Origin of the sequence: Nocardia sp. CC213A (assembly GCF_030766805.1) — a bacterium.
In the GTDB taxonomy this organism is placed as follows: Bacteria; Actinomycetota; Actinomycetes; order Mycobacteriales; family Mycobacteriaceae; genus Nocardia; species Nocardia otitidiscaviarum.
In genome coordinates, this window is record NZ_JASFXA010000032.1 from 1 (window position 1) to 55346 (window position 55346).

65 protein-coding genes and 1 tRNA gene (1 of these 66 running past the window's edge) are annotated in these 55346 nt (G+C 68.5%); 42 read left to right on the forward strand and 24 right to left on the reverse strand.

The features are described from left to right. The 23 genes from QJS31_RS35425 to QJS31_RS35535 all read left to right on the forward strand — a co-directional run. Window positions 1-1500, forward strand: a 1500-nt coding sequence (locus QJS31_RS35425) for a phage protease (RefSeq protein ID WP_306358842.1), incomplete at its 5' end; no start/stop codon positions are given. A gap of 1 nt (window position 1501) precedes the next feature. Next, window positions 1502-1954, forward strand: coding sequence for a hypothetical protein (locus tag QJS31_RS35430; RefSeq protein ID WP_306358843.1), 453 nt, complete (start codon window positions 1502-1504; stop codon window positions 1952-1954). A gap of 44 nt (window positions 1955-1998) precedes the next feature. Continuing rightward, on the forward strand, window positions 1999-2916 hold the full coding sequence (locus QJS31_RS35435) for a hypothetical protein (protein WP_306358844.1): 918 nt from the start codon (window positions 1999-2001) through the stop codon (window positions 2914-2916). Further along, the gene (locus tag QJS31_RS35440; RefSeq protein WP_306358845.1) at window positions 2913-3311 is read left to right on the forward strand and encodes a lipase chaperone; all 399 of its coding nucleotides are present in this window, start codon (window positions 2913-2915) and stop codon (window positions 3309-3311) included. The genes QJS31_RS35435 and QJS31_RS35440 overlap by 4 nt, the downstream gene beginning before the upstream one ends. 7 nt (window positions 3312-3318) lie before the next feature. Beyond that, the gene (locus QJS31_RS35445; RefSeq protein WP_306358846.1) at window positions 3319-3702 is read left to right on the forward strand and encodes a hypothetical protein; all 384 of its coding nucleotides are present in this window, start codon (window positions 3319-3321) and stop codon (window positions 3700-3702) included. Further along, complete coding sequence (locus QJS31_RS35450) at window positions 3699-4013, forward strand: hypothetical protein (RefSeq protein ID WP_306358847.1); 315 nt, start codon at window positions 3699-3701, stop codon at window positions 4011-4013. The genes QJS31_RS35445 and QJS31_RS35450 overlap by 4 nt, the downstream gene beginning before the upstream one ends. A 4-nt stretch (window positions 4014-4017) precedes the next feature. Further along, complete coding sequence (locus QJS31_RS35455; RefSeq protein ID WP_306358848.1) at window positions 4018-4266, forward strand: hypothetical protein; 249 nt, start codon at window positions 4018-4020, stop codon at window positions 4264-4266. Then, the gene (locus QJS31_RS35460) at window positions 4263-4667 is read left to right on the forward strand and encodes a hypothetical protein (RefSeq protein ID WP_306358849.1); all 405 of its coding nucleotides are present in this window, start codon (window positions 4263-4265) and stop codon (window positions 4665-4667) included. The genes QJS31_RS35455 and QJS31_RS35460 overlap by 4 nt, the downstream gene beginning before the upstream one ends. Window positions 4668-4705: 38 nt before the next feature. Continuing rightward, on the forward strand, window positions 4706-5233 hold the full coding sequence (locus QJS31_RS35465; protein ID WP_306358850.1) for a hypothetical protein: 528 nt from the start codon (window positions 4706-4708) through the stop codon (window positions 5231-5233). Window positions 5234-5326: 93 nt separating this feature from the next. Then, entirely contained in the window at window positions 5327-5668 is a 342-nt protein-coding gene (locus tag QJS31_RS35470; protein ID WP_306358851.1) for a hypothetical protein, read from the forward strand. Between the two features lie 5 nt (window positions 5669-5673). Further along, entirely contained in the window at window positions 5674-6069 is a 396-nt protein-coding gene (locus tag QJS31_RS35475; protein ID WP_306358852.1) for a hypothetical protein, read from the forward strand. Continuing rightward, a complete protein-coding gene (locus tag QJS31_RS35480; protein ID WP_306358853.1) occupies window positions 6062-9433 on the forward strand; it encodes a hypothetical protein in 3372 nt (1123 codons plus the stop codon). Before QJS31_RS35475 ends, QJS31_RS35480 begins: the two co-directional genes overlap by 8 nt. Then, window positions 9430-10329 carry a phage tail protein gene (locus QJS31_RS35485; RefSeq protein WP_306358854.1) on the forward strand — a complete coding sequence of 300 codons (900 nt, stop codon included), beginning with the start codon at window positions 9430-9432 and terminating at the stop codon, window positions 10327-10329. The genes QJS31_RS35480 and QJS31_RS35485 overlap by 4 nt, the downstream gene beginning before the upstream one ends. After that, window positions 10329-11978 carry a phage tail protein gene (locus QJS31_RS35490; protein WP_306358855.1) on the forward strand — a complete coding sequence of 550 codons (1650 nt, stop codon included), beginning with the start codon at window positions 10329-10331 and terminating at the stop codon, window positions 11976-11978. The genes QJS31_RS35485 and QJS31_RS35490 overlap by 1 nt, the downstream gene beginning before the upstream one ends. 45 nt (window positions 11979-12023) lie before the next feature. Then, window positions 12024-13055, forward strand: coding sequence for a hypothetical protein (locus tag QJS31_RS35495; RefSeq protein WP_306358856.1), 1032 nt, complete (start codon window positions 12024-12026; stop codon window positions 13053-13055). Window positions 13056-13068: 13 nt separating this feature from the next. Continuing rightward, window positions 13069-14139 carry a hypothetical protein gene (locus tag QJS31_RS35500; protein WP_306358857.1) on the forward strand — a complete coding sequence of 357 codons (1071 nt, stop codon included), beginning with the start codon at window positions 13069-13071 and terminating at the stop codon, window positions 14137-14139. After that, window positions 14136-15182: a hypothetical protein gene (locus QJS31_RS35505; RefSeq protein ID WP_306358858.1), complete on the forward strand. Its 1047-nt coding sequence runs from the start codon at window positions 14136-14138 to the stop codon at window positions 15180-15182. Before QJS31_RS35500 ends, QJS31_RS35505 begins: the two co-directional genes overlap by 4 nt. Further along, entirely contained in the window at window positions 15179-15781 is a 603-nt protein-coding gene (locus QJS31_RS35510; protein ID WP_306358859.1) for a hypothetical protein, read from the forward strand. Before QJS31_RS35505 ends, QJS31_RS35510 begins: the two co-directional genes overlap by 4 nt. Before the next feature lie 32 nt (window positions 15782-15813). Then, complete coding sequence (locus tag QJS31_RS35515; RefSeq protein WP_306358860.1) at window positions 15814-16695, forward strand: N-acetylmuramoyl-L-alanine amidase; 882 nt, start codon at window positions 15814-15816, stop codon at window positions 16693-16695. Beyond that, window positions 16692-17036: a hypothetical protein gene (locus QJS31_RS35520; protein WP_306358861.1), complete on the forward strand. Its 345-nt coding sequence runs from the start codon at window positions 16692-16694 to the stop codon at window positions 17034-17036. The genes QJS31_RS35515 and QJS31_RS35520 overlap by 4 nt, the downstream gene beginning before the upstream one ends. After that, entirely contained in the window at window positions 17033-17338 is a 306-nt protein-coding gene (locus QJS31_RS35525) for a hypothetical protein (protein ID WP_306358862.1), read from the forward strand. The genes QJS31_RS35520 and QJS31_RS35525 overlap by 4 nt, the downstream gene beginning before the upstream one ends. Before the next feature lie 2 nt (window positions 17339-17340). Beyond that, complete coding sequence (locus QJS31_RS35530) at window positions 17341-18687, forward strand: hypothetical protein (protein ID WP_306358863.1); 1347 nt, start codon at window positions 17341-17343, stop codon at window positions 18685-18687. Next, the gene (locus tag QJS31_RS35535; RefSeq protein WP_306358864.1) at window positions 18687-19127 is read left to right on the forward strand and encodes a hypothetical protein; all 441 of its coding nucleotides are present in this window, start codon (window positions 18687-18689) and stop codon (window positions 19125-19127) included. The genes QJS31_RS35530 and QJS31_RS35535 overlap by 1 nt, the downstream gene beginning before the upstream one ends. Window positions 19128-19203: 76 nt before the next feature. Here QJS31_RS35535 and QJS31_RS35540 read toward each other — a convergent pair whose 3' ends face one another. The 7 genes from QJS31_RS35540 to QJS31_RS35570 form a co-directional block, all read right to left on the reverse strand. Beyond that, complete coding sequence (locus QJS31_RS35540) at window positions 19204-19626, reverse strand: hypothetical protein (protein ID WP_306358865.1); 423 nt, start codon at window positions 19624-19626, stop codon at window positions 19204-19206. Window positions 19627-19715: 89 nt separating this feature from the next. Next, complete coding sequence (locus QJS31_RS35545; protein ID WP_306358866.1) at window positions 19716-20171, reverse strand: hypothetical protein; 456 nt, start codon at window positions 20169-20171, stop codon at window positions 19716-19718. Between the two features lie 9 nt (window positions 20172-20180). Beyond that, window positions 20181-20459, reverse strand: a complete 279-nt coding sequence (locus QJS31_RS35550; RefSeq protein ID WP_306358867.1) for a hypothetical protein — start codon at window positions 20457-20459, stop codon at window positions 20181-20183. A gap of 105 nt (window positions 20460-20564) precedes the next feature. After that, the gene (locus QJS31_RS35555) at window positions 20565-20909 is read right to left on the reverse strand and encodes a hypothetical protein (protein ID WP_306358868.1); all 345 of its coding nucleotides are present in this window, start codon (window positions 20907-20909) and stop codon (window positions 20565-20567) included. Then, the gene (locus QJS31_RS35560) at window positions 20906-21286 is read right to left on the reverse strand and encodes a hypothetical protein (RefSeq protein ID WP_306358869.1); all 381 of its coding nucleotides are present in this window, start codon (window positions 21284-21286) and stop codon (window positions 20906-20908) included. Before QJS31_RS35560 ends, QJS31_RS35555 begins: the two co-directional genes overlap by 4 nt. Continuing rightward, window positions 21283-21501, reverse strand: a complete 219-nt coding sequence (locus QJS31_RS35565) for a hypothetical protein (protein WP_306358870.1) — start codon at window positions 21499-21501, stop codon at window positions 21283-21285. The genes QJS31_RS35560 and QJS31_RS35565 overlap by 4 nt, the downstream gene beginning before the upstream one ends. Beyond that, window positions 21498-21674, reverse strand: a complete 177-nt coding sequence (locus tag QJS31_RS35570; protein WP_306358871.1) for a hypothetical protein — start codon at window positions 21672-21674, stop codon at window positions 21498-21500. Before QJS31_RS35570 ends, QJS31_RS35565 begins: the two co-directional genes overlap by 4 nt. A 301-nt stretch (window positions 21675-21975) precedes the next feature. Between QJS31_RS35570 and QJS31_RS35575 the strand changes: the two genes are divergently transcribed. Genes QJS31_RS35575 through QJS31_RS35585 form a run of 3 tightly spaced genes read left to right on the forward strand, consistent with a single transcriptional unit; the run spans window position 21976 to window position 24340 of the window. After that, on the forward strand, window positions 21976-23202 hold the full coding sequence (locus tag QJS31_RS35575) for a hypothetical protein (protein ID WP_306358872.1): 1227 nt from the start codon (window positions 21976-21978) through the stop codon (window positions 23200-23202). Beyond that, window positions 23199-23885 carry a dihydrofolate reductase family protein gene (locus QJS31_RS35580; RefSeq protein ID WP_306358873.1) on the forward strand — a complete coding sequence of 229 codons (687 nt, stop codon included), beginning with the start codon at window positions 23199-23201 and terminating at the stop codon, window positions 23883-23885. Before QJS31_RS35575 ends, QJS31_RS35580 begins: the two co-directional genes overlap by 4 nt. Continuing rightward, window positions 23882-24340, forward strand: a complete 459-nt coding sequence (locus QJS31_RS35585) for a deaminase (protein WP_306358874.1) — start codon at window positions 23882-23884, stop codon at window positions 24338-24340. The genes QJS31_RS35580 and QJS31_RS35585 overlap by 4 nt, the downstream gene beginning before the upstream one ends. Here QJS31_RS35585 and QJS31_RS35590 read toward each other — a convergent pair. From QJS31_RS35590 to QJS31_RS35620, 7 genes are all read right to left on the reverse strand, one after another. Continuing rightward, entirely contained in the window at window positions 24335-24634 is a 300-nt protein-coding gene (locus tag QJS31_RS35590; protein WP_306358875.1) for a hypothetical protein, read from the reverse strand. The genes QJS31_RS35585 and QJS31_RS35590 overlap by 6 nt on opposite strands. A gap of 643 nt (window positions 24635-25277) precedes the next feature. After that, the gene (locus QJS31_RS35595; RefSeq protein ID WP_306358876.1) at window positions 25278-25442 is read right to left on the reverse strand and encodes a hypothetical protein; all 165 of its coding nucleotides are present in this window, start codon (window positions 25440-25442) and stop codon (window positions 25278-25280) included. Further along, window positions 25439-25960 (reverse strand): hypothetical protein, encoded by a 522-nt coding sequence (locus QJS31_RS35600; protein WP_306358877.1) that lies wholly within the window; start codon window positions 25958-25960, stop codon window positions 25439-25441. The genes QJS31_RS35595 and QJS31_RS35600 overlap by 4 nt, the downstream gene beginning before the upstream one ends. Continuing rightward, on the reverse strand, window positions 25960-27156 hold the full coding sequence (locus QJS31_RS35605) for a site-specific integrase (RefSeq protein ID WP_306358878.1): 1197 nt from the start codon (window positions 27154-27156) through the stop codon (window positions 25960-25962). The genes QJS31_RS35600 and QJS31_RS35605 overlap by 1 nt, the downstream gene beginning before the upstream one ends. Before the next feature lie 128 nt (window positions 27157-27284). Beyond that, window positions 27285-27369, reverse strand: a tRNA-Ser gene (locus QJS31_RS35610). Window positions 27370-27596: 227 nt separating this feature from the next. Then, on the reverse strand, window positions 27597-28010 hold the full coding sequence (locus QJS31_RS35615) for a MarR family winged helix-turn-helix transcriptional regulator (protein ID WP_306358885.1): 414 nt from the start codon (window positions 28008-28010) through the stop codon (window positions 27597-27599). 136 nt (window positions 28011-28146) lie between these two features. Beyond that, entirely contained in the window at window positions 28147-29322 is a 1176-nt protein-coding gene (locus tag QJS31_RS35620; RefSeq protein ID WP_306358879.1) for a lactate 2-monooxygenase, read from the reverse strand. 313 nt (window positions 29323-29635) lie between these two features. On the opposite strand from QJS31_RS35620, the gene QJS31_RS35625 reads away from it, so the two are divergent. Further along, window positions 29636-30637 (forward strand): NAD(P)H-quinone oxidoreductase, encoded by a 1002-nt coding sequence (locus QJS31_RS35625; protein WP_282785257.1) that lies wholly within the window; start codon window positions 29636-29638, stop codon window positions 30635-30637. A 148-nt stretch (window positions 30638-30785) separates the two neighbouring features. On the opposite strand, the gene QJS31_RS35630 is transcribed toward QJS31_RS35625, so the two are convergent. After that, window positions 30786-31991 (reverse strand): cysteine desulfurase-like protein, encoded by a 1206-nt coding sequence (locus QJS31_RS35630; RefSeq protein WP_282785256.1) that lies wholly within the window; start codon window positions 31989-31991, stop codon window positions 30786-30788. A 110-nt stretch (window positions 31992-32101) separates the two neighbouring features. Here QJS31_RS35630 and QJS31_RS35635 point away from each other — a divergent pair, with 110 nt between their 5' ends. The 7 genes from QJS31_RS35635 to QJS31_RS35665 all read left to right on the forward strand — a co-directional run bounded on the left by QJS31_RS35635 (window position 32102) and on the right by QJS31_RS35665 (window position 38502). Beyond that, a complete protein-coding gene (locus QJS31_RS35635) occupies window positions 32102-32698 on the forward strand; it encodes a bacterial proteasome activator family protein (RefSeq protein ID WP_306358880.1) in 597 nt (198 codons plus the stop codon). Between the two features lie 273 nt (window positions 32699-32971). After that, entirely contained in the window at window positions 32972-33805 is an 834-nt protein-coding gene (locus tag QJS31_RS35640; protein ID WP_372341734.1) for an ABC transporter permease, read from the forward strand. Between the two features lie 4 nt (window positions 33806-33809). Then, a complete protein-coding gene (locus QJS31_RS35645; RefSeq protein ID WP_029930376.1) occupies window positions 33810-34631 on the forward strand; it encodes an ABC transporter ATP-binding protein in 822 nt (273 codons plus the stop codon). Further along, window positions 34628-35554, forward strand: a complete 927-nt coding sequence (locus tag QJS31_RS35650; protein ID WP_143983263.1) for a glycosyltransferase — start codon at window positions 34628-34630, stop codon at window positions 35552-35554. Before QJS31_RS35645 ends, QJS31_RS35650 begins: the two co-directional genes overlap by 4 nt. A gap of 215 nt (window positions 35555-35769) precedes the next feature. Beyond that, window positions 35770-36909, forward strand: a complete 1140-nt coding sequence (gene rsgA, locus QJS31_RS35655; RefSeq protein ID WP_372341731.1) for a ribosome small subunit-dependent GTPase A — start codon at window positions 35770-35772, stop codon at window positions 36907-36909. Between the two features lie 197 nt (window positions 36910-37106). Next, entirely contained in the window at window positions 37107-37955 is an 849-nt protein-coding gene (locus QJS31_RS35660; RefSeq protein ID WP_282781616.1) for an NAD(P)-dependent oxidoreductase, read from the forward strand. A 91-nt stretch (window positions 37956-38046) separates the two neighbouring features. Further along, complete coding sequence (locus tag QJS31_RS35665) at window positions 38047-38502, forward strand: hypothetical protein (protein ID WP_282781614.1); 456 nt, start codon at window positions 38047-38049, stop codon at window positions 38500-38502. Between the two features lie 43 nt (window positions 38503-38545). Here QJS31_RS35665 and QJS31_RS35670 read toward each other — a convergent pair whose 3' ends face one another. Both QJS31_RS35670 and QJS31_RS35675 read right to left on the reverse strand, forming a co-directional pair. Beyond that, window positions 38546-39046 carry a hypothetical protein gene (locus tag QJS31_RS35670; RefSeq protein ID WP_282781612.1) on the reverse strand — a complete coding sequence of 167 codons (501 nt, stop codon included), beginning with the start codon at window positions 39044-39046 and terminating at the stop codon, window positions 38546-38548. After that, entirely contained in the window at window positions 39043-39417 is a 375-nt protein-coding gene (locus QJS31_RS35675) for a hypothetical protein (protein ID WP_282781610.1), read from the reverse strand. Before QJS31_RS35675 ends, QJS31_RS35670 begins: the two co-directional genes overlap by 4 nt. Before the next feature lie 21 nt (window positions 39418-39438). Between QJS31_RS35675 and QJS31_RS35680 the strand changes: the two genes are divergently transcribed. Next, the gene (locus QJS31_RS35680; protein ID WP_282781608.1) at window positions 39439-40029 is read left to right on the forward strand and encodes a TetR/AcrR family transcriptional regulator; all 591 of its coding nucleotides are present in this window, start codon (window positions 39439-39441) and stop codon (window positions 40027-40029) included. Window positions 40030-40197: 168 nt separating this feature from the next. On the opposite strand, the gene QJS31_RS35685 is transcribed toward QJS31_RS35680, so the two are convergent. Both QJS31_RS35685 and QJS31_RS35690 read right to left on the reverse strand, forming a co-directional pair. Then, the gene (locus QJS31_RS35685; protein ID WP_282781606.1) at window positions 40198-42102 is read right to left on the reverse strand and encodes a glycosyltransferase; all 1905 of its coding nucleotides are present in this window, start codon (window positions 42100-42102) and stop codon (window positions 40198-40200) included. A 138-nt stretch (window positions 42103-42240) separates the two neighbouring features. Continuing rightward, complete coding sequence (locus tag QJS31_RS35690; protein ID WP_244961442.1) at window positions 42241-42735, reverse strand: GtrA family protein; 495 nt, start codon at window positions 42733-42735, stop codon at window positions 42241-42243. A gap of 245 nt (window positions 42736-42980) precedes the next feature. Between QJS31_RS35690 and QJS31_RS35695 the strand changes: the two genes are divergently transcribed. Together QJS31_RS35695 and QJS31_RS35700 are read left to right on the forward strand one after the other, a co-directional pair. Continuing rightward, window positions 42981-43955 carry a glycosyltransferase gene (locus QJS31_RS35695; protein WP_282781603.1) on the forward strand — a complete coding sequence of 325 codons (975 nt, stop codon included), beginning with the start codon at window positions 42981-42983 and terminating at the stop codon, window positions 43953-43955. A gap of 116 nt (window positions 43956-44071) precedes the next feature. Beyond that, a complete protein-coding gene (locus QJS31_RS35700) occupies window positions 44072-45796 on the forward strand; it encodes a DUF2142 domain-containing protein (protein WP_282781601.1) in 1725 nt (574 codons plus the stop codon). A gap of 112 nt (window positions 45797-45908) precedes the next feature. Here QJS31_RS35700 and rfbB read toward each other — a convergent pair whose 3' ends face one another. Continuing rightward, entirely contained in the window at window positions 45909-46913 is a 1005-nt protein-coding gene (gene rfbB, locus QJS31_RS35705; protein ID WP_282781600.1) for a dTDP-glucose 4,6-dehydratase, read from the reverse strand. A gap of 429 nt (window positions 46914-47342) precedes the next feature. On the opposite strand from rfbB, the gene QJS31_RS35710 reads away from it, so the two are divergent. Then, window positions 47343-48032, forward strand: coding sequence for a hypothetical protein (locus tag QJS31_RS35710; RefSeq protein WP_306358881.1), 690 nt, complete (start codon window positions 47343-47345; stop codon window positions 48030-48032). Between the two features lie 176 nt (window positions 48033-48208). Here the strand turns inward: QJS31_RS35710 and QJS31_RS35715 are convergent, their stop codons facing one another. Beyond that, a complete protein-coding gene (locus tag QJS31_RS35715) occupies window positions 48209-49195 on the reverse strand; it encodes an alpha/beta hydrolase (protein WP_306358882.1) in 987 nt (328 codons plus the stop codon). 246 nt (window positions 49196-49441) lie between these two features. Here QJS31_RS35715 and rfbA point away from each other — a divergent pair, with 246 nt between their 5' ends. Together rfbA and QJS31_RS35725 are read left to right on the forward strand one after the other, a co-directional pair. Then, complete coding sequence (rfbA, locus tag QJS31_RS35720) at window positions 49442-50341, forward strand: glucose-1-phosphate thymidylyltransferase RfbA (protein ID WP_029930392.1); 900 nt, start codon at window positions 49442-49444, stop codon at window positions 50339-50341. A gap of 2 nt (window positions 50342-50343) precedes the next feature. Next, window positions 50344-50910 (forward strand): dTDP-4-dehydrorhamnose 3,5-epimerase family protein, encoded by a 567-nt coding sequence (locus QJS31_RS35725; protein WP_282786053.1) that lies wholly within the window; start codon window positions 50344-50346, stop codon window positions 50908-50910. A 31-nt stretch (window positions 50911-50941) separates the two neighbouring features. On the opposite strand, the gene QJS31_RS35730 is transcribed toward QJS31_RS35725, so the two are convergent. Next, window positions 50942-51928 (reverse strand): alpha/beta fold hydrolase, encoded by a 987-nt coding sequence (locus QJS31_RS35730; protein WP_306358883.1) that lies wholly within the window; start codon window positions 51926-51928, stop codon window positions 50942-50944. A 427-nt stretch (window positions 51929-52355) separates the two neighbouring features. Next, the gene (locus QJS31_RS35735; protein WP_282785591.1) at window positions 52356-53822 is read right to left on the reverse strand and encodes an MFS transporter; all 1467 of its coding nucleotides are present in this window, start codon (window positions 53820-53822) and stop codon (window positions 52356-52358) included. Window positions 53823-53908: 86 nt separating this feature from the next. Between QJS31_RS35735 and QJS31_RS35740 the strand changes: the two genes are divergently transcribed. Further along, the gene (locus QJS31_RS35740) at window positions 53909-54307 is read left to right on the forward strand and encodes a MarR family transcriptional regulator (protein ID WP_039808513.1); all 399 of its coding nucleotides are present in this window, start codon (window positions 53909-53911) and stop codon (window positions 54305-54307) included. Window positions 54308-54323: 16 nt separating this feature from the next. After that, window positions 54324-54722 (forward strand): DUF1801 domain-containing protein, encoded by a 399-nt coding sequence (locus QJS31_RS35745; protein WP_282785592.1) that lies wholly within the window; start codon window positions 54324-54326, stop codon window positions 54720-54722. A gap of 37 nt (window positions 54723-54759) precedes the next feature. On the opposite strand, the gene QJS31_RS35750 is transcribed toward QJS31_RS35745, so the two are convergent. After that, window positions 54760-55346, reverse strand: partial view of a serine hydrolase domain-containing protein gene (locus QJS31_RS35750; RefSeq protein WP_306358884.1) — the 3' portion only. The gene runs 658 nt beyond the window's last position; 587 of the gene's 1245 nt are visible here — the last part of the coding sequence; the start codon falls outside the window, past its right edge; its stop codon occupies window positions 54760-54762.

Genomic DNA, 55346 nt, shown 5'->3' on the forward strand with positions numbered 1-55346 from the left:
GGCGCTGTTTTGACCGCGCCGCTGCCGGTGCCCGCCGCGCCGCCGCTGTCGCATGTGGCGCAGGTCGAGCTGATGCACATCGGCACCTGGGATGCGAGCACGGGACGGCACACCTTCACCGCCGATGATCTGGCGTTCGCGGTCGCGGCGATGGACTGCCCGGCCGTGCACCGGCCGCGGATCAAGCTCGGCCACACCGACCCTCGGTTCGACGGCGAACCCGCGGTCGGCTGGGTCGACAACCTCGCCGTCGTCGACGGCCGCGCCCTGGTCGGCGACCTCGTTGGGATGCCCGGATGGCTGGCGACCCCGGATGCCAACGGGCACACCGTGATCGCGTCGGCGTATCCACAGCGCTCGATCGAAGGCGAATGGGATTACCGGTGCGCGCTCGGCCACGTGCATCCGTTCGTGCTGACCGGGCTCGCGCTGCTCGGTATCAGCGAGCCCGCCATCGGCACCCTCGCCTCATTGCAGGACGTCGCCGCGCTCTACGGCGTCGCCGCGTCCGCGCCGCACACCGGCGGCACCCCCGTCACAGTCCAGATGAGAGGACAGCTCATGCCCAGCCCGTCGCCGCGACAGGTCGCCGCCGGTGTCACCACCGAGGACGTGCGCCGCAAGTTCTACGACTCCGCGCCCTGGTCGCAGTGGATCGAGGAGTTCCACCTCGACCCGTTGCAGCTGATCGTGCTCGACGACGACACCGGCACCCGCCAGCGCGTCCCGGTCGTGGTCGACCCCGCCGGGGACGGCACCGACGGCGTCACCTTCGGTGCTGCGGTGCCGGTGGTCGTGCGCTACGACGACGCGGCCCCCGCCGACGCCGCCCCGGCCGCCCCGGCCGCCGCCACCGATCCGGCCGCGACCGTCGCGGCCTCCACCGTTCTGCGGTACGCGAGCCGTGCCGAGTCCCGCCCCGGCCGTCCGGCCGCGGCGGCCACCCCCGCCGCGCCCGCGAGCGGGGACACCACCACCACCCAAGGAGGTTCGGGCGTGGAAATCACCAACGAACAGCTCGCGGCGCTGCGCACGGCTCTCGGCCTGGCCGACGACGCCGACCTCGACGCCATCATCGCCGCCATTCAGGAACTCGTCACCACCGCCGCCGAGGACGCCACCACGGCGGCCGCCGAGCAGGCCGCGGCCGCCGAACAGGTCGCCGCCGGGCGACTGCCCGCCGGTGCCGTCGCGATCGACTCCGGCCGCCTGGCCGCCCTCGAGGCCGACTCGCAGCGGTTCGCCGCGTTCCTGGCCCGCCAGCGCGCCGACGACATCGAGGTCACGCTCTCCACCGCGGTCCGCGAGGGCCGGATCACCCCGGCGAACCGCGAGGCGTGGCGCAAGACCCTCGACACCGATCTCGAGCACGGCAAGGCGCTGCTGTCGTCGATGGCCGCCAATACCGCCGTGCCGGTGTCCGAGCTCGGGCACGCCACCGAGGTCGCCGAGGTCGCCGATGTCCGCAGCGACGCCGTTTACAAGAACTGGAGCATCTGATATGGGCGCAATCGCGCAGGTCACCCAGGGTGGCCCGAAGACCTTCACCCCCGCCGACAACGAGGTGATCCTCGGCGGCCAGCTCGTCGAGGCGCGCGCGGGCGGCCGCATCGGCGTCGCGGCCGCGGCCAGCGTGCGCGTGGTCGGCGTCGCGCTGACCGACGCCGTTGCGCCCGAGGACTTCCCGGCCGCGAACGGCACCGACGTTCTCGGCCGCCCGATCGTGTCGGCGGTGCCGATCCCGACCTCGGTCGCGGTCGCCTATGCGGGCGACGAGTGCAAGGTCACCTACTCCGCCGACGCCGCGTTCGGCGACAAGCTCGTCGCCACCGCCAACGGCACCGTCGCCCCGGCGGGCGCGACCCCGGACGCCCGCACGATCGTCGGCGTCTGCACCGAACCCGCCGGTGTCGTGGTCGCCACCAACGCGCGCGGCCTCATGCGGATCGCCTGACCGCCACCCACCAGACAGGAGAAACCCTCATGCCCACTTCGATTGTGAGCGTCAGCGACGGGTCGCGGCTGACCGTGTCCGACCTGGTCAAGAACCCGCTGTTCATCCCGACCAAGATGAAGGAGCTGATCGAAAACCAGTTCATTTCCGAGGCGCTGCTGCGCAACGGCGGCCGCAACGACGCCGGTGTCGTCGCCTACCGCGAAGGTGACCCGACGTTCCTCGACGACGACGTCGCCGACGTCGCCGAGTTCGGCGAGATCCCGGTGTCGTCCGGGCAGCTCGGTTTGCCCCGGACGGCGTTCGCCGTCAAGAAGGCGCTCGGCGTGCGCGTCTCCAAGGAGATGATCGACGAGAACAAGATCGACGCGGTCAACAAGCAGATGACCGGGTTGCGCAACACCTTCATCCGCGCCAACGACCGCGGCGCGAAGGCGCTGCTCCAGTCGGCCGCCGTGCCGACCATGGCCGTGTCGGCCGCCTGGGACGACCCCGCCGGTAAGCCGCGCACCGACCTCGCCAAGGCCATCGAGGAAATCACCACCGCCGCCCCGGCCGATGCCACCAGCGACGAGTACTACGGATTCGAGCCCGACACCCTCGTCGTGCACCCCGGCCTGCTCGCCACGCTGATGGACAACGAGCAGATCCTCAAGGTCTATCAGGGCAACGTGGCTAATGAGTCCATCGCCTACACCGGCGCGATCCCGGGAACGATCATGGGCCTGAACGTGATCAAGTCGCGGACCTTCCCCGCCGACCGCGCGTTCATCTGCGAGCGCGGCACGATCGGTTTCTACTCCGATACCCGCCCGCTCCAGTTCACTGCGCTTTACGCCGAGGGCGGCGGCCCCAACGGCGGCCCGCGCGAGTCCTGGCGCTCGGATGCGTCCTACAAGCGCGCTCTCGGCCTCGACCAGCCGAAGGCGGGCCTGTGGTTGACCGGGCTGGTGACGCCGTGACCGACTACGTCCTGACCGCGTCGCGGTTCGATCAGGTCCTCACCCGCTACGACAACGGTGCGCCGAAGGACGTGATCAAGCACCGCCGCGGCGCGCTCGTGACCGGCCTGTCCGACAGCGAGGTCGACCGCCTGCTGCGCGCGGGCGCGATCCGGCCCGCGCCGGTCGACTCGATCGTCGACGGCCCGGTCGCTGTCATTGAACCCGACACCGGCGGCGTCGGCGAGCAGCAGGGCGAGGCCACCCCGGCGGCGGCCGCACCCGTGGGCGAGGTGGAGCGGCCGAAGCAGGCCGCGCCGAAAGACGCTTGGATTGCTTTCGCCGTCGTGCGGGGGATGGCCGAGGCCGACGCCGAGGCGATGAGCAAGACCGAGCTCATCGCCGCGCTGAGCTGAGACCGTCATGACGAAGGTGACCCCGGTCGAAATCGCCCGGGGCTGGCGCGAACTCACCCCCGACCAGGAGGCCGACGCGCAGCTGCTCATCGACGCCGCGTACGGGTGGATCACCCACCCGGACCGCCGCCCGAACCTCGACTACGACGACCCGATGGGGATGCGGGCCGTGGTCGAGGTCGTGCGGGCCGCGCTCGCGCCCCCGCCCGAATTCACCGGGCATGTCAGCTACACCGACACCATGGGCCCGTGGTCGCAGTCCGGGACGCTGGTCACCCCGGCGGGCACGCTGATATTCACCCCCGCGCACGCGCAGATGCTCGGCATCACCGTCGGACCCGCGCCGCGCTGGCACTTCGGCGACCACCCGCAGCAAGCCGGAACGTCATGAGCCACACCGTGATCCGGCACCGCGGCGGCGGCTACGACGACGACGGCAACCCGATCCCGACGACCGACACCGAGCTCGTCGCCCTGGCCGTCGCGCCCGGCGCGTCCCCGGCCTACCTCGACCGCGGCCGCAACGGGCACACGGTCTCGCAGTCGGTCTACTTCCGGCCCGCCGTCGACCTCACCAATACCGACGAGCTCACCGTCGACGGCCGCCGCTACCAGATCGAAGTGCAGCAGTGGACACCGCGCCGCCCGACCAGTCCCGGCCGCACCGGCACACTCGCGCTGTGCAGCGCGGGAGAGGGGTAATTCGTTGGCTACCAACAGAGTTCGCTTGCACACCGCCAACCTCGGCAAGCTGCTGAAAACGGAATTCGGGCCGATGGTCAACGACGCCGCCCGCAAGGTCGCGGCGGCCGCCGGTGACGACGCGTTCGTCGAGGAGTACACCACCGACCGTCAAGCGGCCGCGGTCATGGTGCCCGCCGAGCAGCAGGCCATCGACGGCAAGCTCACCCGCGCGGCCGCCGCCGTCGGCCTCGAGGTGCGGGCCAAGCCGTGACACTCCACCGGGTACCGGCGGATCCGGCGAAGGCGATCAAGACCCATCTCGCCGCCGTGCTGCCGCCGCTCGTCGCCGCACCCGCACCGACCGTCGGCATGGTGTTGCCCGCCAACTGGACGACCTCGTCGGCTCCGGCCGTGGTCGTGTTCGACGACTCCGGCCCGACCGTGTGGCCGGTCCTGACCCGGCCCCTGATTCGGATCACGGTGTGGGCCAACGGCCGCGACCGATCGCTCGCCGTCGCGGGCGCGGCACTGGGTGTCGTGATGGCGCACCGCATCCCCGGCGTCGCCACCATCACCGACCCGTCGACGTTGCTCGAGGCGCGCGACTCCAAGACCGGCGGCATCCTCGCGAGCTTCACCGTTCGCACCCAAGCCCGCACTCTCCCAGCCTGATTCGGGCTGGATCCTTCACGATTTCAGGAGGTGGCCCGATGGCCCTCGATCCGAACAACGTCAAGATCTGGCAGGACGCCCACGTATGGCTGTCCTCCGAAGCGACCCGCCCCGCCATCCCCGCCGATATCGACACCGCATTCGCGACCGGGTGGGAAGAGGCCGGAATCCTCAACGGCGACGACGGCCTCACCGAAGACCGATCCAACGACGAAACCAAGCACTACGGCTGGAATATCGGCCTGATCAAGATCGGCTCCAAGAACTACGAGCTGATGCGCAAATTCTCCCCGCTCGAGGACAACCCCGTCATCCGACAGTTGGTGTGGCCCGGCTCGACCGCCGCCAAGCTGCCCATGCCCAAGCCGGTCTACCGGTGGATCGCGTTCGAGACCGACTCCGATCTCGGCGACCGCGAACGGCTCATCGCCACGATGCGCGCCCGCCTGTGGGTGCCCGCCAACGCCCGCAACGAGTCCGACCCGACTAAGTGGGAGGTCAACGTGAACCTCTTCGCCGATGGCTCCGGCGACGTGTTCGACGTCCAGGCCGGTATCCCGACCTGATAGACGCTGGCGTGCGCGGGTTTTCCGTGCGGGTTTCCACCGCGCCGCCAGCACCCTCCGTGAAATCCGCACCGACAGAAAGGAAATCCGCACATGAGCAACCATCGCCGCCGCCGTCCGCGTCCGGCCGGTGCGCCGGTCCCGCAGGACTACCGGGCACCGCGCAAGAGCGCCGCGCAGCGTGAGGCCGAAGGTATCGAGACCATCGTCATCGACTTCCGCGGAAGCGAGTTCGAAGTCCCTGCCAGCTCGGATGACTGGCCGACGACCGCGGTCCAGGCCGCGACCCACCGCCGCCATGTCGACGCTATCGAGCAGATCCTCGGACCGAAGCAGTGGGCGATCTTCCTCTCGCGGTTCCCGCGCAAGCGGGATTTCGACGAGTTCGCCGAACTGCTCGCCGAGGAGATGGGCCTCGGTACGGCGGGAAACTAGCCGAGTTGCTGCGCATCATCCGCGACCATGAGGACGCCCTCGAGGCGGATCTGTCGCAGCATCATCGCATCCGCTACACCGATCGCTGGCGTCGCGACGAGCGGGGCGTCCCGCTGCTGACGCTGCGCGAGATCTGGGTCCGTATCCAACAGCTGCCGCCGACGGCCCGGCTGGTCATGCTCGGCAACGGCGGCCGCCCCCGCTGGACCGACGCCGACTATCTGCTGTCCGACATCGCGGGCATCCTCGCCGGACGCCCCCACCCCGCGCGACCGAAACCCCAGACCGCCCCCGCCGGGCGGGAAACACCGCGGCGTGCGGCGCTGCGGCAGCGCCGGATCCGAGCCAAGCGCGAACGAGAAGCCGCTCAGAGAGCGCAGCAGGGAGGCCAGCATGAGTGAACCCGTCGCCGCCTACGCCGCGCTGCAACTCATCCCCTCGCTGCAAGGTCTCGGCAGCAGCCTGGACCGCCAACTGACCGGGCCGCTGACCGCCGCGGGGCGCAGCGCGGGCCAGGCCGCCGGGCGCGCGGTCGCCTCCGGCCTCGAGCAAGCACGCGGCGCGGTCGAACGCGCATCGGGCGCGCTCGCCGCCGCCCGTGACAAAGAGGCCGACGCCGCGGGCAAAGTGAGAGTGGCCGAGGCCAAGCTCGAGGAGTTGCGGCGCAAGGGCAACGCCAGCGCCAGCCAGCTCGCCCGCGCCGAGGAAGCACTCGCCACCGCCCAACGCGGCGCGCAACGCGCAGCGCAGAACACCCGCAGCGCAGTCCAATCACTGTCGAATGCGCGCGCTGACCTCGCCAACGCCACCGACGACGCCACCGACTCCGAAGGACATTTCTCTCGTGCGGTGTCCAACCTGGGCAATCGTCTCGGCCCGGCCGCCAAACAGATGGCAGGATTCGCCGCCGCGACCGCGACCGCCGGTGGAGCCATGGCGACCGTTGGCGAAGCGATCTCGCGGGAATCCTCCGTCGACCTACTCGCCGCCCAGCTCGGAGCAAGCGAGAACGAAGCCGCCGAATACGGCCGCATCGCTGGCGAGCTGTACCAGCAGGGACTCGGCGAGAGTTTCGACGACGTCACCCAAGCAGTCGGCGCGGTGCAGTCCGCGTTCGACACCCTCGGATTCGAGGGCGAGGTCGGCATCGACAAGGTCACCGAACGAGCGCTGAACCTGAGCCGGATCCTCGGCACCGACGTGTCCGAGGTCGTGCAGGCCACCTCGCAGCTGGTCAACCAGGGCCTCGCCAAGGACAGCACGGAAGCGTTCGACCTGCTCGCCGCCGCCACGCAGCGGACGTCGTTTGCCATGCGCGGCGAGATCCCGGAACTGATCAACGAATACGGGACATTCTTCAAGTCCATCGGATTCGACGGACAGGAATCGTTCGGCTTGCTGGTCAACGCCAGCGACAAGGGCAAAGTCGCCATGGACAAAATCGGCGACTCCATGAAAGAACTCGGCATCCGCGCCACCGACATCGGCGACAAGGGTGCAGTCGAGGCACTCGACGCGATCGGGCTCGGCGCGGCCAACATCCAGAACCGTCTGCTCGCTGGCGGCGACAGCGCCCGCACCGCGTTCTCCGAGATGGTCGCTGGAATTCAGGCGGTCGAGGACGACGCCGAACGCGCCAGCGCCGCAGCCGCGCTGATCGGTGGCCCCCTCGAAGATCTGAACAAGGTCGAGCTGGACGAATTCTTGGCCGCGATGTCGAATGCGGGCGCGGCCATGACCGGGTTCGAAGGCACCGCCGACGAGACAGGACAGACACTCAACGACAACACCGACACCGCGCTGAAACGGCTCACGCGGTCTCTCCAGGGCGGATTGCTCGACGGCCTGACCACCGCCGCCGGGTGGGTGGAGGAAAACAAGACGCTCGCGATCGTGTTCGCTGGTGTGCTGGGTACCGTCGCGACCGCTATCGGCGTGGTCAAGGTCGCTACCACCGCGTGGTCTGCCGCGCAGACGATCGCGGCGGGCGCGACGAAGGCGTGGACCGCGGTGCAGTGGTTGTGGAACGCGGCGATGACCGCGAACCCGATCGGGTTGATCGTGGTTGGTATCGCGGCGTTGGTCGCGGGGCTCGTGCTGGCGTGGAACAAGTCGGAGACGTTCCGCAATATCGTGACCGGTGTGCTCGACGCGGTGAAGTCCGCGTTCACGACCGCGGTCGAGTGGATCGGCGACAAGATCACCGATCTCCGGGATTGGCTCGGTGGTTTGGGTGACAAGGCCGGTGAGGTGAAAGACACCATCGTCGGCAAGTTCGGTGATCTGGTCGACTGGGTGACGGGTCTGCCGGGGCGGCTGGCCGACGCCGGTAAGGGCCTGTTCGACTTCATCATCAGCGGCTACCGGTCCGCGATCAACTGGCTGATCGGCAAATGGAATTCGTTCTCTCTCGGTTTCGACTTCACGATCCCGGTGATCAACAAGGACATTTCGTTCTCGATCGACACCCCGGACCTGCCGTTGCTGGCCGCAGGCGGTGTCGCCGGTGTCGACCGCGCCGGTCGCATCTTCGGCCCCGGCACCGGCACGTCGGATTCGATCCTGGCCCTCGGGGCCGATGGGCTACCGACCGCGTTCGTGTCCGCTGGCGAGGGGGTCGTGCGGAAGACCGCGATGGACGCCGGTGGTGACGCGTTGGTGGCCGCGCTGAATGCTGGGTGGGTGCCGCCGGTGGCGTTGCTGCGCGCGATGCTGCCGGGGTTGGCCGCGGGCGGCATTGTGCGGGTCAACGAGGGCGACATCTCCGGTGTGCAGCGCGGGATGTGGGACGCGGTAAGGTCCGCGTTCCCGGATGCGGTTCTCACCTCGGCGACTCGCTTCGCGGACGTCGGGTCCGGTTTCGACCATCACATGGGTCGCAAGGCCATCGACATCGCTGGACCCAACATGGTCGCGATGGCGGAATGGATCGCCGCGAACTATCCCGGCTCGCTGGAACTCATTCACGCGAACGGGTTTTCGCGCAATATCAAGAACGGTCAGAACGTCGGCAACGGTCTGTCGTTCTATGGTCCGGGCACCATGGGCGAGCACGCCGACCATGTCCATTGGGCGATGGCGTCGGCACCGACCGCGCCGCCCTCGCCCGAGGCGGATTCCGGCACGGACTCGTTCCCCTCGCTCAGTCCCGGCGGGGGCGGCGGCACCTCCGGCGGCGGCAGCACCGGCGGTGGCGGTGGTGGCGGTACGTCCGGCAGCACCACCGGCGGGTCGGGTACCCGTCCGGCTGGTGACGCGGTGCCGGTGTGGGTCGACAACTGGCCGAACAACTTCGGCACCGGCGCGAGCGCGTCGCCGTCGACGACCGTGGGCGGCGATGGCGTCGACGCGGTCTACAACGCGCCAACCGACACCACCGCCCCGGCCGCGACCACCGAGCCCCAGGAGCAGGGCGCGCACCCCTTGCAAGGCGCACCTGGAACTGGGGAGCTGTTCAACGGGCCCGCGCCGTGGTGGATGGCGTCGAGTCCGGAGCAGGCGGGCGCGAACCTCGCGGGGCAAGCGGGCAAGTTGTGGGAGCGCACCACCGGTGACGTGCAGGGGTTCTTTCAGGACAACTGGAAGGAGATGCTCGGCACCCTCGCCGGTGTGGCCGGTATGGGCGGGGTCGGCGGCCGTCTCGGCGGCGACACGATCAACATCACCAACAACGGCATGTCGCCCGAGGGCGCTGCCCGCGCCGCCGAGCGCGTCCTGCGACGCCGGACGCTCGCGCAGCAGCGCACGGGAGGTTTCACCCGGTGAATCCACTGTTGGAGATCGACACCACCAAGATCGTGTACTGGGGGTGTGGCACGCGTCGGCCGTGGCATCTGGCCGGAATCGGCGCGGGCCGCGAGGGCGTGGCGCTCGGCGAGGGCATGAGCGGGCACATGTTCCCGCCGGTGTCGCTGCTGACCTCGGCGGGCGCACGCCAGGACGGCGCGACGTTCCTGCGCTCGGTACGCCACCAACGCGAACTCGACTTCATCGTGCATATCGGCGGCGACACCCTGCCCATGCAATTCGACTCGCCGCGCGACTTTTTCGCGGTGCACGACGCGTGGTGGCGGGACTGGTCGACCGACATCCCCGGCGTGCTGGGTGTATTCACGCGTTATCAGGGCTGGCGGTTCTATCGCGTCCAGCTCGACGGCGACCCCGAGCCGCTCACCGGTATCGACCCGGCCGCGAACCTGCATGAGGCATACCGGGTTTCGGCCGTGGCGATGGATCCGCTTGCCCAGCATTTCGACGAGGTCAGCGCGTGGGTCAACGGCCTCGGCCTCAACGAGGGCGTGTTGCGGCTGCGCAATGCAGCCGATCAGCCCGCCTGGCCGCGCTACACGATGAACGGGCCCGGCCGCTGGTGGATTCAGGATCCGGTCGACACCGACGGGCTGCGGGTCGTGCAGACCCCGCTCATCGGTGACGGCGAGACCCTGCGGATCGACACCCACCCGCGGCGGCGCACCGCTCGCGTCTACTCCGACACCGCGCCCGGTGGCCGCAACGTGTGGGGGCAGTTGGCTGGTCGGCGCTGGCTCGCGTCGCTGCCGCCGTGGTCGTCGACCGATATCGTCGTGCGCTGCTCCGACGGCGCGACCACCGCGGCCGCCATCACCGCGGCCGTGACCCCGCGATCGTCGAGGCCGTTCTGATGTCCGCGCCAGTGTGGGATCCGGTCGCCGAGACCCGCCGCATGGACGCGCTCGAGCGCGCCGAGGCGGCCGAGGTCGCCAATCCTGGTGTGTTGGTGCGGTTCTGGGACAAGTTCATGCGCGAGGAGGGCGAGGAACACTCGTATCTGTCGCTGGAGTTCAGCGACAAGGTCAATACCGCGGGCGGGCTGCGCATGGTGTGCCCGCGCGATATGACGCACTTCGACCACCTGTTCAACAACGAGGACGGCGAAGACGCGACGATCCCGATCACGGTGAACGTCGGCGAGCACTACCGGTGGGACGGCTATGTCACCAAGGCATCCATCGTGCGCGACGAGAACGGCGTCGAGACCGTCGATATCGAGGCCATCCACTGCTGGAACCATGTCGCCACGATCTGCTGTTGGGCCTCGCCGTTCGCGCCGATCCTGGCGCAGTTCCCGCGCCACCACATCCTGTTCGGGCCCACCCGCACTATCGCGTGCGAGTACCTCATGACCAACCTGATTCGCCGCCAGGCCGCGAACTGGGGGCCTGCCGGTGGCTGGGCCAACGCACCCGACGGCATGGGCGCGGGCAACGTGCTGTTCCCGATCGCGGTCGTACCGGTCGACGGCTGGCGCGACACCACCAAATGGTCGGCAGGCTCGGCGCGTTTCCACCAGGCCGACCAGCTACTCGTGCCGATGCTCACCGCCGCCGACGTCCAACTCGAGGCCAGATTCTTCATCCCGGGCGAGGACGAGCAGCCCGCGCCGGACTACTACTGGCTGAGCCTGCCGACGGTCGTGCTGGAGCTGAAAGACAAATCCGGTGTCACCGGCCCGACCGGCACGCTGATCGACGGCCTGATCTCGTTCGTCGAGGATTTCCTCGACGATGGCACGACGCCGGTGCGGTACCCGAATCTCAATTCGACGACCGAGTACGAGGCGGTCTACGGGCAGCCCGGCCCGCTCGGCACCGTGCGCAACTTCCCCTGGGTGTGGTACCGCGAAGGCGAATACTCCGGCATCGGTCCCGCCGAGGTCGCGCTGCACAAGCCCACCGCTACCGATGTGATCGTCGGCGGCAAGAGCCCCGGGTGGGTCAACGCGGGCATCGAGATCGCGATCAAAAACGCGCTCGCCTGGCTCGGCCTGCTGATCGGCGTGCCGGGCCTGGACAGCCTCTATCAAGGCCAGCTCGACGACGTGTTCCTCGCGTGGATGGTCTACTCGAACGCCGAGCGGATCCGGCGCGCGGGCCCGTACGCGTTCCGCGAGATGCGAGTCACCGGCTCGGACAAGGCCTTCACGCTCGCGGGCGTGGTCGCCGGTGTCGACGGCCTGCACAAGACCCGCGGCTACACCTCGAAAAAGGTCAGCATCGACCCGTATGGCGCGCCGTACCGGTTCGGCAAGGACTACGAGCTCGGCGACCAGATCGGATTCGAGCTCGGCGACAAGCTGTTCACCGACTTCGTCACCGAAGTGACCTTCGTCGACACCCGCGACGTCGCCGCGCGCCTCGAGCTGGTGATCGGCGACGGCAGCGACGAAGAAGACACCCTCGTCAAAGCCTGGGGGCGCATGGGCTCCATCACCGGGGCCTTGACCGATCTGTTCTCCGATGTCGGCGCGGACCTCGACCTCATCATCTTCTAACCCCGGGGGTGAATACTGTTGCCCGACATTACGATTCCCGCGAACTTGACCGTGGAGCGCAGCGAGGACCTCGACGGTACGCCGATGCTCGAGGCTGCGGTCACCGTCTCGCCGACGGTCGCGCCGCTGCCGCTGCCGTCCGGACCGTCTGGCCCGACCGGGCCGAAGGGTAAGCCGCGCAGCACGTTTCAGAAGATGGGCGAGATCGCCGACGCGGCCGCGCGGCCCGGCGGCCTCGGCCCCGATGACCGCGGCAAATGGTGGCATCGCCTCGACACCAACGGCATGGACGTCTGGACCGGCAACGAGTGGAAACACTCCCCGGCAGCCGTCGGGCCACAGGGCCCGATCGCGGATACGCCGTCGCTGACCGTGGTCGACACCCACCACGACGAGACCTACACCGCAGCCGGTCTCGAGATCACCGGCGTCGGCGCGCAGCAGATCACCGCGACCGTTCCCGCCGGATTCGCGGGTCCGACCGGCCCCGTGGGCACCTCGGGCGCGATCGTCGACTCGCCGGACTACGACGCGTCGGTCGGCGTCAGCAACCGCGCCATGTTCGCCTTCACCCCGGCGGGCCGGAAGTTCCGGGCGCAGCCCGTGCCGGACGGGTACGGGCCGTGGTCGTGGCACCAGTCCGATTTCAACGCCTCCAGTGGCGATGTGGCGGCCGATCTGTTGATCGCGGGCACCTTCACCGTGCCCGCGCTGCCGTTCGCGTGGCGGCCGATCTGCTACGGGCTGCTCGCGATCCGCCACCCCAACAGCGTCCAGGTCTACAGCCAGATCTCAGTACGCCTCGGCACCGCCAACGGCCTCGTCGTCGCCGGATTCCGGTCACGGTGGGGCGCAACCGGATACCTGAATTCGTCGTATGGGCCGCTCTACGGCGATGACGACTCCCCGAAAACGCTGTCGCCCTCGTCGATGACCGCGACCGTACCCGCCGGGCAGGCCGCCACGTTGGTCGTGTGCGTCGAGCGACGCGGCAACGACGCGAATTCCTCGATCGAGATCGGATTTCAGCAGACCCGCGCCTCGCTGACCGTGGTCGCGCGGCCGGTCTATTCCTGAAGGGAGAAAACGCATGTCGAGTATCGGCGACTACGTCGACGCCGCGCTCATCCGCGGTATCGACGAGGGCATCGGCGCGCCCGGTGTGGTGCAGTCCTTTCACGCCACCCCCGCCGACGGATCGCTCGAGCTGCCCACCGGCGACCCCGGCCCGGCCGGGCCCGCCGGTCCGGCCGCGGCCGCGTTCCGTTGGGAGGGCGACATCGCCGACCGCGCCGCGCTGAACGCGCTCGCCCCGCGGCTGCGCCTGGCGCACGCCGGGAAGGCATGGCGCGTGAAGTCCGACAACTCCCTGGTCTATTGGGACGGAACGGGTTTCGAGAACTTCGTCGACGCGTTCGGTGGCGCGGGCCCCGACGGCGAAACTCACACGCTGACTATCGGCACCGTCACCACGGGGCCGGTCGGCTCCCTGCTCGAGGTCACCCTCTCGGGCACCCCGCCGAATCTCGTGCTCGACCTGACCATCCCGCGCGGCGTGGCTGGCCGCAAGGGCGACCCCGGACCACCCGGCCCGATCCGCTCGGCACCGGACTACCTCGACGGCACCCACACCCAAGACATGGTCCCGCTGTGGGACACCGCCGCCGGGAAATGGGTACCGCGGCCGCTGCCCGCCTGGCGTGGACCGTGGGCGCTGGAGGAACACCAGGCGTGGGACGGCGGCGCGGGATTCGCCGCCTCGCAATCGAACATCTCGGCTACGACCCTGCCGATCGCCACCTTGAATGTTCCCGCCCAGGATGTCGACTGGCGGCCGTTCGTGACCGGCGGTGTCATGGTCCGCACCGTCGCCGAGACCGCCGCCAACCGCGTCGACGCCGAGGTGCGCCTCGGATCCACCAGCGGCCAGTACGTCGGATACGGCACCGGCCTGCCGTGGGGCGTCGATTTCCTCAATCACATCGTGCCGTTCTACGCGACCGCGTCCATGACCCCGGCCTCGTCGGTCGGCGTGGTCGCGGCCGGTGCCGCGGCGACCCTGCACGTCGTGCTGTCGCGCACGGTCGGCAGCGGCAACTACACCTATTCGCAAGCCCGCTCGCACCTGGTGTGCTGGGCCGTCCCGGTGAGCGCGCCATGACCGAAGTGTTCGACGCCGATATCGAGGTCACCATCCGCCCGGTCTCCGACACGGTCGGGCTGCCGTTCACCGTCAACCCGGCACAGCTCGCCGACCGCGAAATGCTCATCGAGATCCGCGAGGGCGCACCCGGCCCCGCCGGAGGAGAGGGCGCGCCCGCCTGGCCCTGGGAGTGGCAAGGCGATATCGCCGACGTCGCCGCCCTCGAGGCACTCGGACTCGGCACCAGTGACGCCCGCAAGGCATGGCGCGTGGTGGCAGAGAACACCATCTACTACTGGACCGGCCTGGACTTCATCCCCTTCGCCGACAGCTTCGGAGCCGACGGCCACCAGGGCGCACCGACCGCGCTCACTGGCAGCGCGGTCGCGGGCCCGACCGGTGCCAGCGCGGCGGCCGCGCTCACCGGCACACCACCGACCCAGCACCTCGAAATCACGTTCCCGCGCGGCGAGACCGGCGAGGTCGGCGACCCCGGCGACCCGGGCCGAATCCAGGACGCCGCCGACGTCCTCATCGACACCGACCACCGCCTCGCCCAGGACTACGTACTCGCCTGGGGCACCGGCCTCGGAAAGTTCCGGCCCGTCCCCAACCCGAGACTCGGCGGCCCCTGGGCCATCGCGGGCAGCCAGTTCTCGGGCGGTAGCGGCCTGAACACACCGACCAAAGTCGTTGCCACCATGACGATTCCGTCGCAACCGCATCAGTGGCGGCCGATCGTCGAGGGCGGTGTCGTCGCCCTGGCGCACGTCCAGTCGGTCGGCGACACCCGCGTCGACATCGAGGTCCGCCTCGGCGACCCCGAAACCGGCGACCTCATCGCCTTCGGCGCGGGCGTCGCCTCGGCCAACAACCACCGTGTCCTGATCGGACCGCGGTACAGCTTCGCCGCTTCGCCCGCCTCGACATTCGGTGTCGTGCCAGCGAATACCACCACCACCCTCTACGTGGTCGCCCGCCGCGTCGTCGGCACCGGCAACTACTCAGTGACGACGTCCAATGCCCAGCTCATCGTTTACGCACAGGCGGTACGCACATGACCGACACCCCCGAACCCGAGATCGTCGACGAACGTCGGTTTGCGGCTGCGGACTACATCGACCCCGGCGAGGGCGGCACGCCCTACACCGAGAAGTTCGCGCGATTCGTTCACCAGGTCAAGCACGGCCACCTCCCCGATATCGGAGAGGTGCCCGAGATTCCGCCGCAGGTGCGCGCCTTCGCCGAGGAACTCGCGGTCATCCATTTGCCCGAATGGCGCAATCCGGCAGGGCGTCTGCTGTCCGCGCCGACCGTCACCAGCATGAAACAGGCCGTGCGGGTCGCCGGGTACCTCTACGAGCGCGGCTACCGCTGGCACCCCGAACTCGAACAGGTGCGATGGGTACCGACGCCGTCCGGCCCGCCGGGCGCGTTCGACACCGGCCTGCACATCACCCCCGACGAGCACGGCGACTGGCCGGTCCTCGACCCCGAGCAGTTCTACGACATCGCCGACATCAAAGTCGAGCGGCTCAACGACGGCCAATGGGGCGCAAGCCATCCCCGCGGCCTGGCCTTCAAGGCCGCCACCAAATCCGAAGCATACGCGGGCCTGGTCGGGCGGCTGCGCGCCAAAATCGAGGAGGCGACATCGTGAGCTGGACCGGTGACCCCGTCTGGCTGGCCGACGTGCTGCGTGCCGAGGGCCTGCGCGTCATCGAACACGACGGCTGGCGTCAGCGCGGGCGCGGCGACTTCCTCGACGTGCGCGGCGTGCTCTGCCACCACACCGCCGGCGGCGGGGCGAACGACTGGCGCATCGTCCAAAACGGCCGGCCAGATCTTCCCGGCCCGCTCGCGCAGCTCGTGCTCGAGCGCGACGGCACCTATCGCGTGATCGCCGTCGGTGTCTGCTGGCACGCGGGCCGCGGCTCGTGGCCCGGCTGGCCGACCAACAACGCCAACTATCACGTCATCGGCATTGAGGCCGTCTCGCGCGGCGACGGAACCGACTGGACCCCAGCGCAACTCGACGCCTACCGGCGCGGCTGCGCGGCCATCCTGCGCCGCCTCGGTCGCAGCGCCGCCGACTGCGTCGCGCATCGCGAATACAGCAGCGAGGGGAAGATCGACCCCGCCGGTATCGACATGCGCGTATTCCGGGCCGACGTGCAGGCCCTCATCGACCACCCCCGCACCGGGCCGACACCAGGAGGCACCATGCCCGATATCGAGCGCCAGCTCGCCGACATCCATCACCAGATCGGCCGCCCGCACCCCGTGCGGCAGGTCTTCCAGAAGGTGTTCTACAACGTCAAGGACGGAAACCTCTGGACCCGTGCGGGTTTGGCCGACATCTGGAACGAAACCGTGTGGGACGGCTACGTCAACCCGATCGACCTGCTCGACGGCCGCGACGACCCCGACCAAGCACCGGACTCGCCGAACCGGGCCCGCCGCTCCAGCCTCATCGGCTACGTGCTCGCCACCTACCGTGAGGCCACCCTCGCCCGCCGCAACACCGAGGCCATCCTCGAGCTGCTGGCCGACCAGAAGGGGGCCCAGCGGTGAAACGACTGCTCACCCTCGAGCCCGCGGTCGTGCGCTCGATCCTCGTCGGCATCAGCGCGGTCGTCGCCGTGGCCGTCAATCGCCAGATCGACACTACGTGGGTCGACACCATCACCCAGCTGTACGTGCTGGGCGCGCCGATCCTCGCCGGGATCCTCATCCGGCCCGCCGTCACCCCGAACGCCCGCGCCACCGAGGCCGCGCGGGCCACGGTGTCGTTCAACGTGTCCACCGCGTCGCCCGCGAGCGCCGCTCGAGCGGTCGACCGACTGACGAAGCGCCACCGGTCTGCCGCCGAGTATGGGCGCACCAGCGCGCGGCGAGACGAGGGGGAGCTGTGACCCCGGAACACATCGCCGCGATCGGCGGTGCCATCGTCGCCGTGCTCACCGCGGTGTTCGGGTTTCTCAATGCCCGCCAAGCCCGCAAGACCGACGAGATCGCGCAGCGATACGCCGAGCTACAGCAGCGCGTCGAACGCCTCGAGCAGGAACTCGCCCGCACCGAAGGACTGCTGCGCGCCGCGGTGCGCTACATCCGCGAGCTGCTCGCCCACATCACGCGGATCTCGGTCGCGCACCGCCTCGGCGAGACCGTGCCGGACGTGCCGCCGATCCCCGAGATGCTGAAAGAGGAGATCTGACCATGGCCGAGCTCGCGCCCCTGAAGTACGGGAAGGTCGTCGGCCGGTTCCTCGCCAATGTCGCCGACGGCCCCGACGTCGGCGATCTGCCCGAGTTCCCGCCGCTGACCGGCACGGTGACCTTCACCGCCGAAGTGCCCAAGGTGCTCGTCGCGACCGGACAGCCTGACCCGGCGACGTATGTGCAGCTGCCCAAGCACTACGAGTGCCAGCTCGACGAGTTCGGCTATCTCACCTGGCGCGGTGCCCGCGGCATCCGGCTCGTCTCACCGAGCGCGGACACCAACCCCGCCGACTGGACGTGGCGGGTCGAGTTCACCCTCACCTACGACGGCGAGGCGGTGCCGATCGCGCCGTTCAGTTTCACCGTGCCCGAGTACGTTCCGGGCCCGGACCCGCAGGCTCCCGATACCGGGTCGGTCGGCCTGGTCGACCTCACGCTCGTCTCGCCGGTGCCGAGCTCGCCCGGTAACGCGATCGTGCGCGGCGAGCGCGGCGAAGGGCTCCAGATCGACGGCATCGCCGACACCTACGCCGCATTGCCCGCGCCGCCGCCCCAAGGTGACGGCGCACAGTACGTCGTCGCCGCCGACGGGCTGCTCTACCTCTACGACGCCGACACGACCAGCTGGACACCCGACGGGCAGGGCATCGTCATCCGCGGCCCGGCCGGTACGACCGACTGGGCGGGCATCACCGGCAAGCCCGCGACGTTCCCGCCCGCCGCGCACACGCACGTCGCCGTCGATATCAGCGACTCGTCGACCATCGGCCGGTCCGTGCTCACCGCGGTCGACGCGCCCGCGGTCCGGACCGCCATCGGCGCGGTCGGCACCTCGCGCCAGATCAGCGCGGGCACCGGCCTGACCGGCGGCGGCAACCTGACCACCGACCGAACACTGTCGGTGGTCTACGGCAACAGCGCCGACACCGCGTGCGAGGGCGACGACCCACGCCTGTCAGACCCGCGCACGCCGACCGCCGCCGACCAGGTCTACGACTTCGCGTTCGTCGCCCAGACCGGCACCCGCGCCACCGGACCCGGCAACGTCGTCCCCCAGGGCGTGAAACTGCGCCGCAACATCCGCATCAGCGAGGTCACCTACCGCGGCAACACGGCCGACGGGTCCGGCTCGCTCGCGGTCGAGTTGCGCCGCAACGGTGCCCAACTCGGCGGCAGCAATCTGTCGATCGCGGTCGCCGACCAAACCGCGGGCGGCGCGAACGCGACCGCCACCGGCCCGTGGGACCTCGACGCCGGGGACGTCCTCACCGTGCACGTGACCGGCGTCGGCGGCACACCCGGGCAATACCTCATCGCCGATATCGAGGCGGTGACCCGCCCGTGATGACCTTCACCGGCGGCGGCCGAATCCCGTTCCTTCCCTCCCGGATGACCAAGAACGGCGACTGGGGCACCCTCGGCACCAGCTTCTACCCAGTCGAGAGCTGGACCGCCGACACGGTGGGCTATCCAGGGTCGAGCCTGAGCGGACACGGCCTGGTGGTCCAAGGATCGAACGCCGCCGCCGCGATCCGATTCGACGCGCTGGTATACAACGGCAACACCTCCTACGTCGACTGCACACTGCGCCTGCTCGTCAACGCCACACCAGTAGCGACAGGAACACCCCAGTCCATCGACCCGTTCGGCGGCACCACCACCGCCACCGTGACCATCACGACCGCAGTCAACGCTGGCGATGCCATCACCGTGGAAGCAAAAGCCAACGTCTCCGGCTGGCTCACCATCAAAACCGGTACAGGCACCTTCGTCCGCATCACCTGAACCACACACCAGACCGCGAGAATCGCCCCCGACCGGACTATCCGGTCGGGGGCGATTTCGTCGTGTCGGGGCTAAATCACTTCGGACACTGAATGCCGTCCCAGACCTCGAACTCGCTGGTCCCCGGATCGAGACCGACTTGCAGCTTTCCGAGCTGGCCGATGGCGAACCGGCCGCGAGCAAGACGGTTGTCGACCGAGTCCGAGCCGTTCGTTGAACAGTGGATCTCGACGAAATAGCCTCCGTCCGCGAGATTCTCGTTGCTAGAGACGACGTCGTCGAACACCTTGCGCAGATCGCCGCTGTCGTCGAAATCGACAACGGCCGTGATCACGTCGCGTTCGCGGCTGGACGTATATTCCGGCACATCCTCACCACCGCCCGCGACCATGCCGATCACGGTCGCGAGCACAAGCACCGCGACGACCGCGGCAAAACCGATCAGGATCCGCTGATTGGTTTGGCGACGGCGCGCCATCTGTTCATCGGGAGAAGACACAGAGAAACCCCTTGCTGAGTTGATGTCGTTTCACGATCGCGGGGCGAGCGAGCGCCGTTAATAGAAGACCGGCCGGATGGCACGAAATGTCATGCAGACGGACCGGATTGCCGACGCTCGATCATCGCCGTGAACTCGTCGGCCATCGGCCCGCTGATCTCATAGGACACCGCGGCCGGTGCCGAAGGTCCGACGCCCGGCGGTGTCGGTCCGGGTACCCATTCGGTGACGTGGTCGCGGAGCTCCGGATACGACAATGCGGCGGTGTCGCCTTGCAGTTCGGGTGTCAGCATCTCGCCGTGTGCGTCGCGGACGACGCCCATGCGGTGCATGTCGCGCGTGAGCCGCGGCTTGCCGACGCGCGGCCACCAGATCGGCGGATACTCGTCGCGCTCGAGGAGCGCAGCGAACACGTCGGCGTCCGAGACGACGTTACGGCCATGCTCGGCGGCGATGCGCGCCGCAGCCCGGAGCAGCGGCACCAGCGATGGTGATGCCCCGTCGATCGTTACCCGGCATTCGAAGTGTTCGCTGCGCTCGGTCATGACGTGAGCCTAGGCCCCGACCTCGAGGCCGACGCAGGTAATCGCGACCGGAGCACCGGCAACGGTGGCGACGTGCGGCCCGAATACCTGCAAGCCGCCGTAGATCGGATCATCCCGGCAGATGCAGACCGCCTTGCTCGGATCTATCGGATCGAGGGTGAAGTCGACCCAACCCCCGGCACCTTCGCAATCCTGAGGCGAGACGGCACCGGCCGGACCAGCCGTGAGCATGAGGGCCGCGAACGTCGCGGCGACAATCAGGAAGACGCGAATTAACTTGTGTAACACGGTATTTCCTCGTATCTAGTTGTTGTTCATTTCTTCCGCTCGCCCCGGATCAGGGCAGGAGGTATCGGGCCGAGAGCACGCTGCCTCGACTGTGGGTGTGAGTGATCAGCTGTCGAGTCCGAGAAGTTCGCGGTACGGGCGGCGCGGCAGATTGTGGCCGTCGAGGGAATAGACATCCGTTCGTGAGCGAGTGATCGCCTCGATACCGGTCACGTGCGCCAGAGTGGGCACGATGAGCGCGGTGGCCTCGGAATGGGTGTGGGCCATCAGGAACTCGCTGTAGGCGCTGTCGCCGGGTAGGACGAGCAGCACCGACACATGCGGCCACCTTGGACGACGGCGGGGGAAACGCCAACCGCGTTGTTCGACGTAGGCGGCGATGGCCAGCGTGTCGGCGCGGGGGTCGTCGCTGTAGTCGCAGTGGATCAGCCCGAGCGCGACGCGGCTCACCGGGGCCGCCCCGAGTCCGAACGCTCCGCGACCTCGATCAGGCCAGGCCGCGGCACATAGCCCTCATAACCCTCGTAGGCGTATGTGCGGACGTCACCAGGGCCGCCGACGATGATGTCGGCGACGCCGGTCAGGGCACGCGCGTAGTCGCCGAGGTCGTCACCGTGCAGCGCGAAAACCGCGGATGCGGAATGGATGTGGACCTGCTCCAGCGCGGTGAATATCCAGCTGGGATCGTCGCGCCGCCACCGGACGACGGCCTTGACGAAGCACCCGTGCACCTCGGCCAAAGCGGCCAGGTCGGGCTCCACATCTGCTGTTGCCGCGCGGTCGAGGCATACCAAGCCGATGCCGATGCCGGAAAGTTGTCGGGTCACCGGGTCCGCCCCGAATCCGGCACGAGCTTGCCCTGCTCGCGCAACATCTGGTGCGCGACAGTCTTTGTGACGCACACACCGACCTCGCACTCGATGTGCACCTGCATCGCCTTGTGTGGATCACTCTGCGCCCATTGAGGGTTCGTACACGAGAGCATCACGCGCACGGTGACCGCGTCGGCGTCCTCGGGGACGTTGGCCAAACCCATCGTCACCACCGCCCACCTACCGTAAAGGCCGCGCGCGGGCTCTCGCGCTCGAGGCGCGCCCGGATCTCGGCGACAGTGGGGCCGCGGTGGTGACGCGCGGGTACGGCGCGATCGGCCGCGGTCGCGACGCCGACCAAGAGGAGTAGCGCAATCACCATGATTGCGAGGATGATTTCCATGTCGGGTGCCTCCAGCTCCCTGGAACGGATGGAGTGCACCCGGCGCCAGAGGTCTGTCGGTGAGGGGCATCAGCGCCGCCTGGCACCGGGGCACCTTCGAGCGTCTCGCCTGAGCGCTAGTGATGGGAGTCACGCAGCTGCTACGTTCGGTGCACGTTCGGTGTATGCGATGCAGGCGGACAGGGGCGAGCCGATGAACACCGTGTCTCGGTGGACTGGCAAGGAAACAAGGCGACTGCGCGACGCGTTGCGACTTACGCAGCCACAATTCGCGGAGAGAGCGCACATCTCCGTCGAGGTGGTGAAGAAGTGGGAGCGCCGGAAGGACACGCAGACGCTAACGCCCTACTACGCGGCGGAGATGGATCGTCTACTGAGTGAAACGCAGCGTGACGATCCGGCTGCCGCCGAACGCTTTTGGGCGCTCGACCAGAGCGTAGCGACTACCGTCGAAATCGGTACCTGTACGGCAGCTACCACGCCGGACATACTGGACACGGGCGATGATCTTGTGTTGATATCGGCCCGGACACTGACGGGAGAGGTCGTATTCGTGTCGCTACCTCGACGGACACTCATGCTCGGCATGGGGGCCGGTGCGCTGGCCGCCGCTGTCGGCGCTCAGCCGATCGCAGCCCTGGCAAACGCCCCCATCGACCACGTAGATCACTTTCGGCGACTCCGGCTGAACCTGATCGACTCCGACAACATGTACGGAGCACGTAGCGTGCTCCCGTTCATCTCCGACAACATCGGCATCATGAACCAGCTCCGGCAGGCTGGAATCGGCCCTGGCGTCGAGTTGCTGCGGATGCAGACCCTCTACGCCGAACTCGCCGCCTGGCTTAACCAAGATCTGCGGACCTGGAATGACGCCCAGTACTGGACCGATCGCACGCTCGAGTGGTCGCACATGCTTGGCGACCCCTACTACGTCGCGGCCGCGCTCATCCGCAAAGCGCAGATCGCCAACGACCGCGGCGACGGTGCCGACGCCGTCGAACTGGCGGGCGCGGCCGAGCGAGCCGCGCCAGCGGGAACGCGATTCGGTGCAGTCGCCGAGACCTTCGCCGGGTGGGGAGCGGCGCTCGTCGGCGACCGCGAACGGTCTGACCGGTCATTCGATCGCGCCCGCGCGCTGGCCGCCGACGCCAACGCTGACCCGTCCTGGGGCTTGTTCCTCGACAGCGCCTATATCGACGTGCACCAGGCCCACGCGCTCGCGTTGCTCGGCGACCACGCCCGCGCCATCGCCATGTTCGACGCGGCCATCGCGACAATGCAGACCGGCTACACCCGCGACAAGGGCGTCTACCTGGCTCGGCAGTCGATGGCGTACGCGTCAAGCGGCGAGATCGAGGGCGCGGCGAGTACCGGACACCTCGCCTTGCAGATTGGCGTGAGCACCGGATCTCACCGGATCCTCGACACGATCCGCCAAGTCGACAAGATGATCGACCCGACGAGCAAGCAGCCCGCCGTGGTCGAACTCCGTGATTCGATGCAGCGCTGGAAGGTCGCGGTGTGACCCGGCCGTACGTGCAGCTCTCGGTCGCCGCCAGCCTCGACGGCTACATCGACGACACCAGCCCCGACCGGCTCATGCTGTCCAACACAGCGGATTTCGACCGCGTCGATCAGCTCCGCGCGGACTCCGACGCGATCCTCGTCGGCGCGGAAACCCTACGGCGCGACAACCCGCGATTGATCGTGAAGGACGAGCAACGCCGCGCTGCCCGCGTCGCCGAGGGCAAGCCGTCGACGCCGGTGAAAGTGACCGTGACGGCGAGCGGCGACCTCGACCCGGACCTGAAGGTCTGGCATCACGGCGTCGACCGCACACCGATCGTGTACAGCGCAGCGACAGGAGCAGAGAAGGCGCGCCAGCGGCTCGGCGATCTCGCCGACGTTGTTGCGCTGGGCGACGACATCGAATTCGCCGATCTGCTCGACGATCTCGGCGGCCGCGGCATCGCCCGGCTCATGGTGGAGGGCGGCGGCCACATCCACACCGCATTCCTCGCGGCCGGACTCGTCGACGAGCTGCTGCTCGCCGTCGCGCCGATTCTGGTGGGGGACGCTGGCGCACCGAAATTCGTCCACCCCGCCCGATTCCCTGGAGGGCCGACGCGCCGAATGCGTCTGGTCGACACCACCCAGCTCGGGGACGTCGCCGTTCTACGGTATCGACCGAAGGAGATCAGCCAGTGACCGAACTCGATCACGCCCGCTGGATGAACCAGGCAATCGACCTCGCCAAACTCTGCCCCCAGGCCGAGGGCGCGTACGCTGTCGGTGCCGTCATCGTCGGCGAGGACGGTCAGGTCATCTCGACCGGCTACTCGCGCGAGACCGACCCCAAGGTCCATGCGGAGGAATCGGCCCTCGACAAGCTCGCCGACGACGACCCGCGACTGCGCACTGCCACGATCTACAGCACGCTCGAACCATGCTCGGAGCGCGCCACCAAGACCCGCCAGCCTTGCACCGACCGCATCCTGCGCGCAGGAATCCCGACGGTCGTCATCGCCTGGCGCGAACCGAGCCTGTTCGTCGCAGACTGTGTCGGCGTCGAGAAGCTGCAACAAGAAGGCGTCACCGTGATCGAACTGCCGGAACTCGCGGACGCCGCGATGGCGATGAACCGGCACCTCGATCTCTCATAGCCGGTCGTCGTCGACCCGCAGCGGCTCATAGTCATCGTCCTCGTCGTCGACTGCGGCCGCCTCGCGGTAGAGGACACGCAGCCGCGCGATGAGCGAGTCGAGCGACTCGCCCGGCACATGCCCGATACCGTCCAGTACGGCGACGACCGAGGCGATGATCTCGGCCGCCGGCGGGTGTCGCAGCGTCGCGCGCACTGCGGCAACGACATCCCGCTCGCCCGCAGCCCGCGCCGCGACGACGACCCGCAGCAGCTCGCGCTGCTGCGGGCTGGGGAACTGGTCGATATCACTCATTCGGTGCCCCGGATCCCGGCGTGCCGGGAGTCGAATGCCGTGTGGTTACACCCGGGAGCGGGCGGCGGCCAGCAGATCACCGCACCGCACTCGCGACAATCGTATGTCCGGTGCCCGCCGCTGACCGTGGTGCAAGCTTGCCAGCCGACCAGCGTTCGACCACCGCCGAGCGGATGCCCGGCCGGACAGACCTCGGGTGCGAGCTCGGCGTATCGGCCATCGAGCATCGGCCGGAGCGGGCGACGACGATTCGACAGCATGTGCGAATACTATGCGGTCTGTATCGGACGATTCAGCAGACAGAATGTGCGGACTCTGCGGCGAGAGGCCGGTCGGCCCCGGCGGCCAGATGTGCCCGGAGTGCCGCGCGCGGGTCGAGAAGCAGAATCGAGAGAACCCATATCCGTTGGTGCCGAAGTCGCCCTAGCCGCGCGCCCATCCGCGCAGTTGCGCGACCGCCGACCGGCTCGGCCTCGCTGCCACCCAGGCGCGCCAAGCGCGAATCTCAGTGGCATACGCCTCGGCGTATCGGTCGACATCGGATTTGCGGCGCGGACGGCGACGTGTGGTGGTCATGAATGACCTGACGCACCGCACCGACACATGGTTCCTCAGGGCGGCGCGTCGCAGTCGTTATTCGCGTCTACCGAGCTACTCGTCTTCCATCGACGAAGAGCTGCACCGTGCCCCCGCGGCGCGCCAGCCATTCGGCGAGCGGGCCCAACTGCCACATGTGGACGTCGAGGGCGTCCACGACCAGCTGCCGATCCCTGGTCGCACAGTCGACACGGATGCACACCTCGCTCATCGCACACTCTCCAGATGTCGACCACCGGCGGCCAGCTCGTCCAGCCACTCGAGCGCACCACGCCAATCCAGGCCCGCCCGTCGGCTGAGTGTGTCGATAGCCGCTGCCGTCCCGGACGTCGCCGCGAGTGCCTGCAACGCCCGGCCGCGCCGCTGCCACGCCTCGTCGGCCTGCTCCGGATAAGCGGCGGATGCGTGGGCCTCGTGCAGGGACCATCCGCTGAGGAACGGGATCTCGTGCGGGGCGGCGTCGAGCCACAGCAACAGGGCGACCATCTCGCCGACCGAGCTGGAGCCGCGGGTGTATCGCAGATCCGCAGACGCGATGCCGGGAAGTCTCGCTGCCAGTCGAGCGACGTGGGCGCGCATGTCGGCGGTCGTCGGGCCGTCACACCATTCGACATGCCAGCCGCCCCACGCGTCGCGCCGCGTGCCGTGGTAGCCGAGACGAACATCGACGCCGGTGCGTTCGGTGAGGGCGCGGGCCAGCTGCGACGCCTGCCGTGACCGCGTCGCCATCAGGCTGCCTGCCCGTCAACGACGGTCAGTTGCGCCGTCCCTTCGTCCGACGGCTGCTTCGTCGGAGGTGGGTCGCTGGCGACTCCCCCGCTGAGCATGGCCGAGACGGCCGCAGCAGCGACCTTGCCCGAGCGGCGATCGAGATGGCCGTACCGGTCGACGGTGGTGGTGATGCTCTCGTGCCCCAGGTGCTCCTGGATGATCACCAGGTTCACGCCCGCGCTGATCATCCACGACGCGCAGGTGTGACGCAGGTCGTGGATGCGTGGCGTCTTTCCGTTGATCGCGTCGCACGCTCGCGCGACTGCGGGCTTCCATACGTTGTGGTAGAAGGACCCGTTTCCTACGTGTTTGCCGCGAGTGTTGAGGAACAGGAACTCATTGGGTTTGCGCCCCGCGAGTTCGAGTTCGTCCATCACTTCCGGCGGAAGGTTGATCGTGCGAATACTCTTCTTCGTCTTGGGAATGCCGATCTGCCAGCGCGACTCGCCCTTCTGGCGGGTGTCCTTCCATGCCCTGCTGATTCGGCAGGTGCTCGTGCGCTGGTTGATATCTTTCACGCGCAGCGCCGTCGCCTCGCTGAACCGCGCACCCGAGCACACGAGAAACATCGTGAGAGGTCGCCATCGTGTTGGGATTTCGGCGAGCAGCGCCTTGAACTCCTCGGGCTCGAGGAACGTCATCACCTCGGCGCTGTGGCGCGGAAGATTGGTGTACTCACAGGGATTCGCAACGATGATGTTCTTTCGCACGGCGGCGGCCATGGCGGCGTAGAGGAACCCGTGCTTGTTGGCGATGGTCTTTCCCGCGGCACCGGCGGCGACCTGCCCTTGCACCCATTTGCCGATGACGGCGTCGTCCACAGCGGGCAGTGGCAACTCGGTGATGTCCTCTCCGAAGTCATTTCGGACGATCGCCTGGTATCGGTTGATGCCTCCGGGCTCGACACCGGTGAGACCGTCGATGTAGGTGGCGAGCCACTGGCCCAGTGTCGGCGTGCCGAGGGCGACAGCGTCGTGGATGGCGTCGATGATGTCGAGCGCCTTGTCTGGGCCGACTTTGTCGACCAGGTCTTGGAACTTCAGTGCCTCACCGATGTCGTCGAACGAGCGGGAGGATTGAGTGCCGTTGTGCCGGAACAGGATGGAGTGGTAGGCAGTGCCGTCCTTGCGGACGCGAGTGCGGATGCTGGACAAGGGACAACCTCATCGGATCGGTCGGACAGGAGCGCCGACATCCCCTCAGATGTCCGTTCTGTTGACCGCTGGTGTTGACGTGCAGGCAGATCCCGGTCAAAAACCGGCCTTTACCTGCATCGCAGTAGCGGAAGCGGAGGGATTTGAACCCCCGGTCGCTCTCACGACGCTCGCTTTCAAGGCGAGTGCATTAGGCCGCTCTGCCACGCTTCCAGGGCACCGATATTAGCAGTGCTGGGTTCGATTGCCCTCCGCTGCGCTGCGGGCTGGCTTCGCGGCGCTGGAGGTCTCGGTTCTTCCCTCCCTCCGCTCCCCCGCTTCGCTCCTCCGCTCCACTCAGTCCAGAACCGAGACGCGCCGCAAAGCCCTGAGCGTTGATCACGTGGAGGCGGGTGAGGGTCGGCTGACGTGGAGTGGGCGGCCGCCGACCGATTGGGCGGTTACGGGGGTGGTCGGTTGTCGAGGGCGCGGTTGATAAGGGCGAAGGCGGCGGCCACGGCTTCCAGTTGCTGGGGGGTGAGGAGGTCGATGAAGTCGCGGTGGACGGCGTCGACGTGGCCGGGGGCGGCGGCGCGCAGGCGGCGCATGCCCTCCTCGGTGAGGTGGGCGCGGACGCCGCGGCCGTCCTCCTCGGCGGAGGTGCGGCGCACCATGTGCTGGGCTTCCATGCGGCGGATCTGGTGGGTGAGGCGGCTGCGGGAGGACAGCACGCCGTCGGCCAGGTCGCTCATCCGCATGGCGCGGCCGGGAGCCTCGGACAGTTTCACCAGGATGCGGTAATCGGCCAGGGATAGTCTGCTGTCGGCCAGCAGCTGCCGGTTGAGTTCGGCCATGAGGCGCTGCGAGCCTTCCATATAGGCCCGCCACGCACGCTGCTGCGCCGGGGTGAGCCACCTCGGTTCGGTCGCTGTGCGACCCCCGGGACCGTCGACCACCGGCTCATTGTATTCCGGCGCTCCGGCCGGTCTGGGTGCTGCCGAGCGCATGGTCTCAGCGGAAGGAGGAGATCATGGTGCGGGACAGGTCGCCGACCGACGTGCAGCCCGAAAGCCCCATGGCCGCATCGAAATCCGCGAGCAGGCAGCGCAGCGCGTGGCGGACGCCGTCGGCTCCCGCGATGCCGAGGCCGTACGCCCACGGCCGCCCGTGCAGGACTGCCTTCGCGCCCAGCGCCAGCGCGACCATGACATCGGACCCGGTGCGGATTCCGGAGTCGAAGAGCACGTCGGCCCGGTCGCCGACGGTGGCGACAATGGTCGGCAGCGCATCGAGGGCGGCGACCGCGCCGTCCACCTGGCGGCCGCCGTGATTGCTGACGATCACGCCGTCCGCTCCGGCGTCCACGCATTGGCGGGCATCGTCGGGGTGCAGGACGCCCTTCACCGCGATCGGCAGCTCGGTCCATTCGCGCAGGTGGCCGATATCGGCGGGCCGCAGGGCGTGATTGCCGAACAGTCCGGCCCAGGTGAGGATGGCATTGCGCATGGCGTCCTCGCCTTCCTCGGGCGCGGCGGCGAGCCGGGACCGGAAGACCGGATCGGACAGATAGTTGGCGATGCCCTTGCCGTGCAGGAACGGCAGATGCCCGTGCTCGAGGTCGCGCGGCCGCCACCCGAGCGCGGGGGTGTCGACGGTGACCACGATGGCCTTGGCTCCGGCCTTCTCGGCGCGCTCGACGAAGGAGCGGGCGAGTTCGGGATCGTTCGGCCAGTACAGCTGGTACCACCAGTCGCCCGCCCGCTCGCCCACCTCTTCGATGGTGGAAGAGGCGGCGGTGGACAGCACCATGCCGATGCCCAGCTCCCGGGTCACGTCGGCGACCACGGTCTCACCGCGCTCGTGCAGCAGCCCGAGCACGCCGATCGGCGCGGTCAGCACGGGCGCGGCGAAGCGGGTGCCGAGCACCTCCACCGACAGGTCACGAACACCGGGACCGGTGGCCCCGCGCAGCATGCGCGGCAGCAGCCGGTATTTGTCGAAGGCGGCGAGATTGGCGGCGGCGGTGCGTTCCGCCGAGGCACTGCCCGCCACATAGGCGAACGCCGCGGGGTCGAGCACCTCCCGGGCGCGTGCTTCCAGTCCGGCCGCGGTCATCGGTAGTGCGGGGACGGTACCGCCGAGGCCCTGAAAGTAGATCTCGAACTGGAAGTCGACGAAACTGCTCATTCACGAGACGCTAGTGGTTTGGACCACACCGTGCGTCGACGTCGGAAAACCTTGCGGAAATTCGGTTCTCCGACCGCAGGATCAGCGGCGGCGCACCCGTACCAGGGCGCGCGACGAGGTACCGGCCAGCGGTGCGGACACGGCCATCATGAGCAGCATCCCGAACATGGCCAGCGTGACGATGAATCCCACCATGGGAACTCCTTTCTCGAGCTGCGGGTCCCAGCCTGCCGGTGGAAGCTGACAGGATGCTGTGCGCTGCCCGAGCGCTGGATGGGAATCCGGCATCGGCAGGCGTCGTAGGCTCGCTGGTATGTACGCGGTGACTCTGGACGGATTCGGCGGGCCCGAGGTCATGCGGTGGGCGGAGGTTGCGGACCCGCCCGCGCCGGGGCCGGGCGAGGTCGCGATCGAGGTGGTGGCCGCCGGGGTCAACCGCGCCGATCTGCTCCAGCGGCAGGGGTTCTACCCGCCACCGCCGGGAGCCAGCGACATCATCGGCCTGGAATGCTCCGGCGTGGTCGCGGAAGTCGGTGCGGGAGTGCGGGATCCGCGCCCCGGCGACCGGGTGTGCGCGCTGCTGTCCGGCGGCGGGTACGCCGAGCGCGTGGTGGTGCCCGCGACGCAGGTGTTGCCGGTGCCGGCGGAGCTGGATCTGGCCGCCGCGGCGGCGCTGCCGGAGGTCGCGGCCACGGTGTGGTCGAATCTGGTCATGCGGGCCGGGCTGCACGCCGGGCAGTTGCTGCTGATTCACGGTGGCGGCAGCGGAATCGGGACGCACGCCATTCAGGTGGCGGTGAGCCGCGGGGCGCGGGTGGCGGTGACCGCCGGTTCGCGGTTGAAACTGGACGCCTGCGCGGAATTGGGCGCGAGCATTCTCATCAATTACCGGGAACAGGATTTCGTGGAGGTGCTGCGGGCGGAGGGTTCCGGCGCGGACATCATTCTCGACGTGATGGGCGCGGCCTATCTGTCCCGCAATGTCGACGCCCTGGCCGAGGACGGGCAGCTGGTGGTCATCGGCATGCAGGGCGGCGTGAAAGCGGAGCTGAATCTGGGCGCGCTGCTGGGCAAGCGCGGCACCATCCACGCCACCAATCTGCGCCGCCGCCCCGCCACCGGGCGCGGCTCCAAGGCCGAGATCATCGCCGAATTGCGGCAGCACCTGTGGCCCCTGGTCGCCGACGGGACGGTGACGCCGGTCGTGCACGCCGAGCTGCCGGTGACCGAGGTCGGCGAAGCCCACCGGCTGCTGGACTCCGATAAAACGGTGGGCAAGGTCATCCTCGCGATCGGCGCGAACCCACAGCGCTGAGCGGACCCGCGTCTTGTCGGCGCGAAGATACGCCGGTGCGGCTCGCCGGAGATGGCATGGCACAACCGACGCGTCGCCGATGGCACTTATGCGCGGATGGCACGTATAGGCCGATGACGTCATCCGGCCGGGCTGGCCGCCCCGGGGGCTAGGTGTCGAGCGCCGCGAGCGCCCGGCCCAGCTGGTCGATCTCGAATCTGGTGGTGTACGGGGCCAGGCCGATGGTGACCGCGCCGCCTTCGTCGTTGACGCCGAGGGCGTCGAGCAGGCGGCTGCCGCCGTGTGACCCGCTCAGGGTGCCGATGCGCGCGTCGGCCAGTGTGGCCGAGACCTTCTCGGCCTGCATGCCCGCGATGGTGAACGACACCGTGGGGATGCGGGTGGAGGCGCGGCCGATGACGGTGAGGTTGGGAATGGTGTCCAGGGTTTCCATGAGGTGCTCGAAGAGCTGGTCGTGGTAATCCTGTAGGGAGGTGATCGACATCTCGAGGCGTTCGCGGCGGGTGCCGGTGGCGCGCTCGTCCAGGCCGGCCAGGTAGTCGATGGAGGTGGTCAGCCCGGCGAGCAGGGCGTACTGGTGGCCGCCGACCTCCAGCCGTTCCGCACCCTTGGCGTAGGGGTTGAGCGACATGGAGGGGATGCGGTCCAGAAAGGCCGGGTCGCGGAACACCAGCGCGCCGATCTGCGGGCCGCCCCACGCCGGGGCGCTCAGCGCGACGACGTCGGCATTCAGTTCGTCGATGTCGATGAGCGCGTACGGCGCCGCGCCGAAGCAGTCGGCGACCAGCAGGCCGCCCACCTCGTGCACCCGGTCGGCCGCCACCCGCACCGCCGGGGCCGAGCCCACGATCGGCGACGCCGCGGTCAGGGCGACAAGGCGGGCGGTGGGTCCGATCAGCTCCTCGAACTGCCACGCGGGCATTTCGCAGGTCTCGATCTCCACTTCCGCCCAGCGCACGTGCGCGCCATACCGATTCGCGATCCGCAGCCACGGCGCGACATTGGCCTCGTCGTCCAGACGCGACAGCACGATCCCGGTGCCCAGACCCAGCCGGGAACTCAGCGACTCGGCCAGCCAGGCCAGCAGCACCGCCCGGTCGGGGCCGAGCACCACACCCGCCGGATCGCCGCCGACCAGGTCCGCGACCGCCTCGCGGGCGGCCTCCAGGATGGCGGCGCTGCGCTTGGCGGCGCCGTGCCGGTTGGTGTGCGAGAAGGCGGAGGTCCGGAAACCTGTTGATACGGCCCGCGATACCGAATCCGGGACCAGCATGCCGGCTTGCGGGTCGAGATGGATCCAGCCGTCGCCCAGGGACGGTATGAGGCCCCGCACCCTTGCGACGTCGTAAGTCATGCAGGCCACTCTAAAGGCAGTTGCCAGACCGGCGTAACCGTGTTGCTGTGTTCGACTCCCGTCGGCGGGTGCCTTAGCGCGTTCGACCGGGAGACGGCAGGATAGGGAATATGACGCAATCGGACGGGACACCGGATTCCATTGTCGTGATTGGTCCCGAGGGCCGACCGTTGATCATTCCGGCGAGCGCGCAATCGGGTTCGACCGGCGACGAAGCGCTCACCGGCGATGTGATGGGCGACGACAAAACCGGCGAATCCGACGAAAAAGAAGAGTCGCTCGCGGATATGGTCGAGCAGCCCGCCAAGGTCATGCGCATCGGGACCATGATCAAACAGCTACTCGAGGAGGTCCGGCACGCCCCGCTGGACGACGCCAGCCGCACCCGCCTGGCCGAGATCCACCGCACCTCCATCCGGGAACTGGAGCAGGGCCTCGCGCCGGAGCTGCGCGACGAGCTGGAACGCCTGGCCCTCCCCTTCAGCGACGAGACCGTCCCCTCGGACGCCGAGCTCCGCATCGCCCAGGCCCAACTGGTCGGCTGGCTCGAGGGCCTCTTCCACGGCATCCAAACCGCCCTCTTCGCCCAACAGATGGCCGCCCGAGCCCAACTGGAGCAAATGCGCCAACTCCCCCCGGGCACCCACACCCCCGACCCCCGCCACCCCGGCGGCGGCGTAACCGGCGGCAGCGGGCAGTACCTCTGACCTGAACTCACCGGCGGGTGGGAGCGCCCGCGCTCCCACCCGCCCGACACCAGCACCCACTGCGTCGAATGTGACAACTGATCTCGCACGATGCGGGTAACTCCCCGGGTACGCCCAGCATCGGCTCGGCACCCAACGCGGGCACGGATGCACAACAGCCAACGGCTGACAGCCGCCCGCTGAAGATTCGGGGAGGCGGTACAGTCAGGTGCTGTGCCTGCTGCTGCTCCCACCGACTCGGCGACGCTCGAGGCGCCCACCGCCGACTCCCCGGTGCCGCTAGTGTCGGACTCCCAGTCGTTCCGCCGTGCGTTCAAGGACTTCCGCCAGGGCTTCTCCCAGCGCGAGTTGTGGCTGTCGCTCGGCTGGCAGGACATCAAGCAGCGCTACCGCAGATCGGTGCTCGGGCCGTTCTGGATCACCATCGCCACCGGGTTGCAGGCGGCGGCCATGGGCATCCTCTATTCGACCCTGTTGGATCAGCCGCTGCGCGAGTATCTGCCGTATGTGACGGTCGGCCTGATCGTGTGGGGTGTGATCTCGGCGAGCATCCTCGAGGGCTCGGATGTGTTCATCGCCAACGAGGGGCTGATCAAGCAGTTGCCCTCGGCGTTGAGCGTGCACGTCTACCGCCTGGTGTGGCGGCAGTTCCTCTTCTTCATCCACAATGCCGGGATCTACGTCCTGATGCTGGTGCTGTTCGGCGTGTGGCGGAATCTGGACTGGACCGTCCTGCTGGCGATTCCGGGAATCCTGCTGCTGTTCCTGAACGCCATGTGGGTGACCATCTTCTTCGGCATCTTCAGCACCCGCTACCGCGATATCGCGCCGATCCTGGGCAGCACCACGCTCATGCTGTTCGTGCTCACCCCGGTCATGTGGACCACCAAGGCGCTGCACGATCAGGGCGGCGCGGTGAGCGAGCGCGCGAAACTGGTCGAGCTGGTGCCGACGTATCACTACCTGGAGATCGTGCGCGCCCCGCTGCTGGGCGATCCGATCTATCTGCGCAGCTGGATCGTGGTGTCGGCGATCACCCTCCTCGGCTGGGCGGTGGCGATACTGGCTATGAAGCAATTCCGTTCCCGCGTCCCGTACTGGGTGTGATGGCATGACCGAACATGTGAGTATCGAGACCCAGAACGCGTGGGTGGAGTTCCCGATCTTCGACGCCAAGTCGCGGTCGCTGAAGAAGGCGTTCCTCGGCAAGGCGGGCGGCGCGATCGGGCGCAACCAGTCCGATGTGGTGGTCGTGGAGGCGCTGCGCGACATCTCGCTGTCCTTGAAGGAGGGCGACAAGGTCGGTCTGGTCGGCCACAACGGTGCGGGCAAATCGACGTTGCTGCGGCTGCTTTCGGGCATCTACGAGCCGAGTCGCGGCACCGCGCGCATTCGCGGCCGCGTCGCGCCGGTCTTCGATCTGGGCGTGGGCATGGATCCGGAGATCTCCGGGTACGACAACATCATCATCCGCGGCCTGTTCCTCGGGCAGACCCGCAAGCAGATGCTCGCCAAGATCGACGAGATCGCCGAATTCACCGAGCTGGGTGACTATTTGGAGATGCCGCTGCGCACCTATTCCACCGGCATGCGGGTGCGCTTGGCTATGGGCGTGGTCACCTCCATCGACCCGGAAATCCTGCTGCTGGACGAGGGCATCGGCGCGGTCGACGCGGAATTCATGAAGAAGGCGCGGGTGCGCCTCCAAGAACTCGTTTCACGTTCGGGCATCCTGGTATTCGCCAGTCATTCGAACGAATTTCTTGCCCAGTTGTGCGATTCGGCATTGTGGATCGACCACGGGCATGTTCGGATGCACGGCGGAATCGAAGAAGTGGTGCGCGCCTACGAGGGCGACGAAGCCGGGGATCACGTGGCGCATGTGCTGCGTGAACTGCAACGCGAACGTGAGATGGAGCGAAATCCCGCATGACCGATCAGCATTCGCCGATCTACGACGGTGCCAGGATCATCGCGGTGGTGGTCACCCACAAGCGCCGCGAACTGCTCGCCGAGTCACTGAAGGTACTCAGCGCGCAGACTCGCCCCATCGATCACCTGATCGTGGTGGACAACGGCAACGAACCCGAGGTCGGCGAGCTGGTCCGGGAGCAGCCCATCGAGACCACCTATCTGGGCTCGGAACACAATCTGGGCGGCGCGGGCGGTTTCGCGCTGGGCATTCTGCACGCGCTCACCATGGGCGCGGACTGGGTGTGGCTGGCCGACGACGACGGTCGACCCGAGGGCCCGGAGGTGCTGGAGACGCTGTTCGACTGCGCGAAGCGGCACGGTCTGGTCGAGGTGTCGCCGGTGGTGGCCGATATCGACGAACCGGATCGGCTGGCCTTCCCGCTGCGGCGCGGCCTGGTGTGGCGGCGGCTGCGCTCCGAACTCGGCGAGGAGGATTTCCTGCCGGGCATCGCCTCGCTGTTCAATGGCGCGCTGGTCTCCGCGGAGGCCGTGGATGTGATCGGCGTGCCGGATCTGCGGCTGTTCGTGCGCGGTGACGAAGTGGAGGTGCATCGGCGGCTGGTGCGCTCCGGGCTGCCGTTCGGCACCTGCTTGCAGACCGCCTACCTGCATCCCAACGGGTCGGCGGAGTTCAAGCCGATTCTCGGTGGGCGCATGCACACCCAGTACCCGGACGATCCCGTGAAGCGGTACTTCACCTACCGCAATCGCGGGTATCTGATGTCACAGCCGGGGATGCGCAAGCTGCTGCCGCAGGAGGTGGCGCGGTTCGGGTGGTTCTTCCTGATCCAGCAGAAGGACCCGGCCGGACTCATGGAGTGGCTGCGGTTGCAGCGGCTGGGCCGCCGCGAACAGTTCCACAAGCCGACGCCGGAAAAATAGGTTGCGGCCGTCGCCCCGCCGCTGGCAGGGTGATGCCGTTCGTTGTCGGGCTCGCGGTCGGTGACCGCTCGAGGAGAGATGGGAGGTGGATACACGTGCGAACGACACCGCGGATTGTCGTGCCGGGGCGGGGTTTCGCCCGGTCGGTATCCATCTCCACTTGCCCGCACTGAGTCCCGGGAAGGGCTCGGTGCCCTATCGAGGACTCTCCCATCATGTCTGTGGTCGATTACGACCTGCTCATTCCCTACGGCTGGACTCCGGCCGTCGCCGCCGACTGCCTGCCGCTGCTCGGCGACACCCTCGTACCGGCCCGTGTGCTGCGCATGGAGCGCAGCGAATGCGAAGTGGCGGTACCGATTTCCGATACCCGACTGCCCGACCGGATGACGGCGGTGGTCGTGCGCGCCCGCTGCCCGCGCGCCGACTCCGAGGTGAGCGGGCTGTGCACCGGCGACTGGGTCGGGCTGGGCAGTGACTCCGGTGCGCGGCCGGATACCCGGCGGATGTTGAACGACGCGGTGGTGCGCATGCTGCTGCCGCGCCGCACCGCCATTGTGCGGGCGGCGGTATCGGGGCATTCGGATTCCCGGGCGCGGTCGGCCGATCAGGTGCTGGCGGCCAATGTGGACACCGTGCTCATCTGTTCGCCCGCCGACGGCGATGTGGATCTCGGGCGGATCGAGCGTCTGCTCGCGCTGGCCTGGGAATCCGGGGCGCAACCGGTGGTGGTGTTGACCAAAGCCGATGCGGCCGTATCCGTTCCGCTGGAGCAGGTGCGGGCGGTCGCGCCGGGGGCGACGGTGCTGAGCGTCAGCGCGTCGACGGGACTGGGAATGGATGTGCTCGTGTCGGTGCTGACCGGCACGGTCGCGCTCATCGGTCCGTCCGGAGCCGGAAAATCCACGCTCGCCAACGCACTGCTGGGCGCGGAGGTGTTCACCACCGATGCCGTGCGCGCGAACGACAAGCGGGGGCGGCACACCACGGTGCACCGGGAGCTGCGCCCGCTGCCCGGCGGGGGCGCGCTGATCGATACGCCCGGATTGCGCTCGGTCGGCCTGTGGGATGCGAGCGCGGGTATCGGCCGCACCTTCAGTGATATCGAATCCCTCGCCGCGGCTTGCCGTTTCAGCGACTGCGCGCACGAACGGGAGCCCGGGTGCGCGGTTCGGGAGGCCCTCGATTCGGGTGCGCTGCCGCAGCGCCGCTTCGACAGCTACCGCAAGCTCTCGCGGGAGAACGAGTGGATGGCGGCGCGGACCGATCACCGGCTGCGGGCCGAGCGCACGAAGGTTCGGCGGGATATCGCCAAACAGCAGCGGCGCATGTACAGGGACCGCGGCCACCACTGAGGGCGAGAACCGCGACGGTCGGCGGGGGCGCCGCCGACCGTCCGATCTTTCGGCGTCGGGCGCGCGATCGCTATGCACCTAGTTGCATATAGACCGACCGTCGCTTAGTGTCCGATTCGGCAGGTTTTCACCCCGTTCGCGTGCCGACGCGCGGATGATCGAAACGGGGCGAAGGCAGACGAACAGGAGTGGTACCCATGACAGACGCTGCGAAGCCGCTGGCGGGCAAGACCATGATCATGTCGGGTGGCAGCCGCGGGATCGGACTGGAGATCGCCCGGCGGGCGGCGGCGGACGGGGCGAACATCACGCTCATCGCCAAGACCGATACGCCGCATCCGAAGCTGCCGGGCACCATCCACACCGCGGCGGCCGAGTTGGAGCAGGCGGGTGGCCAGGTACTCAAGTTCGTCGGCGACGTCCGCGACGACGAGGCGGTGGCCGAGGCGGTCCAGCTCACCACGCAGCGCTTCGGCGGCATCGACATGGTGGTCAACAATGCATCGGCCATCGACCTGTCGCCCACCGAGGTGCTGCCCATGAAGAAGTACGACCTCATGCAGGACATCAACTGCCGAGGCAGCTTCCTGCTCGCCAAACTCTGCATCCCGGCGCTGAAGGATTCCGCCGCGGCGGGCCGCAACCCGCACATCCTCACCCTGTCCCCGCCGCTCAACCTGGACCCGAAATGGGCGGGCGGTTCGCTCGGCTACACCATCGCCAAATACGGCATGTCGCTCACCACGCTGGGATTGGCCGAGGAACTGCGCAAGTACGGCATCGGCGTGAACTCGCTGTGGCCGCGCACCACCATCGCCACCGCGGCGGTGCAGAACCTGCTCGGCGGAGAACAGATGATCGCCACCTCCCGTACCCCGGACATCTACGCCGACGCGGCCTATCTGGTACTCACCTCTCCGGCCAAGGACACCAGCGGCAATTTCTTCATCGACGACGAGGTGCTGGCGGCACACGGGGTCACCGATCTGGACAAATACCGGGTGGTGCCGGGCGATGGGCCGTTGACCACGGACCTCTTCCTGTGAACGAAACAGCTTGCGGCGCTGCGTAACTGAAATGATCTTCGCCCGATAAACCTTCGGTACGAAAGTTTTCACACCGAAGGAGGTAAATCCTATGGGGCAGAGACGTTTTCTCATCGGGATCGGCACCGCCACACTGTTCGCGGGTGCTGTCGCCATGACGGCACCCGCGGCGACCGCTCAGGAACTCGCGCCGGGCATCTCCTGCGACGGTTTCACCTGTCGCAACGACACCGACGACACGTACCGGATCGACTCGGTCGCGACCTGCGGGGTAGGCGGCAACACGATCTACGACAGTGTGCCGGTATCCACCTATGTATCGCCCCGCGCGACGGTGGACGTGCAGGTGAACTGCCCGGCCTTCACCGAGCCGGGCAGTTGGGAGTCGCAGCCGCCGACGACGCGGCTGGACGGGACCGTGGACGTGCCACCGCCCGTATTCGAGCCGGGTCGCCCGGTGCCGACGTTCGCGCAGACCATCCGTCACGACCACGCCGAGGTCGACAACGATCCGCCCGCCTCGGGCCCCAGCGGCTCCGCCGGCTGATCGAGACGGCCCCGACCCCTCGGCTCTCCGCAGCGCCGAGGGGTCAGGCCGCCGCCCGTGCCTCCCGCTCGGCCAACTCCTTCAGGGTGAGCAGCTGCTTGCGCATCATGATGAAATCGCCGAACGCCAGCGGGACGGTGATGATGCGCGGCCCCCGGAAGAGCACCCGGGCATGCAGGCGGCTGCCCGCGTCCGCGTGCGCGCGCACCGCGTAGGTGACCGCCACGTGCGACGTGCCCAGGGTGATGTGTTCGCCGGGCGTGCAGTCGACGAGGTCGAACGCGCCCATGAAGCGTTGCCCCACCGCCAGATTCGTCAATTCCGGATCGCGTTCCCGGGGACTGCGGCGGCCGAGGTTGTCGAGCAGGTCGTAGCTGTACGGGGAGGCGCGCAGCTGGCACAGCCAGGCGAAGACGACGGCGGGCGGGGCAGCGATGGAGACCGCCCGGTCACAGATCAACGACGGGCTGGAAATCACACTGTCGCAGGGCATTCGAGCGGCGAGTTCGCCGGGGTCGGCACCCCACACCTGCCCGGGTGTCATGACTCGGCCGCCGCCGCGGTGCGACGCACCAGCCGTCGCACGACGAAGGCGTGCGCGCCGGTCCCGACGACCAGGGCACGGTAGATCTTTCCGATGACACCGTGGAATTCGGCCCGGCTCTCGGCGGTGAGCCGGGTGCGGTGCGCGTCCACCTCTTCCAGCCGCCAGATGATGCCGTAGCTGGTGATCCGATTCGCGCCGGTGAGTGTCAAACGTCGGGGCGGCTCGGCCTCGTCGAGCCCGAATCCGTGCGGCAGTGTGCTGAGATCGTCGGGATTACCGCTGGCCGATCGCAGCAGGGCTGCCCAGGTCCGTTCCCGATCGGCGGCGACTATCCTGGAATGCTGATCGATATAGGGCAAACGCTCCATATAGAAGGACTGTACTAGTTCATGGCACCTCCCCGGAAGCACAACACCGACGTGATCCTCGACGCAGCCCGCTCGCTGGTGCTGCGTGACGGCCCGCGCGCGGCCTCGGTGGCCGCCATCGCCGAGGCCAGCGGCGCGCCCGTGGGCACCCTCTACCACCGCTTCGGCAATAGAAACGGGGTTCTCACCGCCGCGTGGATCCGCGCGCTGGAGCGCTTCCAGGCCCGGGTGCTCGAGGCCGCCGCCGTGGACGATCCGATCGAGGCGGCGGTGGCCATCTGCGCCGCCTCCGTCGCCTTCGGCCGCGAATCCCTCGACGATGCCCGCCTGCTGCTCAACCTGAGGCCCAGCGATCTGCTCGACGGGGCACCCGACACGGCGTTCGGCGACCGCCTCACCACCATGAACGCGCCGCTCATCGAGCACCTGCACCGCATTGCCCGCGGCATCTACGGCAGCGACGGCCCGCGCGAACTCGACGCGGTGGCCCGCGCCATCGTCGACCTGCCCTACGCCGCCATCCGCAGGCACGCCCACGGTGACGGCCTGCCCGACTGGCTCGAAGCAGACCTGCCGTCGGCCACCCGCGCCCTGCTCACCGCCGCGCGCTAGGCCGAGAAACTTGGTTGCGGATTCGCTGGCAGGCGTGACAGATTCGATGGGTCGAAGCGTCGCCCGATCGCTGTGGGGGCGGTCCCGCGAAGAACGAAGCGGCCGTGCCCGATCGGACACGGCCGCTTTGCTTTTCAGCGCTCCGAGAGATCGCGTTTCAGCGCGTCGTCACTCGGCGTCGATGCCGTAGAGGCGTTTCCAGTTGCGGCGGCTGGTGAGTTCCGGCATGGCGGCGCGGTAGCGGCGTTGCAGGTCGGGGAGTTCGCGGCGGAGCTGCCGCAGCACCCGGATGGCGCGCAGCAGCAGGCGGCGAGCGGTGGCCTTGTCCCGCTTGCGGATTCGGACGCCGGACTGCGAGGCGTCGGTGACCACCACGTGGTCGAACAGCGAGATGTGCCACCAGTGCGCGTCCTCGCGGGTGACCCCGACCGGTCCGGGCTGAGTGCGGCCGGTCCACTGGGTGATGGCGCGCTTGAACAGGATCAGCAGCGGGCGGCTGGGTTCGCCGCCCGCGCGGCGGATGCCGATGTGCGCGTTGGGAACCGGGGCGGTGGCGGCCGAATGCTTGACGGTCTCCGGATAGTCGGCGCGGGAGGAGCGGGCAGCGGCGAGTGCGGCCTGGCCGCCGTCGCGCAAGGCCTCCGGACCCTTCAGGTAGTCCTCGATGCCCTGGAGAGTGGTGTGCGCCAGGCCGTACTGCATGCCGACCAGGTACTCGCCGATCTCGCGGAGCAGTTGCCGGGTAACGGCTTTGGGGTCCAGGTCGGTGTGCAGCGAGGAGACGATGAGGGAGTTGCGCGAGGAGAAGTAGCGCGCCCAGTCGTCGAAGTCCTTCCAGTAGAAGTCCGCGTGCCAGACGGCGGCGCCCGGCAGGGTGACGGTGACGAAACCGTGCTCGCGGGCGCGCAGACCGTATTCGACGTCGTCCCACTGGAAGAAGATCGGCACCGGCAGCCCGATGCGCGCCACCACCTCGGCCGGGATGAGGCAGGTCCACCAGGCGTTGTACCCGGCGTCCACGCGGCGCTCCTGATGCTTCTTGAGCATGCTGGTGTTGCGCAGCGCCTTCGACACCTTCTGGCCGTGCCGCAGCTTGCCGAGATCGGTCTCCTCCGCACCGACGTTCAGGTAGTCGGGGTTGTAGAGGAACAGCATCTGCGCGCCGACCAGCGTGGGTTCCACGGTCACGTTCGCGAAGGCGTTGAGCCGCAGCACCGTTTCGGGCTCGCACAGGATATCGTCGTCCATGAGGATGACGTCGGCGTGCTCATTGGCCGCCGACACCTCGTAGAGGCCGCGCGTGAAACCGCCCGCCCCACCGAGATTCGGCTGCCGGATGTAGCGCAGCTTGTCGCCCAGCCGCGGCTGGGTCTGCTGGAACAGCGGGCGGTCGGCCACCAGGTCGGTGCCCTGGTCGACGACGTAGACGGCGTCGATGGCATCGAGCACGGTCGGATCCGAGGCCAGCGCCGCCACCGTGTGCGCGCAGTCCTCGGCCCGGTTGAAGGTGCAGATGGCGATGGCCACCGGGCGCACCCGCTCCGGCGCGGGCGCGGTCCACTGCAGATCGCTGATCGACACCTCACCGCCGACGGCGTCGATCTCCAGCCAGATGGCCCCGCCGTCGACATACATGTCCAAGGCGGCGCGCAGCGCGACGCGGCCGCTCTCGCGGGTCTCCGCGGTGGCGACCACGCGCCGGTGCCCCGCGATATCGGAGGCAGCCAGGCGGACCAGCGTCTTGCCCGTCACCTCCAGGGTGAGGGCGGCCTCGACCTCGGTGACCGTGGTCCAGCGCTGCCAGTAGCTGGCGGCGAAACGGCCGAAGTAGGTGTTGGTGTGCGCGCTCGCGCCCTTGGGCAGGCGCAGCGTGAAACGTTCCCGGGTCGCCTTGCCGCCCTTGACGACCGCGTACAGATCGTCGCTGATACGCGGCGCGGGGCCGGTGAAGACACCGCGCGCCAGCACGAGGCGCTCCGGTGCGGCGTGATCGGCACGCAAGGCCTCCGGTGCGGCCACGGCCTCCCGGTCGCTGATCTCGGTCACGGCCTGCCCACCCGACTGGTCCACCATGAATCCCTTATCCCTCGATTTACCACAGAACGAATTACCACAGGAACCGGCTCAACCATGACGTGGACGCAGTTCCACGAACGCGCTCGGCGGGGCGAGAATATCAATGCGTCCGCCGCCGAGCACCGTGAACCCGCGCTAGCCGTCATTGTCGCGCGGGCCGGTGAAAACGAACTTCCCGTACGCCCAGAATCGGAAGCCCATGGCCACCGCCTGGCCCACCAGAGTTCCGGAGATGTTGTCCGCCAAGGGACTGTCGAGCCCGAGCACATAGCGGGAGAAACCCAGACAGCTCAGTTGCAGTCCGATGGCCATGACATTGAGCAGGGCGTAGACGAGGATGTGGCGGGTGCCGGTCTCGCCCCCGTGATCGGAGTAGGTCCACCATTTGTTGCCGAAATAGGTGACGACGGTGGCCACGCCGATGGCGATGATCTTGGCGGGCAGCGGGGCGTGGAACAGCGGGCCTTCGCCACCCCAGAACACGAGCACGTTGTAGGTGCCCGCGTCGACCAGGAATCCGATGGCGCCGACCACCAGGAAGGCGCCGCCCTTACGCAGGAACGCGCGCGCCTTGCCGGTCAGGGACACGCCTCGATCCGGCTCGGTGACCGTGGGCTCACTCGTGGACACCGGGCCGACGGTACCGCAGAAACGGAGATCCGCGATCCGTCGCGGGCGCGAGACCGTCCGACCGCGCACACCCGGCCCGGCGGCGGCAGCAGGGCCGTCGTACGGCGAGTCGGAACCGACACGCGAGGCATGCGGGCTCGGGGTGCGGGTAAGCCGGAGGGATGAGAGGGTGAGCGGGTGCGGCGGGGGTCACTGCCTGTACCCTCCCGATGTCGTTATCCCTTCCAATCGCAAGGATTGACCGGGTGGAGTCCACCGAGCTTCGCATTGCCGCCATCGTGCCGTGCCACAACGAAGAGGCCGCGGTGGCGAAGGTCGTCACCGACCTGAAGGCCGCCGTGCCGGGCATCGTCGTGTACGTCTACGACAATCTGAGCACCGACGCGACCGCGGAGCGGGCGCGCGAGGCCGGAGCGATCGTGCGGACCGAGTACCGCAAGGGCAAGGGCAACGTGGTGCGCCGTGCCTTCGCCGATATCGAGGCCGACATCTATCTGATGATCGATGGCGACGACACCTACGACGCCTCGGCCGCACCGCTGATGATCAAGACGCTGCTGGAGGGCCCGTACGACCACGTACTGGGGGTGCGGCGGGAACTCGCGGGCGAATCCGCGTACCGGGTCGGGCACGAGACCGGCAACAAGGTGCTCAACGGCGTGGTCGGCAAGGTGTTCGGCGAGAACGTCGAGGACATGCTGAGCGGGTACCGGGTGTTCTCCCGGCGTTTCGTGAAGAGCTTCCCGGCGGTGTCGCGCGAGTTCGAGATCGAGACCGAGTTGACGGTGCATTCGCAGCATCTGCGGGTGCCGCAGACCGCGGTGCCGGTCGGCTTCCGGGATCGCCCGGCGGGCAGTGAATCCAAACTGCGCACCTATCACGACGGGTTCAAGATCCTGCGCCTGATCATCGGCCTGGCGCGGCATGAGCGACCGGTCGCCTTCTACGGGATGTTCGGCACGCTGGCCTGGCTGCTGTCGGTCGTGCTGATCGTTCCGATCGTGGTGGAGTTCTATCGGATTCACGAGGTACCGCGATTCCCCACGCTGTTCCTCGGCTTCACGCTGCTGTTGTTCGGCACGCTCGCGTGGACGGCCGGTCTGATTCTCGACGGCATCAAGCGCTCCCGGCACGAGGCCGCGCGACTGATCTATCTGCGCTACTCGGCCGTCGGAGCCGGAGAACGGGAGCCCGAGCATTCCGGCGGTTCGCGCCGATGACCTCGGTATCCGACAGATCCGGCGCGGCGTCGACCGGAGACTCGGCCGCGGCGTCTACCGGAGACTCTGCCGCGGCGTCTACCGGAGACTCCGCCTCCGCGGCGCAGAATGGCGCGGTGGAATCGAAGAATGGCAACGGGATGCCCGGCGGCGACAGCGCCGACACGACCTCGGATACGGCGGTCGCTGCCGCGTCGGACGACGGCGGACCGGTCGCGTCCACCGATACCCCGATCTGGGACGAGGTCCGGCACCCGAACGCCGTGAGCACCGCGAAAACCGCTGTGTCCGACAGCGCGAGCGCCACAGCGACCGCGACCGAAGCGGTCGCCGCCGACGAGCGCGCCCAGCCCGCCAAGGTCGGAGTCGGCGCGGCGCGGCCCGGTGGGTTCGGCGGCATCGTCGACGCCGTCGAACGGCGGTTCGGTACGGCGGCGCTGGCCTTCGTCGTGGTGGCCGGGGTCTTCGGGGCGCTGTTCGCCGTCGCCACCCCGCCGTTCTGGGGCCACGACGAGATCACCCAGTTCGGGCGGGCGTATCAGGTGGCGCACGGCGGGTTCACCCCGGAGGAGATCGCCGACGATCGCGACGTCGCCTACGGCGGTCAGGTGCCGACCAGCATCGACGCGCTGATGAGCTACGCGTTCGGGGACTACAACAACAATCCCGAAGAACCCGATCCGATGGTGGCCGATCCGGGCGTCTACGACCGCCTCGGCGCGGCACCGGTGACGGCGGAGACCCGGGATGTGTGGTTCACCAATACCGCCGCCTACTCCCCCGTTCCGTATGTCCCCGCGGCCCTGGGCATTCGGCTCTCCGAGGCGCTCGACCTGAGTGTCGGCGCGCTCAATACCGTGACCCGGCTGTCCGGTCTGCTGGCCTACGTGCTGATCGTCGGCTTCGCACTGCGGACCCTGCGCGGGCACCGGGTGCAGTGGCTGGCGTTCACGGTCGCGGTGCTGCCCATCGCGGTCTTCCAGGCGGGCACGGTCACGGCCGACACCATGACCAACGCGCTGGCCATCCTGGTGTCGGCGCTGCTGGTGAAGGGGTTGTTCCTCGGCGACCGGCTGACCCGCCCGGAGACCGTCGCGGCGCTCGCCGCCACGGTGCTGCTGCCGATCAGCAAGCCGACCTACGTGCTGCTGGCCATGCTCACCGTGCTGATTCCGGCGCGGCGCTACGGTCTGCGCGGACCGCTGCGCTTCCTGCCGTGGGTGGTCGCGGCCGTCGGCGCGGGCGTGTTCGCGGCGTGGATGAAGATCGCAGCCCCGACCGGTGAGGGCATGAGCCTGATGCGGCCCCGGCACCAGTGGGGCACCGTGCGGCCGGGCGATCAGCTCTCGGAGATCCTGAGCGATCCGCTGCGCTTCCTGAGCGTGTTCGGCGACAGTGTGTGGCTGCGCGACCAGCGCTGGTTCACCCAGTTCTTCGGCGAACTGGGCTTCGCCTACATCGATGTTCCGGCCATCACGATGCTGGCCTGCCTGCTCGCTTTCGCGGTGAGCGTCGGCATTGCCGATCGTTTGCCGGGGGCGAGCAACGCGCGCACCGCCATTGTCGCGCTGACCGTATTGGCCAGTGTCGCCATGATCTACGTGACGCTGTACATGTCCTTCACCCCGGTGGGCTACTACATCATCGACGGTGTGCAGGGCCGGTACTTCGTCCCGCTGGCCATTGCCGCCATGGCGGTGGTGCTGCGCTGGATGCCGTTGCGGCTCACCGATTCCGAGGGGCGTACGCCGTCACGCGGACCGGCCGTCGTCATCGTCTCCGCCAGCGTTTTCGCACTCGTCACCGCGGCCGCGAAATACTGCTCCATCGTCTGGGGCTGAGTAACCCGGGGTTGAAACCGCGCGGCGCGCCGGAGATCGCGCGGCCCACCATCACCCGGTGAGCCGCGCGAGCCTAGCGACGAGCACGCGCGGCCTACGCGAGTTCCGCGGCCTACAGGACTTTCTCGCCCGCGGCGGCGTAGGCGCTTTCGGTGACGGCTTTCTGCGGCCGCCACCAGGATTCGTTACCGCGATACCAGTCGATGGTGGCGGCCAGTCCCGCGCGGAAGTCGCGGTATTCCGGTTTCCAGCCGAGTTCGGTGCGCAGCAGCGTGGAATCGATGGCGTAGCGCTGATCGTGGCCGGGACGGTCGGTGACGTGGTCGAAGTCGTCCGGATCGCGGCCGAATGCCTCCAGAATGAGCCGCACCACCGATTTGTTGTCGCGTTCGCCGTCGGCGCCGATGAGATATGTCTGACCGATGCGCCCGCGCTCCAGGATTTCCCATACCGCGCTGTTGTGGTCGTCCACGTGGATCCAGTCGCGCACCTGATGGCCGGCGCCGTAGAGGCGGGGGCGGATACCGTCGATGAGATTGGTGATCTGCCGCGGAATGAATTTCTCGACGTGCTGGTAGGGGCCGAAGTTGTTGCTGCAGTTGGACAGTGTGGCCCGGATACCGAACGAGCGCACCCAGGCGCGCACCAGCATGTCGCTGGACGCCTTGCTGGCCGAATAGGGACTGGACGGATTGTATGGCGTGTCCTCGGTGAACGCGGCCGGATCGTCGAGTTCCAGATCGCCGTACACCTCGTCGGTGGAGATGTGGTGGTAGCGCACCTGATGTTTGCGCACCGCCTGGAGCAGCGCGAAGGTGCCGACGATATTGGTCTGGACGAACGGCCACGGATCGGCGAGGGAATTGTCGTTGTGTGATTCGGCGGCGAAATGCACCACCGCGTCCACACCCCCGACCAGCCGGTCCACCAGTGCCGCATCGGCGACGTCACCGTGCACGAACTCGATGCGGTCGGCCACCGGGTCCAGTGAGGCCCGGTTTCCGGCATAGGTGAGTTTGTCCAGCACGGTGATATGGACGCCGGGCCGTCGGTTCACGGTCTGATGAACGAAGTTCGCGCCGATGAAGCCGGCGCCACCGGTTACGAGCAGTCGCACAGCAGCACCCTACCGAGTTTCGCGGCGAGCCGGGGGTCAGGTAACCCGACGAGCACAGCGGCGGCGTTCCGGCTGCGCGCATTCGGATACGCGGTGGAAACACCGAATACCGCCGTAGGTTGGAATCCGCGCCGAAATGTCGCAATTTCGCCGCCAACTCGCGACATTCGCCCGATTCGGTCACGGATATACCTCGATTATTTGTGATCTCGAACACAAACTTGCTGGTCCGGATTGTCGATTCCGTCCGGAAGGTTCGAGAAAGTCGGTCGCGACCTGCGTGTTTCCAGGAGCCGACCACCGCGTACGGCGCTGTGGTGAACAAGAATTGAATGAACGGTCACAGTAGGTTCACCGATCGTTAGCTGACCTCGATTTGTATTCCCGTGTCCCCCCGAGCTCTTCGTATCGAGGTTTCAAAGAATGCTGATGAGGAAATTCGCCGCGACGTCGGCCATGGTTATCGCTGCCCTGGGCGTCACCGCGGGCACCGTGCACGCCGACCCGGCTCCGGCACCGAAGGGTGTCAATGTCTCCTATGAGATTCAGGAGAAGAGCCTGACGCTCACCACCGACGTCGGATCGCTGGCGGTCGAGGACGGCGCCCTGAAGATCAAGAACGCCGACGGCACCGTGATGGGCGGCGCTCCGCTCACCGCGCAGGTCGACGAGTTCGTCTTCCCGATCGCCGCGGAGATCAGCGGCAACACCGCCACCCTGACCCCGCAGCTCGACATGGAGCACGCGGTCTACAAGCCGGTCGCGGTGCCGTTCGCCGCGCCCGACCAGTTCAAGACCCCCTACGACCGCGAGAAGGCGGCCTTCTCCCGGATGAAGGACCAGATCAGCCTGGCGGGCACCCTGGCCGGTCTGACCACCACCGTGCTCGGTGGCGTGGTCGGCTGCGGTCTCGGCATCGTGTTCGGTGCTGCCATCACCCTTCCGGTCGCCCTGGGTGGCGGCTCCGGCCCGATCATCGGCTGCCTCCTGGGCGCCGCGGCGGGCGCGAGCCTGATCGGCATCGCCGGCACCATCCTGATCACCGCTCCGGTGGCGGTCGTGTCGGTCCTGCAGTACTTCCAGACCATCAACGAGCCCTTCGTGCCGCCGGCCAAGTAATCGGCAAGCGACACAGGCGAACCCGCCCGGTCTCGGACCGGGCGGGTTCGCCGTATCCGGGAGGCGTGGCGGGTACGCCGCCGTTCCGGGATGTCATGATCGACGCCGTCGTGGGCGACGAACGCCGACAGATGCTCACCGTCCGCCTATGCGGTGGACGGCTCCGCGCACCAGACTCACGCCGTGCGCATCAGCTGCTCGGCCTCGAGTCGGGCGCGCACGAAGCGGGCCACCGACGCCAGTGCCGCCCGGCTCTCGGGCATGCCCGGGAAGATGGCCATGAAGGCGTGCACCTGACCGCGCCAGACCTCCAGGGTGGCCGGGACGCCCGCGGCGGCCAGGCGCTGGGCCATGAGTTCGCTGTCGCGGCGCAGCACCTCGTCCTCGGCCACGATGAGCAGGGCCGGGGGCATCCCGGCGAGCACGCCGTTGACCGGTGAGAGCCGCGGGTCCAGGCAGCCGTCGACCGTCGCTCCGATGCGCACCACCGATTCCAGTGCGGACAGCGGAATGAGCGGGTCCCGGCGCATATTCGGGTGGGCGCGCTTCTCGGTGCAGTCCAGATCCAGCGCGGGACACAGGCCGACCAGACCGGCGGGCACCGGATGCCCCTGCTCGCGGGCGCGCAGGGCGGTCGCGAAAGTCATGTAGCCGCCGGCGGAATCACCGGCGAAGACAATGCGCGAGGCGTCCGCGCCGCGGCTGAGCAGCCAACGGTAGGCGGTCAGACAGTCGTCGACCGAACCGGAGATATCGGTATCGGGCAGCTGCCGATACTCGACGCTGACCACCGGCAGTCCGGTGCGCCGGGCCAGCGCGGCCACCACGGGACGGTGCGTATCCAGCCCGCACAGGAAGAATCCGCCGCCGTGCATGTACATGATCGCGCCGTCGCGCAGCGAACTGCGGGCTCCGGCAGGACGCACGATCTCCATGCGGAAACCCCTGAGCCGCACCTGCTCCCGCTCCACCCCGCGCGGCTGCGGCCGGAATTTCGACAGCCCGTTGATCACCGTGGCCGCCACCGGAATGGTGAGCGCGTTGACGGGCACCAGGCCGCCTAGCGGCCGGACCACGGTGCGGCAGGCGGCGGCCAGGGCGTGCGCGTACACGCTGATGCCGTGCGGGTTGGCCACCGGGACGCTGTCACTTGTCGCTGTCATCGCGCACCTACCTCGTTGTTGGCGCGCCGAGCCGTTCGTCCGGGGACCCGAACGGGGCTCGGGCACCAGGCGCGCGAGAGTCGGCGCTGACATCTCACATAGCGTCGTTTCAGAACACCATGGGAACGTGACGTACGCAACACTTAATGGCCACAAGCGCATTGCGGTAAACGGCCGTGATCGATTCGCGGTCGAGTCGGAACCTCCCCGCCCCCGTCCGGAACCCAACTGGCAGACTGCTGTGACATGCGCGGAATCATCCTGGCGGGCGGCACGGGCTCACGGCTGCACCCGATCACGCGCGGAGTGAGCAAACAGCTGGTCCCGGTGTACGACAAGCCGATGGTGTACTACCCCCTGTCCACGCTTATGCTGGCGGGGATCCGGGACATCCTGGTCATCACCACACCGGAGGACAGCGACGCCTTCGCGCGCCTGCTCGGCGACGGCAGCCGGTTCGGGCTGTCCATCTCCTATGTGGTGCAACCGGAACCCGACGGGCTCGCCCGCGCCTTCGTCCTGGGGGCCGACCACATCGGCACCGACTGCGCGGCACTGGTGCTGGGCGACAATATCTTCCACGGACCCGGACTCGGCACCACGCTGCACCGCTTCGACGGGCTCGACGGCGGCGCGGTGTTCGCCTACCGGGTCTCCGACCCCACCGCCTACGGCGTGGTGGAATTCGCCGAGGGCAAGGCCATCTCCATCGAGGAGAAGCCGAAGCGGCCGCGCTCCAACTACGCCATTCCGGGGTTGTACTTCTACGACAACGACGTCGTCGAGATCGCCCGCGGGCTGCGGCCCTCGGCGCGCGGCGAATACGAGATCACCGATATCAACCGCACCTATCTCGAACAGGGCAGGCTGCGGGTGGAGGTGCTCGCCCGCGGCACCGCCTGGCTCGACACCGGCACCTTCGACTCGCTGCTGGACGCCGCGAATTACGTGCGCACCATCGAGGAGCGGCAGGGCCTCAAGATCGGGGTACCCGAGGAGGTGGCCTGGCGGATGAACTTCATCGACGACGAACAGCTGCGCGCCATCGCCGAACCGCTCGAACGCTCGGGTTACGGCACCTATCTGCTGAATCTGCTGGAGCACGGCCGGGAGTGGGAGCAGGGCGCACTGGGACGGGAGCACTGACGGTGGAGATACGGGAACTGTCGGTGCCCGGCGCGTGGGAGTTCACGCCGCGGCTGCACGGTGACGCGCGCGGGGTGTTCCTCGAGCAGTTCAAAGCGTCGGAATTCGAGAAGGCGGTGGGGCGGCCCTTCGATCTCCAGCAGGTGAACGTCTCCACCTCCGCCGCCGGGGTGCTGCGCGGCATCCACTACACCGCGAATCCGCCGGGGCAGGCCAAGTACGTGACCTGTGTGCGGGGCGCGTTCCTGGATGTGGTGGTGGATCTGCGGCCCGACTCGCCGACCTTCGGGCGGTGGGACGCCGTGGTGATCGACGATGTGACGCGCCGGTCGGTATATCTGGCCGAGGGGCTGGGGCACGCGTTGCTCTCGCTGGCGGACGACTCCACCGTGACGTACCTGTGCTCACTGGAGTACACCCCCGAATTCGACGGCGAGGTGGACGCGTTCGATCCGACCATCGGCATCGAATGGCCGACCGTGGGTCGAAACGGACAGCCGCTCACGGTCATCCGCTCGGCCAAGGATGCCGCCGCGCCCCCGCTCTCGGACGCGCGGCTGTTGTATTGAACAGCCGTGGCACCGAGGGCGGCCGCGTCCGTCAGCCGGTGGTCGCGCTCGGGGTGTCGAAGGCGCGGTGCGCCGTGGCCACCAGTTCGGCGTTGAAGCGGTCCGTGGCCTCGACATTCGCGGCGTGACCGGTGGGCAGGATGTGGAAGGCCACCAGGCTGCCGACCCGGGCCAGCGCGTCGGCGAGGGCGCGGGACATGGCCAGCGGGAGCAGCCGGTCGCGGTCTCCGGCGAGCACCGTGGTCGGCGCGGTGAGGTGTTCGGCGGCCGGACCCAGATCGAATTCGGCGAGCATCCGTTCGACGCGGGCGCGGCCGCGCGGCGGGCACGAGCGCACGATGTTCAGGACGAAGGCCACCTCGTCGGCGGTGGCGGCGCGCGACATGATGCGCCAGCGGATCAGCCATTTCACCAGCGGCCCGCCCGGAATCGGCAGCGGCAGCCCGAGCAGCCACACCAGCGATCGGGCCGGGAGCCGGACGCGACGGCCGAGAATCCGCAGGGGCACATTGAAGCCGGGCAGCAGTTCGGTGCCGGTGGCGATGCGTCCCGAGGTGGTGTTGGCCAGGATCAGGCCCGCCGCGTGGGCGTCGAACTGGTCGCGGTGGCGGGCGGCCCACGCCTGCACGGTGATTCCGCCCATGCTGTGCCCGACCAGCACCGCGGGTTCGCCCGGACGCAGGGTGGCGGCCAGCACGGTGGCCAGGTCGTCGCCGAGCTGATCGATACTCGCGACATCGGCGCCGATCCCGCTCTCACCGTGTCCGCGCTGGTCGTAGCAGATCACGCGATATCGCTCGGCGAAGGCGTTGATCTGCGGATTCCAGTATTCGAGGCAGCAGCCCCAGCCGTGCACGAGCACCATCGGCCGCCCCTGCTCCGGACCGTGGACGCGCACCCGCAACCGCGCCCCGTCCGGAGTGGTGACGGGGACGGTCACGCCGGGCACCGTGGGCGGGTTCAGCGCGGCGGTGGCGTAGCGCCGCGACCGCAGCCGCGCCCGACGACGCGCGAACATCGCAGCCAGCCTGTCGCGACTCACCCGGATATCGTGACAAGCCGACAACGGCACCGAGGGTAGGACGCGCCGCACGGACACCGGAGTCACCGCCGGGCGGTGGTCGCCGGTTCGGATTCCCCGACCTCGTGAGCGGTGGCCGCGACCAGGAGCCTGTCCATAGCGTCCGGTCGGCTCGACCGCCGCGTCGGTGACCCATCGATCGGGCGCGGTCTACCGCGGTGGTCGGCCGCCTGCGGACGACCACGCCGCAAGGACGGCTATCAGTCCCATACGTAAGGCATCTCGTTCCGAACGGCGTGGCCGACGCGGAGCGGCGATAACGCCGGTGACGCTGAAAGCGCTGAGGCGCACCGCGTCTGCGGTGCGCCCCAGCGAACCGGAGCGGCTGGCGATGAGGGAGACCGTCGCCGCGCCGGAGTTCGGGTCAGCCGACGAGCTGGAGTTCGTCCTCCTCCGCAGCGGCCGCACGGTCCTTGCGCCGCTTGGGCAGGTAGACCGTGAGGGCGACCAGGGCTCCGACGATCGCCACGCCCGCGGCGAACTCCAGGCCGGGACGGTAGGTGTCCAGCATGGCGGCCGGGCTGGGGTCGGTGTGCGCGCCCGAGGTGACGATGGCGGTGGTCACCGCCAGCACGATGGCCGCGCCGACCTGCATGGCGGTTTGCAGCACGCCGGCGGCGAGCCCCTGCTCGTCATTGTCGATGCCGCTGGTGGCCTGGATATTGATGGCCGGGAAGCCGACCCAGCCGATGCCGATCAGCAGGATGGCGGGCAGCAGGACCGTCAGATAGTTCGGGGCGGTGTCGACGCGCAGGAACATCAGGTAGCCGACGGCCATGACCGCCATGGTGACGGCGATGATCGGGCCGGTGCCGAAGCGGTCGACCAGCTTGTCGGAGACGAAGGCCGAGGTGACCACCAGCAGACCCACCGGCAGCAGGGCGAGTGCCAGGTGCAGCGGCGACCAGCCGAGGGTGTCCTGGAAGTACAGCGTGGTGATGAACTGCCAGCTGAAGTAGGAACCGCCCACCGCGATGATGGCGAGGCTGGCGCGGACCAGGGTGGCCTTGCGCAGGATGCCCAGGCGGACCAGCGGGTACTTCACCCGGTTCTCCACCGCCACGAATCCGGCGAACAGCGCCGCGGCCAGCACGAACGAGCCGATGGTGCGCGCCGACGTCCAGCCCACCTCGGGGGCGGTGACCACGGTGTAGACCAGCAGCAGCATGGCGGCGGTGGACAGCACCGCACCCAGGATGTCATGGCCGCCCTCTTCGGCGGGCTTGTCCTTGGGCACCAGGAAGATGGCCGCGACCAGGGCCGCCAGGGCGATGGGCACCGGCAGCAGGAAGGTCCAGCGCCAGCCGATGCCGGTCATGAGGCCGCCGAACAGCAGACCCATGGAGTACCCGCCCGCGCCGAACACGGTGTAGATGGACAGCGCCTTGTTGCGGGCCGGGCCCTCGGCGAAGTTGGTGGTGATGATGGACAGGCCGGTCGGCGCGGTGAAGGCGGCGGCCAGGCCCTTGATGAAGCGGGTGAGGATCAGCAGCGGGCCGGAGCTGACCAGCGCGCCCGCCAGCGAGGCGAGGGCGAAGACGGCCAGCGCGATCAGGAAGACCTTGCGGCGGCCGAGCAGGTCGGCGGTGCGTCCGCCCAGCAGCAGCAGGCCGCCGTAGCCGAGGACGTAGCCGCTGACCAGCCACTGCAGGGTGGAGGTGGGGAGGTCGAGTTCGGTTCCGATGGACGGCAGTGCGACGCCGATCATCGACACGTCCAGACCGTCGAGGAACAGCACGATGCACAGGGTGATCAGCATGCCCCAGAGGCGCAGGGGCCAGCTGTTCGTATCGGCGGATGCGGCAGCCGATTTCAGAGCCGTTGTGGTCATGAGCCGAAACAGTACATGCGTACGCATTAAATGTGCAAGCATTAAATGCGATTGCATGGTTACGCGCCGACCACTAGGATGGCCCCATGCCGAAGCCGACAGCGCCTGTCGACCGGCCCGAAGCCACCGGGCTGGTAGCCGAATGGCGTGAGCTGCTGAGCCGGCACGCGACCGCATCCTGCGCCCTCGAGAAGGAGTTGCAGGGCCGCCACCACATCGGGCTCAGCGAATTCGAAACCCTCGACCGGCTCATGGAGGCCGGCGGCGAGAGCTACAAGATGAGCGACCTCGCCGGAGACATCCACCTCAGCCAGAGCGCCCTCTCCCGCGCCGTGGCCCGCCTGGAACGCGACGGCCTGGTCAACCGCACCCTGTGCACCGAGGACCGCCGCGCCATCTTCGTCTGCCTCACCGACAAGGGCCGCGAACTGCACCGTGCGGCCGCGCCCACACATCGCGAAGTCCTGGAACAGTCGCTGCGCTGAGCCGTATGCTGCGGGCATGCCCTCCTACGCGGTCGATCCGCGGGTCGATGCCTACATCGACGCGCTACCGGAATGGCAGCAGGCCGTATGCCACGAGGTGCGGGAGCTGGTGCACCAGGCCGATCCCGAGGTCGTCGAGACCATCAAACGCACGGTGCGGCCCTACTTCGTGCTGGACGGCAATATCTGCGCGCTGCTCGCCGCCAAGGACCATGTGAACGTCTTCCTCTACGACGGGGCCATCGTGCCCGATCCGGAGGGGATCATCACCGGCGGGCACGACAACAAGACGGCCCGCACCGTCGCCGTTCGCGAAGGCGAGACCCTGAACGCCCCGGCGCTGCTCGCCATGTTCCGGCAGATCATCGCCAACAACCGCGCCGGGGGCTGGCGAAAGCTGAAGGGCGGGAACTGAATCCGCAGGCGCGGCAACACCGCGCCGAGAGCCGGGCTCAGGCGGCGACCGCCGCGCCCTCGCCGCGCGCCACCCGTGCGGCCCGCTGCGTCATGGCCGCCAGCAGCGGCAGCCGGGCATCGCCCAGGGTCATGGCCGAATAGCCGAGCTGATTGGTGACGAATCCGATGCCCAGGCCGCGGCCGGGGATCGCCATGCCGCCGGAGCCGCCGATGCCGAAGTGCCCGAAGGCCTTGCGGGTGAGCGTCGCTCCGACGATGGCGCGGTGGTAGCCGAGCGCGAATTGCGGTGGTGCGCCGAGGACGTAGTCGAAGCGGCTGTTCACCGGCATCTCGGCGAGTGTTCGCGCGCCCTGGGCGCTGAGCAGTCGGCGGTGACCGACCACGCCGTCATTGGCGATGGCGCCGTACATGCGCGCCAGCGACCGCGCGGTGAAAGTCCCGTTCCAGCCGGGCATCATGGCGTCGTAGGGGCGCTCCCCCACCGACATGTCGGCCCAGCCGTCGTACACCGCACCGCGCGCCGAATGCAGCGCCCGCACCCGCGCGGGCAGCCCGACCAGCCGGTCGAACGGCACCTTGCCGACGCTGAGCCGGGGCGACAGGCGGGCGATGCGATGCCGCT

Coding starts and splice junctions, on each gene's coding strand:
- QJS31_RS35430 (WP_306358843.1), top strand. CDS start 1,502: ATGGGCGCAATCGCGCAGGTCACCCAGGGTGGCCCGAAGACCTTCACC.
- QJS31_RS35445 (WP_306358846.1), top strand. CDS start 3,319: ATGACGAAGGTGACCCCGGTCGAAATCGCCCGGGGCTGGCGCGAACTC.
- QJS31_RS35450 (WP_306358847.1), top strand. CDS start 3,699: ATGAGCCACACCGTGATCCGGCACCGCGGCGGCGGCTACGACGACGAC.
- QJS31_RS35465 (WP_306358850.1), top strand. CDS start 4,706: ATGGCCCTCGATCCGAACAACGTCAAGATCTGGCAGGACGCCCACGTA.
- QJS31_RS35470 (WP_306358851.1), top strand. CDS start 5,327: ATGAGCAACCATCGCCGCCGCCGTCCGCGTCCGGCCGGTGCGCCGGTC.
- QJS31_RS35480 (WP_306358853.1), top strand. CDS start 6,062: ATGAGTGAACCCGTCGCCGCCTACGCCGCGCTGCAACTCATCCCCTCG.
- QJS31_RS35490 (WP_306358855.1), top strand. CDS start 10,329: ATGTCCGCGCCAGTGTGGGATCCGGTCGCCGAGACCCGCCGCATGGAC.
- QJS31_RS35500 (WP_306358857.1), top strand. CDS start 13,069: ATGTCGAGTATCGGCGACTACGTCGACGCCGCGCTCATCCGCGGTATC.
- QJS31_RS35505 (WP_306358858.1), top strand. CDS start 14,136: ATGACCGAAGTGTTCGACGCCGATATCGAGGTCACCATCCGCCCGGTC.
- QJS31_RS35510 (WP_306358859.1), top strand. CDS start 15,179: ATGACCGACACCCCCGAACCCGAGATCGTCGACGAACGTCGGTTTGCG.
- QJS31_RS35530 (WP_306358863.1), top strand. CDS start 17,341: ATGGCCGAGCTCGCGCCCCTGAAGTACGGGAAGGTCGTCGGCCGGTTC.
- QJS31_RS35535 (WP_306358864.1), top strand. CDS start 18,687: ATGACCTTCACCGGCGGCGGCCGAATCCCGTTCCTTCCCTCCCGGATG.
- QJS31_RS35545 (WP_306358866.1), bottom strand. CDS start 20,171: ATGACCGAGCGCAGCGAACACTTCGAATGCCGGGTAACGATCGACGGG.
- QJS31_RS35570 (WP_306358871.1), bottom strand. CDS start 21,674: ATGGAAATCATCCTCGCAATCATGGTGATTGCGCTACTCCTCTTGGTC.
- QJS31_RS35590 (WP_306358875.1), bottom strand. CDS start 24,634: ATGAGTGATATCGACCAGTTCCCCAGCCCGCAGCAGCGCGAGCTGCTG.
- QJS31_RS35595 (WP_306358876.1), bottom strand. CDS start 25,442: ATGAGCGAGGTGTGCATCCGTGTCGACTGTGCGACCAGGGATCGGCAG.
- QJS31_RS35600 (WP_306358877.1), bottom strand. CDS start 25,960: ATGGCGACGCGGTCACGGCAGGCGTCGCAGCTGGCCCGCGCCCTCACC.
- QJS31_RS35615 (WP_306358885.1), bottom strand. CDS start 28,010: ATGGAAGGCTCGCAGCGCCTCATGGCCGAACTCAACCGGCAGCTGCTG.
- QJS31_RS35620 (WP_306358879.1), bottom strand. CDS start 29,322: ATGAGCAGTTTCGTCGACTTCCAGTTCGAGATCTACTTTCAGGGCCTC.
- QJS31_RS35625 (WP_282785257.1), top strand. CDS start 29,636: ATGTACGCGGTGACTCTGGACGGATTCGGCGGGCCCGAGGTCATGCGG.
- QJS31_RS35630 (WP_282785256.1), bottom strand. CDS start 31,991: ATGACTTACGACGTCGCAAGGGTGCGGGGCCTCATACCGTCCCTGGGC.
- QJS31_RS35635 (WP_306358880.1), top strand. CDS start 32,102: ATGACGCAATCGGACGGGACACCGGATTCCATTGTCGTGATTGGTCCC.
- QJS31_RS35645 (WP_029930376.1), top strand. CDS start 33,810: ATGACCGAACATGTGAGTATCGAGACCCAGAACGCGTGGGTGGAGTTC.
- QJS31_RS35650 (WP_143983263.1), top strand. CDS start 34,628: ATGACCGATCAGCATTCGCCGATCTACGACGGTGCCAGGATCATCGCG.
- rsgA (WP_372341731.1), top strand. CDS start 35,770: ATGTCTGTGGTCGATTACGACCTGCTCATTCCCTACGGCTGGACTCCG.
- QJS31_RS35660 (WP_282781616.1), top strand. CDS start 37,107: ATGACAGACGCTGCGAAGCCGCTGGCGGGCAAGACCATGATCATGTCG.
- QJS31_RS35665 (WP_282781614.1), top strand. CDS start 38,047: ATGGGGCAGAGACGTTTTCTCATCGGGATCGGCACCGCCACACTGTTC.
- QJS31_RS35670 (WP_282781612.1), bottom strand. CDS start 39,046: ATGACACCCGGGCAGGTGTGGGGTGCCGACCCCGGCGAACTCGCCGCT.
- QJS31_RS35675 (WP_282781610.1), bottom strand. CDS start 39,417: ATGGAGCGTTTGCCCTATATCGATCAGCATTCCAGGATAGTCGCCGCC.
- QJS31_RS35680 (WP_282781608.1), top strand. CDS start 39,439: ATGGCACCTCCCCGGAAGCACAACACCGACGTGATCCTCGACGCAGCC.
- QJS31_RS35685 (WP_282781606.1), bottom strand. CDS start 42,102: ATGGTGGACCAGTCGGGTGGGCAGGCCGTGACCGAGATCAGCGACCGG.
- QJS31_RS35710 (WP_306358881.1), top strand. CDS start 47,343: ATGAGGAAATTCGCCGCGACGTCGGCCATGGTTATCGCTGCCCTGGGC.
- QJS31_RS35715 (WP_306358882.1), bottom strand. CDS start 49,195: ATGACAGCGACAAGTGACAGCGTCCCGGTGGCCAACCCGCACGGCATC.
- rfbA (WP_029930392.1), top strand. CDS start 49,442: ATGCGCGGAATCATCCTGGCGGGCGGCACGGGCTCACGGCTGCACCCG.
- QJS31_RS35730 (WP_306358883.1), bottom strand. CDS start 51,928: ATGTTCGCGCGTCGTCGGGCGCGGCTGCGGTCGCGGCGCTACGCCACC.
- QJS31_RS35735 (WP_282785591.1), bottom strand. CDS start 53,822: ATGACCACAACGGCTCTGAAATCGGCTGCCGCATCCGCCGATACGAAC.
- QJS31_RS35740 (WP_039808513.1), top strand. CDS start 53,909: ATGCCGAAGCCGACAGCGCCTGTCGACCGGCCCGAAGCCACCGGGCTG.
- QJS31_RS35745 (WP_282785592.1), top strand. CDS start 54,324: ATGCCCTCCTACGCGGTCGATCCGCGGGTCGATGCCTACATCGACGCG.